The sequence below is a fragment of the Bacillus sp. S71 genome, from assembly GCF_016625265.1.
GTDB lineage: Bacteria > Bacillota > Bacilli > Bacillales > Bacillaceae_G > Bacillus_A > Bacillus_A cereus.
Window position 1 is genome coordinate 1 of the sequence record NZ_JACVUW010000007.1, and the last position, 57,020, is coordinate 57,020.

Below are 57,020 nucleotides of genomic sequence, written 5' to 3' on the forward strand. Positions count from 1 at the left end.
GAAGAACAACCAATGCAGCAAGTAGTAGCAGAACCACAAGTGGAAGAACAACCAATGCAACAAGTAGTGGTAGAGCAAGTACAAAAGTCAATTTCAAGTACAGAACCAAAAGAGAAAGCATATGTTGTAAATCAAAGAGAGAACGATATGCGAAATGTATTGCACACCCCACCGACATATACTGTTCCGCCATTAGCGTTGTTGTCAATTCCACAGCAATCAGCGCTAGATAATACAGAATGGTTAGATGAGCAAAAAGAATTATTAGATACAACGTTTAATAATTTTCATGTTGGAGCACATGTTATTAATGTATCGCAAGGGCCAGCAGTAACTCGTTTTGAAGTGCAACCAGACCCAGGCGTGAAAGTAAATAAAATTACAAATTTAAGTGATGATATTAAGTTAAGTTTAGCTGCGAAAGATATTCGTATTGAAGCGCCGATTCCAGGGAAGAGTGCAATTGGAATTGAAGTTCCAAATAAAGAAAGTAAGCCAGTATTTCTTCGCGAAATTTTAAGAAGTCCTGTGTTTACAAAGAGTGAATCACCGCTTACTGTTGCGCTTGGACTTGATATTTCAGGGGATCCAATTGTAACGGATATTCGAAAAATGCCGCACGGACTCATTGCGGGTGCAACGGGTTCAGGTAAAAGTGTGTGTATTAACGCGATTTTAACGAGTATTTTATATAAAGCGAAACCACATGAAGTGAAGTTAATGTTAATTGATCCGAAGATGGTTGAGCTTGCACCATACAATTCTGTTCCGCATCTTGTAGCACCTGTTATTACGGATGTAAAAGCAGCGACAGCTGCGTTAAAGTGGGCAGTTGATGAGATGGAGCGTCGTTATGAATTGTTTGCGCATGCTGGTGCTCGTGATTTAACTCGCTATAATACAATTGTAAGTGAGCGAGATATTCCAGGTGAGACATTACCTTATATCGTTATCGTTATTGATGAGTTAGCCGATTTAATGATGGTAGCACCAGGTGATGTTGAGGAAGCAATTTGTCGTATTGCGCAAAAAGCACGTGCTTGTGGTATTCATTTATTAGTTGCGACGCAGCGTCCATCTGTAGATGTTATTACAGGTTTAATTAAATCAAATATTCCAACGCGTATTGCGTTTACTGTATCATCTCAAGTTGATTCACGTACGATTATCGATATTGGGGGCGCGGAAAAATTACTTGGCCGTGGTGATATGTTATTTTTAGGGAACGGTACATCTAAGCCAGTTCGTGTACAAGGTGTATATGTATCGGATGATGAGATTGAAAAAACAGTTGATCATGTGAGAAAGCAAATGAAGCCGAATTACTTATTTAAGCAAGAGGATTTATTAGCGAAAACAGAACAGGCTGAGTCGGAAGATGAGCTGTTCTTTGATGCATGTCAATTTGTTGTAGAACAAGGGGGAGCGTCCACATCTTCTGTACAGCGAAAATTCCGTATTGGTTATAATCGCGCAGCACGTCTCATTGAAGAGATGGAATCGCAAGGGATTATTTCTGAAGCGAGAGGAACTAAGCCGAGAGATGTCCTTATTTCTGAGGATGAATTTGCTGCTATGCAGGAAACGAATGTATAGTCCACGGTTTTGCTGTATACTAATAGAAAATGTTGGATAGTAAAGTAGGGAGTAAAGCGACATGAAAGAAATTGAATTAAAATTAAAAGGTGAAATAAATCGACTAACAAATAAAACATTTAAATTTGACGAACGCGTTGGGGAAGGTTGGTTCTCCGCCGTTTACTTTTTAAAAACTAGAGAAATTATTGAAGAATTTCGCCCAAAAAGTGTTGTAACGATGCAATTTTTCCAAAAAGAAAATGCAGTTCTTTGCGGAACAGATGAAGTGATTGCATTGCTGCAAACATTCGCTAAAAATCCTGAGGAACTTGAAATTAACTCTTTAAAAGATGGCGATAAAATTAGTCCATTTGAAACAGTGTTAACAATTCATGGTCCTTATGAGAATTTCGGATTTTTAGAAGGTGTTATTGATGGGATTTTAGCTCGTCGTACATCGGTTGCAACAAACGTATATAATGTTGTCCAAGCTGCACGTAGTGTAGATAAAGAAAAACCAGTTATTTTCATGGGAGATCGTGACGATCATTATACACAACAAGCTGGTGACGGTTATGCAGCATACATCGGAGGTATGAGCGCACAAGCGACGCATGCAATGAATGAATGGTGGGGCAGAAGTGGTATGGGAACAATGCCTCACGCATTAATTCAAATGTTTAATGGTGATGTTGTAGAAGCGGCAAAAGCATATCATAAGAAATTCCCAGAAGATGAATTAGTTGTACTAATTGATTACAATAATGATGTTATTACAGATGCACTTCGTGTAGCGCGTGAGTTTGGATCAACATTAAAAGGTGTGCGTGTAGATACGTCTCGCACAATGATTGATCAATACTTTATTCGCCATCCAGAAGTACTTGGAACATTCGATCCACGTGGTGTAAACCCATCGCTCGTATTTGCACTTCGCAAGGCGCTTGATGAAGAAGGATTCCAGCATGTAGACATCGTTGTAACTGGTGGATTTGATGAAAAACGTATTCGTGAATTTGAAGCTCAAAAGGTACCTGTTGACATATACGGGGTAGGAAGTAGCTTGTTAAAAATGAATATTGGCTTTACTGGTGATAATGTAGAATTAAATGGGAAACCAGAAGCAAAAGCTGGTCGTAAATATCGTCCAAACCCACGTTTAGAGCGTGTTCAATTAGAAAAAAGAGAAGATATGTAAAAGAGAGAAAAACTGATAGGTGATTGACCCTATCAGTTTTTCTGTTATCATAGTATAGCGGCTTCTTTTTTGCTATAATGGACTTGTTATGGACATATAAAGAAGTACGTACGAGTTTATCCTGATAAGTGAAGGGAAAGAATAACTTCACTACATCAAAAATGTATGATGATTACCAAAATAAGAAAAGATTCATATACTGTCTTATAGATAGGCCGTTGTATTAGTTCGAAATGTTGGAGGTTCTTTAAGATGACAGTTTACCATTTTGTAGGAATTAAAGGAACAGGAATGAGTTCATTAGCGCAAATTCTTCATGATATGAAGCATACTGTTCAAGGGTCTGATTATGAAAAGCGTTTCTTTACACAAACAGCGTTGGAAAAGCGTAGTATCTCGATCCTTCCTTTTGATAAGAATAATGTAGAAGAAGGACAAGTGATTATTGCAGGAAATGCATTTCCTGATACGCATGAAGAAATCGTAGCAGCAAAAGAATTAAACATCCCAGTCCATCGTTACCATCACTTCTTAGGTGACCTGATGAGCCAATACACAAGTGTTGCTGTAACTGGTGCACACGGAAAAACATCAACAACAGGTTTGTTAGCCCATGTAATGCAAGGTGCACACCCGACATCTTACCTTATTGGAGATGGAACAGGGCATGGGGTAGAAAATAGTAAGTATTTTGTATTTGAAGCTTGTGAGTATCGTCGTCATTTCTTGTCTTACAATCCAGACTATGCAATTATGACGAATATTGATTTTGATCATCCAGATTATTTTGCAGACATCAATGATGTATTCAGTGCATTCCAAGAGATGGCATTGCAAGTGAAAAAAGGCATTATTGCATGTGGAGATGATGAAGAACTTCAAAAAATTCAAGCGAAAGTACCTGTTATTTTCTATGGATTTGGAGAAGATAATGATTTCCAAGCACGTAACATTCAAAAGAGAACAGATGGCACGATATTCGATGTATTCGTTCGTAATACGTACTATGACACGTTCAAAATTACAGGATACGGCAACCATAGCGTATTAAATGCATTAGCAGTAATCGCGCTTTGTCATTATGAAAACGTTGATGTAGAAGCAGTAAAACATCAATTAACAACTTTTGAAGGCGTAAAACGTCGCTTTAATGAAAAGCCGATGGGAGAGCAAGTAATCATCGATGACTACGCACACCATCCGACAGAAATTAATGCAACGATTGAAGCTGCTCGTCAAAAACATCCAGAGCGTGAAGTTGTCGCTGTATTCCAGCCACATACATTCTCACGTACAGAAAAGTTCTTAGATGAGTTCGCAGAAAGCTTAAGCAAAGCTGACCAAGTATACTTATGTGATATTTTCGGATCAGCACGTGAAAACAAAGGTGAATTAACAATCGAAGATCTGCAAAAGCGTATTGACGGTGCAGAATTAATTACAGATACAACAACGGATGTATTAAAGAAACATAAAAACGGCGTTTTAATTTTCATGGGCGCAGGTGACATCCAAAAATTCGAAGCAGCTTACGTAAAAGAAGTTCAAGTTGCAGAGAAATAATAGAAAAGACGCATAGCTTGGCTGTGCGTCTTTTTTATGTTGTCGTGGTTGTGCTTTAATGTTGAAACGTCGATATATATGGAGTTGTGTTCGATATATTTCAAAAATCGTTGATATATTGGTACGCGTTTTGAAATATAAATGTTAGAATAATAAGAAAACTGAAAAAGGGACTAAAAAACATGTTCACACTCCGAGTAGATGACGAAATCGAACTACAATTATTAGAAAAACATCATAAAGAGGAATTATATCAATTATTAGATCAAAACCGTAATCATTTAAGAAAATGGCTCCCTTGGGTAGATGGGACAAAATCTGCTGATGCTTATGATGAAATTTTCCCGATGTGGTTAAAGAAGTTTGCAGAGGGAGACGGTTTTGAAAGTGGTATACGTTACAAAGGAAAGCTCGTTGGGATGGTAGGTATTCATCCAGTGAGCTGGGGGAAGAAAGCCGCGAGTCTTGGGTATTACCTTGCAGAAGATGCTGGAGGAAAAGGCGTTATGACGCGTAGCGTGAAGGCTGTGCTTCAATATGCATTTGAGAATTTAAAATTAAATAAAATGGAAATCCGATGCGGTGTTGAAAATGCGAAAAGCCGCGCAATTCCAGAACGTTTAGGATTTAAGTTAGATGGTATTTTACGAGATGAAGAATGGCTATATGATCATTTTCATGATATCGCTGTATATAGTTTATTAGCTTCAGAGTGGAAAGAAATTCGATGAACGAGAAAATTCGTATTGTTCCGTATGAAAGTACGTTTCAAGAGGAAGTAGTAGATCTTATCGTTCATATTCAGCAAAAAGAGTATAATGTTCCCATTGCGAAAGAAGAGCAACCTGATTTACTTGAAATAGAAACATTCTATCAAAACGATCACGGAAACTTTTGGGTAGCAATTTATGATGGTAAAGTAGTTGGAACAGTAGCTTTATTAGATATTGAGAATCATCAAGTAGCGCTAAGAAAAATGTTCGTACAAAAAGAGTTTCGCGGAAAAGAATGGGGCGCATCACATATGTTGCTTCAAACAGCAATTTCATGGGCTGAGAATAAAAAGCTGAAAGATATTTATTTAGGAACGACAGTTAAGTTTCTAGCGGCACATCGTTTTTATGAAAAGAATGGTTTTCAAAGTGTGAGTATAGACGAGTTGCCGAAAAACTTTCCGGTGCTACAAGTAGATAAGAAATTTTATAGGTACATTGTGTAAAAGGTCATTTAGAAATGGCCTTTTTCTATGAACCAAAATGGAAAAAGTGGTATAATTTGGATTAGGGGGTGTAGGTATGAACTTTCCAATTCAAAGAAGTAAGTCAGTAGTCATTTTTGTTTGTCTTACGTTAGTTTTTATGTTTATATATCCAATTGTCATGCTTTTCACTAATAAAGCGCATTGGATGTCAGCGTTGATTGGGATGGGTTTATGCTTCATTGTAAATGTACCACTCGTTTGGGAGGTATTTATTAAAAAACATAAAGTAGAAAATGGCGTATTAAAGTACGGTATTTTAAATGATGATATTGTATTAAAAGATGTGAGAATTATACGTCAGATCGGAAAGTCTCTTGAAATTACGACGAATGCATATAAAGTACATATAATTGCGATGCCGCAAAATATGAATGAATTTTTGGCGCTTATCGAGAAAGAAAATCCACATGTGAAAATAGAAATGGTAGGTAAGAAATGAAATATGTAAAACCTTTGTTTTGTTTGGAAATTTTGCTTGTGTTTGCTATTTGCACTAGAGTATATATGAAATGGGATCTGCCCTTATATGAACCAATATTAATAGGTACTATCGCAGTGGCGCTTTTATATTATTTTCATTTTCAGCAAACAAAAAGTAAGAACAGTAGATCGATATAGGGTGAGGATAATAAAAAAACGCTCGGATATAATTCCGAGCGTTTTTTATTATTTTAAGTTCTCTGGGTTTAAAGCTTCTAATTCAGGTACAACGAAGCGTCCGTCTTTACGGATTAGTACGTCGTCGAAGTAAATTTCACCGCCGCCGTATTCAGGGCGTTGGATGCATACTAAGTCCCAATGGATGTTTGAGTTGTTACCATTCCATGCATCGTCGTAAGCTTGTCCAGGAGTGAAGTGGAAGCTGCCATCGATTTTTTCATCGAATAGGATGTCTCCCATTGGATGTAAGATGTATGGGTTTACGCCGATTGCGAATTCACCAACGTAGCGTGCGCCTTCGTCTGTATCGAAGATTTTATTAATGCGTTCTGAATCGTTTGCAGTTGCTTCAACGATTTGGCCGTTCTCGAACTTAAGTTGTACATTTTCAAATGTATAACCGTTGTAAGGAGATGGTGTGTTGTAAGAAACTGTACCGTTAACAGAGTCACGAACTGGTGCAGAGTATACTTCACCATCTGGAATGTTTAAATGACCTGAGCATTTAATTGCTGGAATGTCTTTAATAGAGAATGTTAAGTCGGTTCCAGGACCAGTTAAACGAACTTTATCTGTTTTATTCATTAATGTAACAAGGCTATCCATCGCCTTATCCATTTTACCGTAGTCTAAGTTACATACTTCAAAGTAGAAATCTTCGAAAGCTTCTGTACTCATTTTAGCAAGCTGTGCCATAGAAGCATTTGGGTAGCGAAGAACAACCCAGCGTGTTTTTGGAACGCGAATGTCTCTATGAACTTTTTTGCCAACCGTTTGGCCATGAACTTTCATACGCTCACTTGGAACGTCAGCTTGTTCATTAATATTATCGCCAGAGCGAAGACCGATATAAGCGTCCATGTCTTTCATTACGCTTGCTTCATATGCAGCGATTTGTTCGAAATGTTCTTCAGTAGCACCCATTAATAAAGAGCGATCTACTTGATGATCTTTTAAAGAGACGAATGGGAAACCACCAGCTGCATATGCTTCTTTTACAAGTGCAGTTACAAGTTCTTTTTGTAAGCCAAAGTTTTCAATTAATACTTTTTCACCTTTTTGTAAGCGGATAGAGTAGTTAATTAAATTGTATGCTAACTTTTCAATACGTGGATCTTTCATATGTAAAGCCTCCCTACTAATTATGTATCCTCTCCTATTGTAACCTACTTAGTGGAATTTGTTGAATGATTTATGTTACAGTTAACGAATAAGTATGAAAATTCTAATGATGAGATAGGGATTAGAATGAAACGGAAAATGATTGTATAATAGGGGAAAGTATGAAAAAGATAAAGGAAGTGATGAAATGCAAGTTCTTTTATATGTAAGTGCGGCTATTATCGCGGTTGCTTTCGCAGTATTAGTAGTGTATGTATGCAGAACGTTGTTATCGGTTCAGAAGACGTTAGAAAACGTTGCAAGCACGTTAGAAGGTTTAGAAAAACAAATGCAAGGAATTAGCGTAGAGACAGAGCAATTATTACATAAAACGAATGCGTTAGCTGATGATATTCAACAGAAGTCACAGTCATTAAATAAAGTGGTAGCGGGTGTAGATGGGATTGGAACGACAATCCAATCTTTAAATACGAAGCTTCGTAATGTATCAGACTCTGTAACAGACGAAATTGAAAATAACGCTGATAAAGTAGCGCAAGTTGTACAGTGGAGCAGTGCGGCGATTGAAGTATACAATCATTACCGTGCGTCGAGACAAGAGAAGAAGGTTGAAAAAGAAGAGCGTAAATTAGAAAGAATTGAGAAAAACGCTGAAAAGAAAGAGAAGCGCTCTAGATTTCGTATGAGAGGTGAATCGTGATGAATATGACAAAGCTTGAAACAATTGAAGAGCTTGAAGTCTTAGTAGAAAAGAATGAGCCGTATGTTCTTTTTAAACATAGTACGACATGCCCGATTAGTCACGGTGCATACACAGAATTTCAAGCGTATTGCAGTGAAGAAAGAGAAGTGCCAGCGTATTACTTATACGTACAAGATGCAAGAGATGTGTCAAATCGTGTTGCAGAACAATACAGTATTAGACATGAATCACCGCAAGTGTTATACATAAAAGATGGGATGGTAGTATGGAATACATCTCATTGGAATATTAAAAAAGATGCTTTAGAAGAGAATATAAAGTAAAAAGAAGCAAGCTAAAGGTGCTTGCTTCTTTTTTTTGTTTTTGTTGAAATATATTTAATGGTACACTATTAATAGTTCAAACTAAATAACTAGATTGTTGAAAGTAGGTTTTAAGTAATGAAGAAAATGGCATTATCCTTCGCAGTCGTAAGTTTATTACTGGGAGCTTGTAGTAACAATAGTAATACGATTAGTAAGAAGGATGAAGTTATACAAAAAGATACAAAAGAAAAAAGTATGATTCCGAGAACTGCTGTTTCTAAAGATTATTATAGAACTGTTATTCCTTTAAAAGAACAAAAGGTTATTAATACAGCTAATATAAAAACAAATTCTAAATTAGATTTAGCAGAGTATGAAAATGGTTTAATAAATATTGCAACGCAGCAATTTGATACAGAGAGCCACGTACTGCAATTAAATCAGTATATTCCAGAGAAACTAGTTGATGAACTAGTTGCGAAAGTAGAAGCGCCAGTTTTGACGAATATTATAGAACAAGACTATTTCGGAAAACAGAATTCAAATGAATTAAGTTTATCTGGTGTTATGATTGGCTTAGCTATGTCTTCAAGTGTATCGAATGAAGAAGCTATGTCTAAAGGGTCTGAAGTTGCTAAACAACTTATTGAAGCTATTAACAAAAATGATAAATATAACAAATCTCCAATTACGTTTGCTATCTTTAAGCAAGAGAGTACAAGTTCTTTAAAAAATGGTACGTATATTGCTAGTGCTACTGTTCAAAAGAATGATACGAACCTTGGAAATTGGAGTACAATTGATGAAAAGTCGTATTCATATCCTTCTGATGAATTTACACAAGCACATGGAGAAGATAATACAAAAATAACTAACTTTGCTAAGGAAATAAAAGGTTTTTCTACTGGAGATTTTATTCCAGTCAACGCAAAAGTTTCTTATAAGAAAGATCAAATGGATACATTAAATATGAATATTGTTATTAAATATAACGGTAAAACAGAATTAATGGCTCTTACCCAATTGGCTGCGCAAGGTATGTTGGACAAATTGCCTAAAGATGCGAAAGTACAATTACAGATCAAGTCCGAGAGTAAAATCGAGGCCGTTATTATAAAAGAGAAAAACAGTGATAAACCGTTTGTTTCCTTCTTGTAAAAAAGACAGTATGTAAACTGTCTTTTTTTTTATTGTAAATGAAAATATACAATGTTTTTTGATGATAATTCATTGCTGTATATCGTGTGACAATCGTATATGTATCAACTATAATAAGTTATCTTAAAAAAGTAATATATAGGAATTTGAAAGATGTGGCTTTTTTATGGCATCACAACAATTAGGTCGTTTACGTTCTGAAATTGATCAACTTAATTTACAAATATTAGAGTTATTAAACGAAAGAGGTCGTCTCGTACAAGAAGTTGGTACTTTAAAAGAAGTATAAGGTGTGAAACGTTTTGATCCTGTACGTGAAAGAAATATGCTGGATTTAATTGTAGAGAATAATAATGGTCCATTTGAAACTTCGACTTTACAACATATTTTCAAACAAATTTTTCAAGTTGGTTTAGAGTTACAAGAAGAGGATCATCGTAAAGCACTACTTGTGTCTTGTAAGAAAAAATAGAAGATACGATTGTTGAAATTAATGCGTGGTGGTGCTTTCAAGCCACATACTTCACCGTATGATTTTCAAGGTCTTGGATTAGCAGGATTACAAATTTTAAATCCAAATGATATTGAGATGTCATTAGATTACGTTGATGTTATTCAAATTGGCACTCACAATATGCAAAACTTTGATTTGCATATTGTGAGTGCTGTAAATAAACCAGTATTATTAAAACGTGGTCTATCAGCAACGATTGAAGAATTCATTAATGCGGCAGAATATATGATGGCAAAGGGAAATGGGAACATTATTTTATGTGAACGAGGTATTCGCACGTATGAAAGAGTGACGCGTAAGACGCTTGATATTTCCGCTGTACCGATTTTAAAGAAAGAAACACATTTACACCTGTTGTTGTCGATGTAACGCATTCTACAGGGCGACGTGACCTTCTCTTATCAACTGCAAAAGCAGCGATGGCAATTGGTGCAGACGCAATTATGGCTGAAGTACATCCAAATCCCGCTGTAGCTTTATCAGATGAGGCGCAGCAAATGAATATTCCGCAGTTCAATGATTTTATGAATGAATTAAAATCATTTGGAAGTAAATTGTAAAAAATTTTAATGAGCTGTTCCAATAAGGCGTTTTGGGGCATCTGTATAGAGACTGTCATTGTCGATTTTTGTTGGTAAGTTGATATATTTAAAAAATCGCTGATATAATTAGAGTTGTGGTAGATATATTTGGAAAATCGCTGATATATTTCGAGTTACGGTTCATATATTCGAAAAATCGTCGATATAAATTTCATTTACTATCGTACCGCTTAAAATAAGATTTCTACTTAGGAAACATCTATTTTTTTACAAAAAATGCTCTTTTTTCATAAAAAATACGAAAATACGAGAAAAGAAGCGAATTTTTTCGAAACTTTTGCGGGAAAATATTGTATGAGCCTGCGTTTTTATCGTATCATTAGTAAAAGGAAGAACTCGGGACGATTGGTGGCATCTGCAAATAGAGTTGATGTCTTTTTTTCATTCAAGTAACCGATACATAAAAATAGATAACAAAAATAGAAGGAGTGTGCGATGAGATGAACGTAACAATCTATGATGTAGCGCGCGAAGCGAACGTTTCAATGGCTACCGTATCACGCGTTGTGAACGGTAACCCAAATGTAAAGCCTACAACAAGAAAGAAAGTATTAGAAGCAATTGATCGTTTAGGGTACCGCCCAAATGCGGTAGCACGTGGACTAGCAAGTAAGAAGACAACTACAGTAGGTGTTATTATTCCTGATATCTCAAATACGTTTTATGCAGAACTTGCACGTGGAATTGAAGATATCGCAACAATGTACAAATATAACATCATTTTAAGTAACTCTGACCAAAACAAAGAGAAAGAGTTCCATTTATTAAATACGATGCTTGGAAAGCAAGTGGACGGAATTGTTTTCATGGGTGAAGATATTACAGACATTCACATTGAAGAATTTAAAAAATCTCCAGTACCAATTGTATTAGCAGCGTCATTCGATGAGCAAAATGAAACGCCATCAGTAAATATTGATTATACACAAGCAGCTTACGATGCAATGAAGCACTTTATTGAGCAAGGACATAAGCGTATCGGTTTCGTCTCTGGTCCATTCATTGATAAAGCGGGAAGCGCGAAAAAGTTACAAGGTTATAAAAAAGCTTTAGAAGAAGAAGGTATTTCATATGATGAAAATCTTGTAATCGATGGAGATTACACATATGACTCAGGTATCGAAGCATTCGAAAAGCTTTGGAGCAATGATGAAAAGCCAACAGCAATCTTCGTATCGTCTGATGAAATGGCACTAGGTGTAATCCACGCAGCACAAGACGCTGGATTAAACGTACCAACTGACGTAGAAGTACTTGGTTTTGATAATACACGCCTTGCATTAATGGTTCGTCCGCAACTTTCAACAGTTGTACAACCGATGTATGATATCGGTGCAGTAGCAATGCGTCTATTAACAAAGTATATGAACAAAGAAAAAGTGGAAGATCACACTGTTATCTTACCTCACCGTATCCAATTTAGAGATTCAACGAAGTAAGTATAAAAAAGCTCACAGCATTTGCTGTGAGCTTTTATTTGTATTCAGGATAGTATTTTTGTACTACTGTATCTGCCGTGTTATTTTTCTTAACGTGTAAAAATCTTGCGTACAATTCTTTTCCAGTTTCAAATGGGGTATCGTCTAATTCAAACACATGCAACACTTTTCGGAACGTCCATGTGATTTGCTCATCATACATATTATCGTATGTGTGCTCCGATTGTATAGCTATCTTTTCACCTAGTTCATGAGCTTCTTCTAAACTGTTTGCCTTAACAAGAATAATACTTTCTTCAAAAAGTGTATCGTGATTCTCTTCATAATGCTCATCAATTTTCGTAGGATCAGGCTCACCGGTATGAACAGACTCAAACAATAATTTTACAGCGTACACATTATGCTGCATGTTTCACTTTATAAATAATACTTGCGACAAGCGAAGCAGGTATTGTAAATACGTTACTTTGATAATGGTAATGTACTTGGGATTCTTCATAAGACATGTTGTCATATAGTTCGTTTTGTGAGACATTCATTTTTTTCTGTTTTTCTTTGAGCATTTTAATGTAGTTGTACTGTATTGGGACGAGAATGATGAAATAAGCTAATACGATTAGTGAAATCCAAATCATTATGAACACTCCCTTACAAAGAATATTTGTATATGGTAATTATATCAATTTATATGAAGAATATCCATATTTTCCTAGTGGTCAATTTCTTTTCCAAAATGCAAAAAGTTCTTCAGCGCTTCGTAAATTATGTTCAAGGCATGTTTGGGCAGTGCGTTTTAAAACTTTGTATTAACTGTTCAAATCTAGAAGGGTCATATTGTTTCACATGGCCAGTAATAATGGTTTCATCTTTGTCTAAGTCAATTGTAATTTAATCGAATCACTCTACTTGTTTAAAATATCCTACAATATCATCTTCCAATTGAAATTCTCCCTAGTTTATAGCTTATTTAGAAGATTTCTCTATAAATTGTATGATTCCTTGTTATATGTCACATAAGTGCAAATTTACCTATTATAGGGCAATGTCATGTATAATAGAAAGAAAAGGCTTGTGAGGGGGGAGAAGAGATGATCGTTCTTTGGATAATTACGCTTTGTATGACTGCTATTTTTGCATATATGACGTTAAAACAAAATGGCTTAAAGCGATTTGTTCCAGGAAGTATTCTTGCAGGAATTGCCCTTATCACGTATGTAATTTCTATTTTTATTGAAAGTGTATCAGTAGATATGAGCACAAGTTTAATGTTTATTGGTATTACACTATTTGCAGGTAGCATTATGGTACTTATGGTTGCTGGTATTATTTTATTTATTCATATGAATTCGGAAACGTTATAGCATATAGAAAAGGCATGTCCCGAGGGACATGCCTTTTTATCCGTTCAATTATGCTCTATCTTTAGAAGAGTTTTGCTGTTTTAGTAAGTCGCGAATTTCGCCAAGAAGTTCTTCTTCTTTTGTTGGTTCTGGAAGTTCTTCCTCTTTTTCTTCTTCTCTTTTAGATGTTAGTTTGTTGAAAACTTTAACAAACATAAAGATAGCAGCTGCAATAATTAAGAAATCAAAAATAGTTTGGATGAAGTTACCATACATAATAGATGATTTACCGAATGTAATTTTTAAATCTGTAAAGTCAACGCCACCTAATACCATACCAAGTAATGGTGTGATGATATCTTTTACTAAAGAACTAACGATTTTACCGAATGCAGCACCGATTACAACCCCGACAGCTAAATCGATTACATTACCTTTGAATGCGAATTTTTTAAACTCGTTCCACATGTGTTAATCCCATCCTTTCCACGATTCATTATGAAATTTATAATTCCTATCAACATATTCTATAGAAATTTACGAGAGAAATAAAGAGGAAATGGGAATGAAAGTAAATTCTGAAAAATGTATCCGTTTTAATTTTTGTTTACATCATCTAGTAAAGATTGTAGCATTTGCTGCGTTTTTAATCCTTCTAATCCATCTACAACAGGCTTTGTATCCCCGTGTACACATTCAATAAAATGATGAACAGCATCTTCAAAACCACGTTGTTTTAACGTCGTATCCCATGATGGGGAACCGCTTTGTGAAACTGAGTTTTCCTGTTCAATTTCAAATGTGTTCATATTTTTTACGCGAATGATTTTCCCTGGCGTTACAAGTTCAATTTGTTCTAAATTTGTACCGGCATGGCGATGCATTGCAGTAGAAAGTAACAGTCCACTTGGAGTTGTATATGTATGATGTCCGTAAAGAAGTTCATTCTTTTCATTGATTTGCATCATATTGTGAACGACGTTAAGGTCATTATTAGCTAACCAGCGAGCTGTATCTACAATGTGTAAATAATCATCTAACATAGTGAAATCGTACGTATATGGCCCGACTTTATTTGTGCGATGCTTTTCAATTCGAATCCATGAAATATCATTAGCCTGTTCTTTGGCAGCGACATACATAGGAACGAATCTGCGATTAAATCCGACCATTAATTTTCGGTTATATTTCTCGCTCAACTCGACTAGTTGCTCAGCTTGTTCCACTGTAGCTGCTAGCGGCTTATCAACATAAACGTCGATCCCTTTTTTCAGAAGTTCAGAAACGATTTCATAATGTGATGCAGTTGAACTATGCACGAAGATTGCATCGCATTCCGAAGCTAACATTTCAATAGAATGAAAGTCTTGAATCCGGTATTGCTGGCAAACTTGTTTTCTTTTTTCTGCGTTAGGTGTAAACGCCCCTACAAAATTCCAATCAGTTTCTTTTGTAAGTGTTGGAAGATAGGCCTTTTGCGCAATACTTCCAAGTCCAATCATCCCAATTTTAGGTTTGTTCATTTTTATTCCCACCCTATTAATATTAATGTAACGGCTTAAATGTAGCATAGGGTGGGGGAGGAAGGCAAAAATTAGCTTTTTACTTACGTCCTTCTAACAAAATCTTCTCTATCTCTTCAAAGTGATGAGCGCGAGCATGCTCTAACGGGGTAACACCATCATGGTCTGGAATATTTACATCTGCACCGTGCTCAATAAGAAGGCGAATGACTTGTTGCTGTGTTTCGTTTCCGTTATTTAGTACGATGGCTTCCATTAAAGCTGTCCATCCGAGGTTATTTACATGATTTACATCAATATTTGTTCGAGTGAGGAGTTCTTTTATAACTTCAATATAGCCATGTTCTGAGGCTGGGATAAGAGCTGTTCCACCGTAACGATTTGTAATCGTAGGATCTGCACCAGCATCAATTGTTAGCTTTAAAATGTCTAAGTAACCTTCCGCACCGGCGTATAGAAAGGGATTGTTTTTCATGTCATCTTGGATATTTACATCAGCACCAGATTCGATAAGCGCTTTTGCGGTTTTTACATCATTTTTGTATGTAGCAATCATAAGCGGAGTGCGTCCTTGATTATCCGTCGCATTTATATTTGCGCCTTGTTTTAGTAAAGATATAACAGTATTCGTTTCATTTTTTTCAGTAGCTGCTAGTAGTGCAGTCTCCATGTTTGTCATCTCCTTTTTTACTTCTTGTTCTTGCGAGCATCCTTGTAAAAAAATTACGCAACATATCATACTGAATGTTTTTTTGAACATGGAATTTCAACCTCCTAATTTCAACTGTAAAATAGGAACATTAAATTTTTATAAACTGACGCTAAAATTACTATAAAATCGCTTGAGTATTTGAACATATATTTTTATGCTTATGAATATGAAGGATGGGTAAAGTGAGGATGTAAATGATGTCTATTAAAACAAGGTTTTTATTTTCTTATATTGCTGTAATTCTCGTTTCTATTACGCTCATATTAGTCGCGGGATTTTTAATTGTTTTTTCGATAACAGGTGACTTGGAAGCAGTGAAAAATTTCTATAAAAGTTCTTACATTCAAAAGCCGCTTACACCAGAAGAAGAGAATGCCTATCTTGAATTAAAATTAGCGGCAAAGCAACATCAATCTCAATTATTAGATGAATCGTTCGTTTCATCAATTGAAAAAGAAGACGTGAAAATAATTGTAAGAAAGGGAGAAAACATTTCTTATGCTACAAAGGGTTTTGAAAGTTCGACTTTAACAGAAGCCCTTCCGAAATTTGAAGCAGCAAATATTAATAGTCGTGGTACAACGGAACTAGGTGATACATTTTATCGATATGTAAAATTTGATTTTTATTTTGCAGAGAAAGAAGAAGGGAGTATATTTGTACTAAAAAAGCAAAGTTCATTTGTAGATCTTACACAAAAATTATTTCCAATCTTATTCGTATCGCTTTTACTATTAGCTATTTTACTTATTGGGTTATTAAGTTATCTCGTTTCAAGAAGTGTAATAAAACCAATTTTTGTATTGAAAGGCGCAACAGAGAAAATTAAAGAAGGAAATTTAGATTTTCAAATGCCAGTTACATCACACGATGAAATAGGTCAATTAAATCAAGGATTTGAGGAAATGAGGAAGAAGTTAAAAGAATCGATTGAAGTACAAACGCAGTATGAAGAAAATCGAAAAGAACTTATTTCAAACATATCGCATGATTTAAAAACACCGATTACATCTATTATCGGATATGTAGAGGGAATAAAGGACGGGGTAGCAAATACGCCAGAAAAAATGGATAAGTATTTAACGACAATTCACACGAAGGCAAAACATATGGACACACTCATTGATGAACTCTTTTTGTTTTCAAAGCTCGATTTGAATCGAGTTCCATTCCAATTTGAGACAGTTGAATTAAATACGTTTATGCAAGAATTAATAGAAGAGATGCAGATGGATTTAAGTGAAGAAGGTATAGAAGTTAACTTACAATTACATTCATCGCCATTATATGTAACGGCTGATTGCGAAAAGATAAATAGAGTTATATCAAATTTAATTCATAATAGTGTGAAGTACATGGATAAAGAAGAGAAGAAAATTACTGTAACAGTATCGAGTGATAACAATAAAGTTATTGTGAAAGTGATGGACAATGGATCAGGTATAGAATCTGATACGCTACCGTATATCTTTGAACGTTTTTATCGTGCAGAACAATCGCGAAATTCTAGCACAGGTGGAAGTGGACTTGGTTTAGCAATAGCGAAGCAAATTGTTGAAGAACATGGCGGGGAAATTTGGGCGGAAAGCGAGCTTGGTAAAGGCACAAGCATTTTCTTCTCATTGGAAAAAGTAGAGGAATGTGGTGAGTAAATTGAAAAGAATTTTACTAATAGAAGATGAAGTAAGTATTGCAGAATTACAGCGAGATTATTTAGAAATTAATGATTTCCAAGTTGATGTAGAGCATTCAGGAGAAACAGGTTTACAAATAGCCCTGCAAGAAGAATATGATTTAATTATTTTAGATATTATGCTCCCGAAAATGAACGGATTCGAAATTTGTAAACAAATACGTGCTGTAAAAGATATTCCGATTCTACTTGTTTCAGCAAAAAAAGAAGATATAGATAAAATTCGCGGACTCGGATTAGGAGCGGATGATTATATAACGAAACCGTTTAGTCCAAGCGAATTAGTTGCAAGAGTAAAAGCACATATTGCCCGTTATGAAAGATTATCAGGAAATGTAAGTAAGCAACGTGATACGTTATATATTCACGGAATTTCTATCGATCAACGAGCGAGGAAAGTTTTTATAAACAATGAAGAAGTGGCATTTACAACGAAGGAATTTGATTTATTAACATTCTTTGTAACACATCCAAACCAAGTATTAAATAAAGAACAGTTATTTGAACGCATTTGGGGATTAGATTCCGCTGGTGATTTAGCCACTGTTGTCGTCCACATTAGAAAGCTACGTGAAAAAATTGAAAGAGATCCTGCCCACCCGCAATATATTGAAACAGTATGGGGAGCTGGTTATCGTTTTAATGTGTAGGGAACCTGCCGAGTAATTGGCAGGTTTTTTGTATGTTATTCGAATGAAAAGGAAGGAATAGGTAATTTATGTTAAAATGTAAAGAGAAACAAAACAGAGGAGAGCATGGGGAGCGTGCTATATGTTGGGGGATATATTAAAAGATAATAAATCAAACAAGGCTTTAAAGATTGGAACTAATATCGTACTTATCTTATTGATTATTGGTGCAATACAAATGTTTTATGATGAAGATTCTACGAATGATCATTTTGGTTGGTTCTTTTTTGCGATCTTTTGGGTAATTAAAAGCATTTCTAGCTCTAAGGTAAGTTTAAAAGATAGAGATAAAAAGTCGGTATTACTTGATGTGGGTTTAGTTGTTATTTCTTGTATTTTTTTAGTTGTTTTTAGTGTGAAATATTTCTTTTGAAAAAAGCTCATAGTCTTATAGAGGCTGTGAGCTTTTTGTTGAAAAATTAGCTTGCGACCTTAACATACTATTTTAGAGTTCCTTGTTGCAATGATTTATAAAATGTTTGAGTAGTAGAAGTAAACTGAGTAGCCTCTTCTAAAAAAGGATAATGGTTGCTCTCCTCAAATGTCACAAAAGTAGAATCGCATATACCCTCATGTAACTCGATAGAATATTGAATAGGACACTGCACATCGTGTCTTCCGCACATAATTAGTGTTTTTGTTTTTATAGAAGGTAAATACTCCCTTAAATCAAATAACGGATATTCATTGACGAAAGCATTCATCCGGCTAACGGACATTGTTTTTTTGATTGGTTTACAAAAATAAGAGTTGTAGTTTTCTGGTTTATACAATGATAATTTTGTTCTCTTAGTAGATAGTTCTTTCCGTTCTTCACTTGTAAGGTGAGGGCTTTTTAAGTTTTCGATGAGCTCTTGCATATAATGAAATTGTGAATGTTCGGGATGATAAATGCAAAATGGTGTTTCGGTATAGTTACTTGCTGCAGCTCCTACTACGGCTAATGATTGTAAGGAATTTGGATATGTAATCGTATATAAAAGTCCAAGCATACCACCTGTTGAATGGCCAGCGAAATGCCATGTTGGAAGTTGTAATGCTTCTCGTATGGCTTCCAAGTCGTGGATTGTTTCAATCATGCTTAATTCGTTTTCTGACTGGGCGGTTACAGAGCTACCAGTATCTCGTAAATTAATGAGAAATACACGATGCGTAGCAGTAAAAACATCTGCAAAGTAATCACCAGTTTCATTAAATTGTGAATAGTGATGTGTAATACAAAGCGATTCGCCATCTCCTTTTGTAAAGAGTTCAAATGTACCACGTTTCGTGTGGATCATTTGTCGTTTCCACATAATATCACTACCTTTTCTCATAAAAGTTGGGCCAGGCTGTTATGAAATGAAAATATATCAGCGATTATTACAATATATCGACTTACCGACAGAAACCAACAATAAATAAAAGGAGGCTATTCAAAAACGAGCCTCCTTTTCGTTTAGTATAAAGATTTTGTCATATTATTCCGAATAATTTCAAGGGATTTCGCTACAGTTAATGCATTTTTTTCTTCAATTTCTGGTTTACGGGGGATAGGTTTATACATGTTGTCTGGATCTTCCCATGTGAGGGGAAGTTCTGTTTCTGCTTGTCCTTTCCAAGCTTCAATCCATTCTGGAGGGAGATAACCTGAGATGTTTTGGATGTTGTTCATTTCGAGCCAAATGAGTGCCCATGCTCTTGGTACGACGCGCCAATGGTCATAGCCGCCACCACCGACAGCGATCCAGCGACCGTCGCAATATTCATTAGCAATTTCACGAGCGAGTTTCGGTATTTCGCGGTAAATATTCATGGTCGCACAAAGGTGTGTAAGTGGGTCGTAGTAATGTGCATCAGCACCATTTTGCGTTAAAATAATATCCGGTTTAAAGTATGCTGCAACTTCTTTTACAACAGTTCGATATGATTCTAAGAACGATTCATCTTCTGTAAAAGCATCCAGTGGAACGTTAAAAGAATAACTATAACCATTACCTTGTCCGCGTTCGTTTACAGCGCCAGTTCCAGGGAATAAATAGCGACCAGTTTCATGTAATGAAATGGTGCATACGTTAGGGTCATCATAAAATGACCACTGTACACCATCACCGTGATGAGCGTCTGTATCAATATATAGGACGCGTAAACCGTATTTCTTCTGAATATACTTCATTGCGATAGAACTGTCGTTATAAATACAAAAGCCAGATGCTTTACCACGGAAGCCATGATGTAAGCCGCCTCCTAAGTTAAGCGCGTGTTTTACTTTTCCGGAAAGAACAGCATCGACAGCTGTTAATGTACCACCAACGAGCAATGCGCTTGCTTCGTGCATATTTGGAAACATCGGTGTATCTTCTGTTCCAAGTCCATATGTCATCGCAATTGATTTTTCTAACTTTCCTTCTCCAGCACGTTTTACCGCATTTATGTACTCCTCTGTATGAACGTAGGCAATCTCTTCATCTGTAGCCATCCGTGGTGAGATGATTTGGGAAGAAGAGATGAAACCGCCCTTTTGTAATAAATCATACGTAAGTGTGACGCGCAGTTGGTTAAAAGGATGATCAGGGCTAAATGAATAGCCCCGAAAGTCATCCGAATAAATAAACGCGCTACTCATGCTTGCATCCCCATGATGTTCGGCCATAATACGCGATAGCCTTCTGCTTCAAGTGCATCAATCACTTTGAGAGGATTCATCGTTTGAATGCGGAAAACAAGTACTTTATCATTCTCATCTTTTGCTGGGTAGACGAGAACGCTCACGATATTTATTTGTAAATCACTAAAAATAGCAACGACTTTTCCAAGAATACCAGGTTCGTTTTTCACTTGAATTTCAATTTGCGAACTTGGTTGATGTGCTCCTGTTAATTTTACTAACGTGTGTAATACTGTAGATTCAGAAATGATTCCAACTAACTTCCCGGCCTTTGTAACAGGAAGACAGCCAATTTTATTTTCAAAAAATAAAGTAGCAATTTCCTCAACGAAATCGAGAGGATGGCAAGTCATAACAGGATGTTTCATAATAAGTTCGAGCGGTTGCTGTAGCATATCGAGTGAAACTTGTTCATCTAGAATAGACGGACTTGCATCTCTTACATCCCGATCAGAAATAATGCCTACAACGTGATTATTTTGATCGACAATTGGAATGTGCCGAATTCCTTTCGTGCGAATCGTTCGGATTGCTGTTTCGATTGTATCGTTTGGATGTAGTGTAACTACATTTTGATTCATAATTTCTTCTACAATCATTCCAGTTGCCCCCTTTATTAATACATAAAACGATTGTGAAAACGTAGACGATCAAAAGCTTGAATAGAATCCGTATCAACGCGTTTACCGATGCGGACCATTAAACAGTTGGCGGGATGTGAACAAATTTCAGGATCGTCTGTAGCCATCCATTGTAACCCGCCGGCATTCATCATCTTTTCCATTACTTTTCGGTATTCCCACACATTCAATCCTGTTTGTTTCAAATCCCAGTGCCAATAATATTCAGTCGTCAATATAATGTAATCTTCCATATAATCGTCCATCATAGAAACCTCTAGTAAGTTCTTTCCGACAGAACTCCCGCGGAAGGCTGGGACTACTTCTATTGCCCCAAGCTCAATTAAGTTTTCCATTTTTCCTTCTGACCATCGTTCAAGTGGATCAGGATATAAATATGTAACATATCCAACAATCATTTGGTCATGTCTAGCAATAATGAGTCGAGCTTCTGGTAATTTAGAAATTTCGACAATTGCTTTATATTGCTGTTCAGCAGGACGAAATGCAACTAAATCTGGATGAAATTCATACATTTCAAGATTATGTGTAGAGACAGGACCTTCAATAATTAAAGTGCCTTTCGCTGTTTTTAAGTTTCTAGCATTGTATATTTTTTTATGAATCAATGTATTGCTCACCACCTTGAGGGTTTGTGAATCTATTAATATCGTACTTTATAATATATGCGATGTGAATCGAATTTTGTCATTAAAAATTTGTCTAAAAATCAACAAATATACTGAAAATTTTAAATAATATCATTATAATAGATAATAGAATACATAGGAGGGGGATGTAAAGTATGAAAGTAGAAACGCTTCCTGTCATTAAAGGAGAAAATAATTTGCCGAATTATGATGAGGCATACGCGAATTTTAACTGGGAAGAGGTTAATAAAAACTTTACTTGGAATGAAACAGGCCGAGTAAATATGGCGTATGAGGCAATTGATAAGCATGCGAAATCCGATCGAAAGAATAAAGTAGCTCTTTATTATCAAGATGGATCGCGAAAAGAGAAATATACATTTAAGGAAATGAAGGATTTTTCTAATAAAGCAGGGAATGTCCTGAAAAATTATGGCGATGTAGAAAAAGGCGATCGCGTTTTTATTTTTATGCCACGTTCTCCAGAGTTATATTTCGCACTTTTAGGTGCAGTGAAATTAGGAGCAATTGTTGGACCGTTATTTGAAGCATTTATGGAAGGTGCGGTTCGCGATCGTTTAGAAGATAGTGAAGCGAAGGTGTTAATTACAACGCCTGAATTGTTAGAGCGCGTACCATTAAATGATTTACCTGCTTTAAAAACAGTTTTCCTTGTTGGGGATAATGTAGAAGAAGGCGGTAAAACGGTAGCGTTCAATCCTTTATTTGAACAAGCTTCAAAAGAATTACATATTGAATGGTTAGGCCGTGAAGACGGTTTGATTCTACATTACACGTCTGGTTCTACTGGTAAGCCAAAAGGTGTGCTTCATGCGCAAAACGCAATGGTTCAGCACTATCAAACGGCGAAGTGGGTATTAGATTTAAAAGAAGACGATGTATATTGGTGTACTGCTGACCCGGGCTGGGTAACTGGAACAGCTTACGGTATTTTCGCACCGTGGTTAGTTGGAGCGTCAAATGTTATTTTAGGTGGACGCTTTAGTCCAGAAGCTTGGTATGAAGCACTGCAAGATTACGGTGTGACGGTTTGGTACAGCGCACCAACAGCGTTCCGTATGTTAATGGGAGCTGGACAAGACGCAATTAAAAAATACGACTTATCACAAGTTCGTCACGTATTAAGCGTTGGTGAGCCGTTAAATCCAGAAGTAATTCGCTGGGGTATGAATGCATTTGGACTTCGTATTCATGATACGTGGTGGATGACAGAAACAGGTGGACAAGTTATTTGTAACTACCCTTGTATGGAAATTCGCCCAGGCTCAATGGGTAAACCAATTCCAGGTGTGAAAGCAGCGATTGTTGATAATGAAGGAAATGAAGTTCCTCCATACACAATGGGTAACTTAGCAATTGCGAAAGGTTGGCCATCTATGATGCGTGCAATCTGGAATAACCAGCAAAAGTATGAATCTTATTTCATGCCGGGAGATTGGTACGTATCAGGTGACTCTGCCTATATGGATGAAGATGGATACTTCTGGTTCCAAGGACGTATTGACGATGTAATTATGACGTCAGGTGAGCGCGTTGGTCCGTTTGAAGTAGAAAGTAAATTAATCGAGCATGCTGCTGTTGCAGAAGCAGGTGTAATTGGTATTCCTGATCCAGTGCGCGGCGAAATTATTAAAGCATTTATCGCACTTCGAGCAGGATACGAACCATCTGATGAATTAAAAGAAGAAATTCGTCAATTTGTAAAGAAAGGCCTAGCAGCTCATGCAGCGCCAAGGCAAATTGAATTTAGAGATAAATTACCGAAAACGAGAAGTGGTAAAATTATGCGCCGCGTATTAAAAGCGTGGGAGTTAAACTTACCAACAGGTGACTTATCAACGATGGAAGATTAAGAGAGGAAGGTCTGAACGAAAAATGTTCAGGCCTTTTTTTATGTTATTATTAACTTATACATATAAGTTAAAGGGGGGGGTATGATGAAAACAGAAAAAGAAAAGATGATACTAGGAGAAATGTACATACCGGCTGATCCAGTTTTAGTACAAGAAAGAGAGCAAGCACGTATATTAACGAGAAAATTAAATGATACGCCAGAAGAGCAATAAAAGAGCGTAGCGAAATCGTAAAAGAATTATTTGGAACGACAGGAGATAATATTCATCTTGAATCTTCTTTTAGATGTGATTACGGTTATAACATTCACGTTGGCGAAAATTTTTACGCGAACTTTGACTGTACAATTTTAGACGTATGCCCGGTAACAATCGGAGTGAACTGTATGTTAGCTCCAGGTGTTCACATTTATACAGCAACATACCCGCTTGATCCAGTAGAGCGCATAAGGGGATCAGAATACGGAAAACCAGTTACAATTGGCGATAACGTATGGATTGGCGGAAGAGCAATTATTAATCCAGGTGTAACAATTGGAGACAATGCGGTGATCGCATCTGGTGCCGTCGTAACAAAAGATGTACCTAATAATGTAGTAGTTGGCGGGAATCCCGCAAAGATTATAAAAAAATTAAAATAATATTTGAACGAAGTGTCTTCCTCATCTGTATACATTTGTGAAAGAATAGATGAGGGAGGCTTTTTTATGTCTAATAAATTACTTCTTGCTTTTGCTTTAATTGGAATTATAGTTGTATTTTCTTGTGGTCTTTTCTTACCGATACCAATTGGATATAGAGTATCAATGCTTACAGCTGGAGCTATAATGGGTGTTCTGTTTTCAATAATTATTCCATTTGATAGAAAACATATAGTACGGAAAAATGGATATAAAATTGATTTTACAAAAACGAAAGTGTATTTTCGCTGGAATGTATTTGATACTATTTCTGTCTGCCTTGCGTTGTATGCATGCATATGTGTGCAAGCGTTAAATATTTTAGTTGCAATGGGATTTACGATTCAAAACCCATATGTGCAATTTTTTACAAATCAATCACAATTGTGGATTTTTATTGCGATTGCATATTTAATTTCCCGTATTTCATTAACGTTAAAAGGAATAAAGGAGATCAAAAATCATGGCGCAGATTGGGATTGAGGAGGAGCTCATGCTTGCGTATCAAAGTGGAGATAAACAAGCGGGAGAAAGACTATATATTTTAATCAAACCAGCGCTATACACATTTTTATATCGATTTAACCGAGATGAACAATTAAGTATCGATCTTGTGCAAGATACGTTTTTGACGCTAGAGCGTAAGAAACATATGTATGAAATTGAAAAAGGTAAAATAAAAACGTATTTATTTCAAATTGGTTATCGTCTTATGATTAATAAATTAAATAGGAGAAAAAAGTGGCGTACGCTTTTGCCATTTTTAGTGCCGATTCCGGAAAAAGAATTTTCTCACGAAGATCGGCTCACAGTAAGAGAAGCAATTTTGAAAGTTCCAGAAGAGCAAAGAGCGGTCCTAATCCTTTCTTATTATCATGATATGCAGCAAAAAGAAATTGCAGAAATATTAAACATTCCGATTGGAACAGTGAAATCGAGACTCCATAACGGGATAAAGAAATTGAAACAATTGCTGGAGGTGGATGAAATTGAGCGAAAATCCCTTTAAGAGTGAATATAAGTTAAAGCAACATTTAGATAGTGATCATGTAGAAATACCAGACTTTCCAAAAACGGTAAGTCGATTCAATCGATTAATCGGGTTTCTTGGTTCCCCGGCGAAAGATCCTGTGGAGGCGACCATTGGGAATGATTTATCGGTTGTGTTTCATGTATCGTTATTAGTTGGGCTTCCGGTTATTTCTATAATTATGATATTAATTATAGGATTTTAAATAGGGTAGGAGAAATGAAGTGCATAGTGAAAGCTATGTGCTTTTTACATTTAGACATATTATGAAATTAATTCCAAATGCAATAATGATATGTTAATATACAAATATATAATTAATATATTATTGAGAGGAAGATAAATTATGAGACAGTGTTCCAATTGTGGAAGTCAGGTGCGACAGCATGATAATTTTTGTGGGGATTGTGGTATGAATTTAGAGAAACAACAATGTTCAGAGGAGATATTAGAAACGAACAATGAATGGAATGTAGAGAATAAGAAAAAAACTAGTTTTCTAGCCCATAAACGATTCGTAGTTGTAAGTGCAATAGCCTTAATAATCGTTGCAAGCACTATTTATATTTTTTTAACTCATTCTTCTACTTTTAATAAGATGAAAGGGTATTGGTATGCTGGCGGTAAAGGGGCTTACCTTCAGATTCAAGAAATAGACGATAAAAATATTGAAATAGTGTTTTATGAAAAGAGAGGGAAAACAGAAAGAGTTAAAGGGAGTGTAGTAGATTATAATGATAATCAAGTAATATGTAATATGTCATACCCTTGGAATGGAAGAGTGAAATTGGAATTATTGGATGATACAACGTTGTACATGAGTGAAGAGGGAAAGAAATCGCATAAATTAAAACTGACAAAGGTTTCCGAAAAGGAGATGCAAGAGTTTTATGGAGGGGAAAAATCTTCAAGGTAGTTTGTATATAGTATTTTCTTCAATTTGACACATGCTAGTAAATAATGATATAAAGAAAAGTATATGAATAATTGAGCGTGGAAAGGGAGAAGTAGTGATCATTTCCCTGTTTTAGAGAGCTGATGGTCGGTGAAAATCAGCACATAGATGATCGCGAATTACGCCCCTAGAGCATCTTTTTTCGATTGAATTGTATTCAAAAGGGAAAAGACGGTGCTAAGCCGTTATGTAAATAAGGTGGTAGGCTTTTTGGCCTGCAACTAGGGTGGTAACGCGATAATCAAAATCGTCCCTTATTTGAAGGGGCGATTTTTTTATGTTTTCAACCTTCACGCCAGTAATGAACTTAAAGGAGAGTATGTAGGATATGGGTATTTTACAAGATCTTGAATTTCGCGGTCTAATTAATCAGCAAACAGATGCTGAGGGCCTTGAGCAATTATTAGAAAAAGAAAGCGTTAAATTATACTGTGGTTTCGATCCGACAGCAGATAGCTTACACATCGGTCATATGTTACCAGTATTAATGTTACGTCGTTTCCAATTAGCTGGTCACCAACCAATCGCACTTGTTGGTGGTGGTACTGGTATGATCGGTGACCCAAGTGGTAAAAAAGCAGAGCGTACATTAAATACGAAAGATACAGTTGCTTACTACACAGAAAGCATTAAAAACCAACTTTCAAACTTCTTAGAGTTCGAAAACGTGGACAACCCAGCAACAATGGCTAACAACTATGACTGGCTTGGTAACTTAGATGTAATTTCATTCTTACGCGATATCGGTAAAAACTTCGGTTTAAACTATATGTTAGCAAAAGATACAGTAGCATCTCGTTTAGAAACTGGTATTTCATTCACTGAGTTCAGTTACATGATTTTACAATCATACGACTTCTTAAACTTATACCAACACCATAATTGCCGTCTGCAAATCGGTGGTAGTGACCAATGGGGTAACATTACAGCTGGTCTTGAATTAATCCGTAAATCAGAAGAAGATGCGAAAGCATTCGGTTTAACAATTCCACTTGTTACAAAATCAGACGGTACGAAGTTTGGTAAAACAGAAGGCGGCGCAATTTGGTTAGACCCAGAGAAAACAACTCCTTACGAGTTCTACCAATTCTGGATCAACACAGATGACCGCGACGTTGTTAAATACTTAAAATACTTCACATTCTTATCTCATGAAGAAATTCTTGAGCTTGAAAAGCAAGTAGCTGAAGCACCAGAAAAACGTGCAGCACAAAAAGCATTAGGTTCTGAAATGACAAAACTTGTTCACGGCGAAGAAGCATTAGAGCAAGCGATTAAAATCTCAGCTGCATTATTCAGCGGTTCTGTAGCAGAACTAACTGCAAGCGAAATCGAGCAAGGATTCAAAGACGTACCATCTGTAGAACGTACTGCAGAAGATACAGTATTAATAGACTTACTTGTAGAAAGCAAAATCTCTCCATCAAAACGTCAAGCACGTGAAGATGTAACGAACGGCGCAATCTACGTAAACGGTGAGCGTATACAAGCGTTAGACTACGTTGTAACAGAAAACGACCGCATCGAGGGTAAATTCACAATCATTCGCCGCGGTAAAAAGAAATATTTCTTAATTCGTTACTAATTAGAAACGAATATAAACAAATAATACCCCGAATTATAGGCTGAAAAGTTTATGATTCGGGGTTTTTTATGTATGGATTTAAATCGCCGGATCTTTTTTTGAAAATAGAATATAAAGAATTAATATGAGCATATAAAGTAAACTAACTAGCATAACGATAAATGCTGTTGGATAAAATTTTGCTGCATATATAAAGAAATCGATTTGATAAATATCTTGGTAATTTGAAACGGTGCCTTTGAAGTAATTCGTAAACTTAGCGCTATATTTCCATTCATCAGGATTATCTATTAAATTACTCCCTTGATACCAACTCATCAGTGCTGAAGTAATAAATAGCATAAATGAACTTCCGAGTTGAACCATTTGGTTTATTGTCAAAAAGAATCCACCTCCTATTTAATGGTTATTATAGCGTGCATTCATAGGCCTGTAACCTTTTTGTTGTAATCTCCTTTTCGAGTTCATACGGAAATCACATGTAAGCGGTATGATAAATGTATAACAAATGTATAACAAATAGAAAGGAGTGGTAAAACAAAATGTCACTAGAAGCGCTCATTATTTTTTCTTTGCTAAATGCGGGTCAGCTTGCAGAGAATTCGAAGGTGGATGTACATAAAGAGCAGAAAGATGCTTATGTATATGTTCAAAAAGAGGAAAATAAATAATTTTATTTTATATATAAACGAAAAAAGCCAATCCACAGGATTGGCTTTTTGTCATTAACGAGAGTAGAACTCTACGATTAATGCTTCGTTGATTTCAGCTGGTAACTCAGCACGCTCAGCGTGACGAGTGTAAGTAGCTTCTAATTTGTCAGCATCGAAAGTTAAGTATTCTGGTACGAAGTTGTTAACTTCGATCGCTTCTTTAACAACAACAAGGCTGTTAGATTTTTCGCGAACGCTGATAGTTTGACCAGGTTTTACACGGTAAGATGGGATATCTACGCGAGCGCCATCAACCATGATGTGACCGTGGTTTACTAATTGGCGAGCTGCACGACGAGTGCGAGCTAAGCCCATACGGTAAACTAAGTTGTCAAGACGAGCTTCAAGAAGGATCATGAAGTTTTCGCCGTGCTTACCAGGCATTTTACCTGCTTGGTCAAATGTGCGACGGAATTGACGCTCAGTCATGCCGTACATGTGACGAAGTTTTTGTTTCTCTTGTAATTGTAAACCGTATTCTGAAAGTTTCTTACGTTGGTTAGGACCGTGAGGACCTGGTGCGTAAGGGCGTTTTTCTAATTCTTTTCCTGTGCCGCTTAGAGAGATTCCAAGACGACGAGACAGTTTCCAAGCTGGACCTGTATAACGAGCCATAGTTGACTCCTCCTTTAAAAATGTTTTTATTTACGTAAAATAAAAACAGACGTAATCGATATTTACGGGCATTTTGTTTTCATGTACCTTCGCTCCAGCAGCAGGGAGTTACGAGATACACCTCCGTAGAGGAACAAAATACAAACGATAAACTCACATTACAAGGCTGCCTTTTTATTTTACACAAACGCTATTATATCTTTTACCCAGAGTTTCGTCAAGCGAGTACGTTTTTGTTTTATGCATATAAATTTTGGAAATTAATATAAGAAGGAATTTAAAACAATATAAAAGAAGAGATAGAAACACAAATAAAACGCTTACATAAAATGTAGTAAAAACGTTCATCAGTTTTTTACTGGTGAATATGCGGTAATAAAAACATAAAGGGGATGTTTTTATGAAAAAGAAGCATATGGAGACAGCGTTAATTCATCACGGTTATACACCTGAGGAACATAAAGGAAGTTTAACACCACCTTTATTTCAAACCTCTACGTTTACATTTGAGACTGCGCAGCAAGGAGAGGCGAGTTTTGCGGGAGTGGATCCATCTTATATTTACTCAAGGCTTGGAAATCCGACTGTGAAATTATTTGAAGAACGTATGGCGGTGTTAGAAGGAGGAGAAGAAGCACTTGCCTTCGGATCTGGTATGGCAGCTATTTCAGCAACTTTAATCGGTTTTTTAAAGGCTGGAGATCATATTATTTGTTCAAATGGATTATATGGGTGTACGTACGGTTTTTTAGAAGTGTTAGAAGAAAAATTTATGATTACGCATTCGTTTTGTGAGATGGAGACAGAGGTTGATATTGAAAATAAAATTCTTCCAAATACAAAGCTTATTTTCGTTGAAACACCAATTAATCCGACAATGAAATTAATTGATTTAAAACAAGTTATTCAGGTTGCGAAGCAAAATGGTTTACTTGTCATTGTTGATAATACGTTTTGTTCACCTTATTTACAAAGACCGCTTGAGCTTGGCTGTGACGCTGTTGTGCATAGTGCGACAAAATATATTGGTGGCCATGGTGATGTTGTAGCGGGTGTAACAATTTGTAAAACGAAAGCGTTAGCTGAAAAGATTCGTCCGATGCGAAAAGATATCGGCGGCATTATGGCGCCGTTTGATGCGTGGTTATTATTACGCGGGTTAAAGACGTTAGCGGTAAGAATGGATCGTCATTGTGATAATGCAGAAAAAATTGTATCGTTCTTAAGAAAACATGATGCGGTAGAAGGTGTTTGGTATCCAGAAGGGGAATTAGCATCTCGTCAAATGAAGCGCGGGGGCGGTGTTATTTCTTTTTCAGTAAAAGGCGGAAAAGAAGAGACGCAAGCATTTATTAATGACCTCCACTTTATTACAATTGCGGTGAGTTTAGGAGATACAGAAACGTTAATTCAGCATCCAGCAACGATGACGCACGCTGCGATTCCAGCTGAACTAAGAAAAGAAATGGGCATTTTCGATAATTTAATACGCTTATCGGTTGGTTTAGAATCTTGGGAGGATATCGTTTCTGATTTAGAGCAAGCATTAAAGAAAATATCTACTGTTAATCAATAAAAAAAGAGTGAGCTATCGGTTTTGTACAGGACGTACTAAATCGATAACTCGCTCTTTTCTTTTTACATATGTTTTAGGAGTGTTTCCACAAACTTTTCTAAATAGCACTGATCTACTTCATCAAAACGATTCTTTTCAGGACTATCAATGTCAAGTACACCAATGACAGCTCCTTCTTTCACAATCGGTACAACGATTTCTGAATTAGAAGCACTATCGCAAGCGATGTGACCTGGGAATTGGTGAACGTCTGCTACAAGCTGCGTTGTTTTCGTTTCAGCTGCTACGCCGCAAACGCCTCGTCCAAATGGAATGCGTACGCAAGCAGGCATTCCTTGGAACGGTCCAAGGACAAGCTGATTTCCTTCTGTTACGTAAAAGCCAACCCAATTAACGCGATCTAAAAATTGGTTTAATAATGCGGACGCATTTGATAAGTTTGCGACTACGTTTGATTCGCCAGTTAATAACGCATCCAGTTGTTTAATTACTGTCTCATATTGCTGCACGCGAGATCCTGCATAACTTTCTTTAGTAAACATGGAAACAGCTCCTTTTTTATCGAGATGTGTAAAATATTAGCAAAATACGATGTATTTCACATGACTTTGTCGATAGAAAATTAAAGGAATTTGTCTTAAAAGTCAAGAAATTTAAACTATAGCTGTTCATTGAGAGGAAGTGAGCGCATGAAGCAGACGAAACAAAAAGTAATTGATGCGGCAATATCGTTGTTTAATACGAAAGGTTATGATGGAACGTCGGTGCGAGACATTGCAAAGCGAGCGGATGTGAATGTAGCGAATATTTCATATTATTTTGCTGGGAAGCAAGGTTTATTAGAACAGCTTATTACTGATTTTTTAGAAGGGTATATTCATGTGATTGAAATTTCGTTTGAACAGAGAGAATATTTGTCGGCTAAAGATGTGATGGTGCAAATGGTGCGTGGGATGTTACGATATCAATTTGAAAATAGAGAACTAACACGTTTCTTCTACCGAGAGCTTTCGCTTGATACGACATTAATTCGTGAAGTGATGACCGTTTATTTTTCTAAAGAAAGATATTATATAGAGCAAATTATTAGACAAGGACAAATGAAACAAGAATTTCAGAAAGTATCATTTACAATGTTTATGACGCAATTAAAAGGCATGATAAATATGCCGTTTTTATATCCACAATATATATCAGAAGTACTGCATTCTTTCCCGTCTGAGACATTTTTCATAGAAATGTACACGAAAGAGATTGAGCAATGGATGGAACAAGCATTATGTAAAGCAAATATGTACCATGAATGGCCAAGAGCTGTTCATATGTGAAGAATCCCCACCTAACGAACTGAGGTGGGGATTTTTATGTTTATTTTTCTTTGCCATAAATTGTTACATAATAGAGCGATAATTGTTAATGCAGCTCCAGCGATTTCAATTTTATCGACTGTATAACCTCGAAAGATAGAACCAATCAGTGCAAGGATAGGAACTAAATTCATAAATAATATGCCGTTAATAGATGAAATATAGCGATTGCCCATATTCCAGCAAAATACAGCGATAACTCCTGCGATAATCGACATATAAAAGAGCTCAAAACGAACACTCACAACTGTACGCAGTGACGGCATAGTAACTATATTTGTATACGTTAAGAAAGTAACAATAACGATGAGTGAAATGGAGCCAAATAAACAAGTTAATGTCGTATATCGAAGTGGTGACCAAGATTGAAAACGAGCACCCCCGTTTGTATAAATGACCCAGCAAGTAACACCGCATAGCATCAATATATTTGTCGATAAGTGGCTTGCAGCTCCAAATAATAAGTGAATATTTCCTTTTGAAATGACAAGCATAACACCGAGTAATGCAACGAACATACAAAGGAATGTGTAGTTTTGTGGGCGCTTGTTTTTTGTTATCCATTGTAATGATAAGGCAATTAGTGGCATGAGAGACTGAATCATCGCTGCATGGATTGCTCCAGAAGGCCCGGCAAGTTGTTGTCCGTAGAAAACGAGAAAACCATATCCTGCGAAACCGACTGTCCCGTAAAAGAACAGAGAAAGTGTTCTTTTTTCTAAGTGGAGTGAAGTCTTCCCTTCAGTAATTAATAGCAAAATAAGAAAAATAATAGCTGCTGATCCATAGCGAATCGTTGTGAAGAAGAACGGATCGATAAATTGCAGGGCATTTGCCATTACAGGAAACATAAATCCCCAGGCAGTTACGGCGAGTAAGCATAGAAAGGATCCGAGTAGCATTTGTTTTTTGTTCAAGAGTATCTTTCCCCTTTACATTTCGTTATAGTAAGTTGATGAAATAAGTATAAAGAGTAATTGTTTATAGGAGGAAATATCGATTTCTTATAACGGTTATAACTTTTTGTTAGAGGTGTGTACGATGGATTTGGAGGCAGTACGATCGTTTATCGAAGTGAAGCATACGCGAAGTTTATCAAAGGCAAGTAAGATTTTACATATATCTCAACCAGCGCTTAGTAAGCAAATTCAAAAGTTAGAAGCGGATTTAGAGGTTACTTTACTTAAACGTTCTGCGCAAGGAGTGGAGTTAACGGAGGCAGGAGAGTTATTTATAAAAAGAATGCTACCGATTTTGGAACAAATAAATGAAGCAAAAACAGAAATGAGGGGGTATCAAGAGAACCGAAAGTTTTCAATTGGTATACTACCGAGTTTAGCAGAACATTATATATTAGAATGTAAAGATGTATTAGGTGATGAGTTCGAAGTAGAGTGGCAAATCGGACATACGGAAGTATTAAGAGATTTATTTAAAGCGCGGGAGATTGAAGCGATGTTCATCGATTCAGTAGTAGAAGGTGCTACGTATATAAAAGAAGTGCAACAAGAGAAAATTGTTTGTGCCGTTTCAAATAATCATCCGTATAAAGAGAAGAAAGTCATTCAAATAGAAGAGCTGCAAAATGAAAAATTAATTGTATATCCAGAAATATGCGATGTAAGGAAAATGATTATGAACATGTTTCATGAGATAGATGTAAAACCAACTATAGCTGTGGAAACATCTTACGCAGAACCGATGCTTGCAATGGTAAAAGCTGGCCTTGGCATCACTTTACTTCCAGAAAGGGCAGTAGAGCAGTCTGTAAGGCAGGGAAATGTACATGGAATTTCTGTTGAACCACCACTCATGCGGAAAATTTATTTCGTATCTCATACGAAAGATTGTTTGTTATTACAATCATTTGAGGATAGGTAGTGAGGTAGGCGGAATATTGAGAAAGATTACAATCGCATTGAAAGAAACATGAAATTTTAAAAAAAACTAGGTCAAAAACAAGCCATTACATGGTATGATTAGTACATTGTTAGTTGTTAAATATAGGGGAATTCCCTTTTTATACATAATGCCTTCCATTTCATAAACGGAACGGACAAAAAAAGAGATATAACTAGGAGGCTTTTTTGCATGGATTCTATCCTGACGATCGTTATCATTGTAGTAAGCTCTATTCTAGTGCTGCTCATGATAGAGCTTGTGATAAGAAATCGTTCATATAAAGATATTGAAGCACTGGAGCAGTGGAAACAAGAGATAAAAGATAAACCTGTGGCAGATGAACTAAAACGGGTAAAAGATTTAAACATGACGGGTCAAACAGAAGAACTGTTTGGTAAATGGCGTGAAGAATGGGATGAAATTGTATCAACAACCCTTCCGAAAGCTGACAAAGATTTAGCGCAAGCGCGAAAATTCGCCTCGCAATTCTCCTTCCGAAAAGCAAAGCATGCGATGAACGAATCCATAAGTGGTTTAGATGACGCTGATAATCGTATTACAGGTGTTTTAAATGAATTACAGCAATTGTTAGAAAGCCATGAGAAAAATAGCTCGGAAATTGAAGGGTTACGTGATACATATCGTAGTATGAAAAAGAGTGTTCTTGCTCATAGACATATGTATGGAGCAGCAGAGCAGAAAATCGAAGAGATGCTAGACGCTGAATCTAATAAATTTAAAAGCTTTGAAGAAGCAACAGATAATGGTGACTACTTAAAAGCGAGAGAAATTGTTATTAGTTTAGAAGAAGGTTTAGCAAGTTTAGAAATCATTATTCACCAAATTCCAGATTTATTAGTAGAGTGTCAAGCGACGCTACCAGTTCAACTGGAAGATTTATTACAGGGTCATAATGATATGGTAAGACAAGGTTATGTATTAGAGTATTTGGAAATCCCTAAAGAAGTTCGTGATATGACGACACAACTAAACACATGTTTAATGGATATACAGGAGCTTCATATAACAGAAGCGGCTGAAAAAGTGGAAGACTTAAAAACTCGTTTAGATGGTTTCTATGATCAACTTGAGCAAGAGGTGCATGCGAGACATTATGTGGAGCAAAAAACACTTTCTGTTTATGAAGACTTAGAAGAAATACGTATCGAAACGATTGAAACGAAAACAGAAACACAACTTGTGAAACAAAGCTATCAATTGCAAGATAAGGATATTGAATCTCAAAAAGTAATTGAAAAGCAAATGCACATTTTAACGAAACGTTTTGAAATGCTACAATTACGCGTTGCTGAACAAGATATTGCCTTCTCTATTATTCGTGAGGAACTAGAAGAGGTTTATGAGCAATGTGAAACGTTAAAAGTACTTCATGCAGAATATAAAGAAATGCTGCAAACGATGCGTAAAGAAGAATTTGAAGCGCGTGAGAAGTTACAAGAAATGCGAAATACTATTTTCGAAACGAAACGCTTTATGCAAAAGTCTAATTTGCCAGGTCTCCCAGAGAGTATTATGGAAGATTTAAAAAGAGGGCAAATGGCAATGCAAGCTGTATATGAACAATTAGAAGTGAAGCCGTTAAATATGAACGCTGTAAATAGCAGTTTAGAAGAAGCATACACAACTGTGAACGGTGTAGCTGAAATGACAGAAGAGTTAATTGGACAAGCGTATTTAGTTGAAAAATTAATTCAATACGGTAACCGTTACCGCAGTCATGATGAAAGCCTTGCAGAAAGCTTAAATTATGCGGAGAAATTATTCCGTGAATATCAATACGATGCAGCTTTAGAACAAGCCGCTTCTGTACTAGAGCAACTTGAACCTGGTGTTGTTCAAAAAATAGCTGAATATGTAGACAATGAACAAACCCTTTCATAAAAGGGTTTGTTTTTTTGTGTAATTTTGCAGGTGATGTTGCTATAATGAATAGCGGAATACAGTAAGGTTATTCGTTTCAAAATAAAGTGAAACTGTAATCAGTGGGGGTATCTCACTAATTATTATTATTCACTAATCGGGATAAAACGGAACCTTTGCGTAGTCTTAGCGTAATGACACGTATTTATGATATGATTATATGATGTGATAGCGCTGAAAGGGGAAGAACGATGATCTATTTTGATAATAGTGCGACGACGAAGCCATATCCAGAAGCTCTTCAATCGTACGTGACGGTTGCTGGGAAATATTTTGGTAATCCTTCTTCTATTCATTCGCTTGGAGGAGAGGCAGAGCGTCTATTAACACAATCAAGAACGATTGCAGCGCAGCTTCTTCACGTTAAACCTTCTGAAATTATTTTCACATCAGGTGGAACGGAAGGGAACAACCTTGCGATTAAAGGGATAGCGATGAGGAATCGTTCGCGCGGCAAACATATCATTACAACAAATATTGAACACGCGTCTGTGTTTGAGGCATATAAGCAATTAGAAGAACTCGGATTTGATGTAACATATTTACCGGTTAACGAGCACGGTGTCGTATCGGTAGAGGATGTAAAACGAGCACTTCGTGAAGATACGATTCTTGTGTCAATTATTCATGTGAACAACGAAACTGGAGCAATTCAGCCCGTTGCTGAAATTGGAACATTATTATCGAATCATCCGAAAATAAGATTCCATGTAGATCATGTACAAGGGATAGGAAAAGTACCGCTTGATTTATATGCTTCTCATATTGATCTTTGCTCAATATCTGGACATAAATTCCACAGTGTAAAAGGAACGGGTCTTCTTTATATACGTGATGGTGTAAGATTAGATCCGATTTTATCAGGTGGTCAACAAGAGCTTAAGTATCGCTCTGGTACAGAGAATTTACCTGGCATTGTAGCGATGGTGAAAGCTCTTCGCATGACAATGGAACAAGTGAAAGAAAAGGTAGCTCATTTGCAAAGTTTACAAGCAGAGCTTGTCAGCTTCTTTAAAGAGATGGAAGATGTGACAATTAATACATCGCTTGCATATGCAGCACCGCACATTTTAAATGTATCATTTGTTGGTTTAAAACCAGAAGTAGTCGTTCATGCTTTAGAAGAGCACGGTGTATATGTATCGACGAAGTCTGCTTGTTCTTCAAAAGCAAATGAAGTGAGCAGAGTGTTAGTGTCAATGGGAGTGCCGCATGCAGCAGCTGCAAGTGCTATTCGTATTAGTTTGGCACCAGACAACACGATGGAAGAAGTAAAACAATTTGAAGGTATTGTAAAAGAGACAATGCCAAAATTATATGAAGTGATGAGGTAAAGAAATATGATGACATATGAATATATTTTAGTGCGTTACGGAGAAATGACGACAAAAGGTAAAAACCGTTCTAAATTTGTAAGCACATTAAAAGATAACGTGAAGTTCAAACTGAAAAAGTTCCCAAATATTAAAATTGATGCAACGCATGACCGTATGTACATCCAGTTAAATGGTGAAGATCATGAAGCAATCTCTGAAAGATTGAAAGACGTATTTGGTATTCATAAGTTTAACTTAGCGATGAAAGTACCATCAGAATTAGAAGACATTAAAAAAGGTGCATTAGCAGCGTTCTTACAAGTAAAAGATGATGTGAAAACATTTAAAATTACAGTGCACCGTTCTGATAAGCGCTTCCCAATGAAGACGATGGAGTTACTTCCAGAAATCGGTGGGCACATTTTAGAAAATACAGAGGATATCACAGTAGACGTCCATAATCCAGATGTGAATGTACGTGTAGAAATTCGCAGTGGTTACAGCTATATTATGTGTGGTGAGCACATGGGAGCTGGCGGTTTACCAGTTGGCGTTGGCGGAAAAGTAATGGTACTTCTTTCTGGTGGTATTGATAGCCCAGTAGCAGCGTACTTAACGATGAAACGCGGCGTATCTGTGGAAGCAGTTCACTTCCATAGCCCACCTTTCACAAGTGAGCGTGCAAAACAAAAAGTAATCGATTTAGCACAAGAGTTAACGAAATACTGTAAACGTGTAACGCTTCACCTTATTCCGTTTACAGAAGTGCAAAAAACGATTAATAAAGAAATCCCATCTAGCTATTCAATGACGGTTATGCGCCGTATGATGATGCGTATTACAGAGCAGATTGCTGAGGAGCGTAATGCACTTGCAATCACAACTGGTGAAAGTCTTGGACAAGTAGCAAGCCAAACATTAGATAGTATGCATACGATTAACGAAGTAACAAACTACCCAGTTATTCGTCCGCTTATTACGATGGATAAATTAGAAATTATTAAAATTGCTGAAGAAATCGGCACGTATGATATTTCAATTCGTCCATACGAAGATTGCTGTACAGTATTCACACCAGCTAGCCCGGCGACGAAGCCGAAGCGTGAAAAAGCAAATCGATTTGAAGCGAAATACGATTTCACACCGTTAATCGAACAAGCTGTAGCGAACAAAGAAACAATGGTATTACAAACAGTTGAAGTAGTGGCGGAAGAAGAAAAATTCGAAGAACTTTTCTAAAACCATAAATTACCATATCTAAAATGTGTATGAAGTCATGTTATTTATCACACTCTATACTCACAAGGAGGTGATATAACATGGCACGTAGCACAAATAAATTAGCGGTTCCTGGTGCTGAATCAGCATTAGACCAAATGAAATACGAAATCGCTCAAGAGTTTGGTGTTCAACTTGGAGCGGATGCAACATCTCGCGCTAACGGTTCTGTTGGTGGCGAAATTACAAAACGTCTAGTTTCACTAGCTGAGCAACAATTAGGCGGTTTCCAAAAATAATCCCATATACGATGGCTTAGAAAGGGCGGGTTTTCCCGCTCTTTCTTTTTGTTGTTCAAATTAGTATAAATTCATTTCGACAAAAGCATAAAAAAATTGTCAAAAGAAGAGGGTTCAAAATTTACTGAAAATTCTTTATTATATAAGGGAGGCATAAAGAAAAAGGAGGATGTTTATGAAGAGAGAGGAATTGTTGGCACCACCATCTTATAATTTAGTTTCAGAAATAGAGAAATATACAGACGATAAAGAGAAGCTTGCTTTAATTTGGCAAGATGATAAAGGGAATAGACGAGAAGTTACATATTTTGAATTAATGCAAGGTGCAAATAAAATTGGAAACGCTTTTATAAAAAGTGGCTTACAAAAAGGGGACAAGCTCCTTATTATGATGCCGCGCTTAATTGAAGCATACATGACGTATATCGCTGCGATTAAAGCAGGATTTGTTGTAATTCCGAGTTCGGAAATGTTGCGTAAAAAAGATATCGAATATCGAATTGGACATGGCGAAGTAAAAGCGATAGTAAGCTATGAGCCGTACATTGGACAGTTTGATGATATAGAAGCAATGGAATCTCTTCAAAAATTCGTCCTGAGCGAGCAGTCAGTAGACGGATGGATCAATTTAAAAACAGCATTAGAAACAGAAAGTGACATGTTAGAAATGGCGAAAACAGATAAAGAAGATATGGTCTTTTTATCTTACACGTCAGGGACGACAGGAAACCCGAAAGGTGTCGTTCATACGCACGCGTGGGCATACGCTCATTTACGTACAAGCGCCCCAAATTGGCTCGGAATTGAAGAGAATGATGTTGTATGGGCAACGGCTAGTCCAGGGTGGCAAAAGTGGATTTGGAGCCCGTTTTTAGCAACTCTCGGTTCAGGGGCAACAGGATTTGTATACAACGGTAAGTTTGAACCGAAAACGTATTTAAATTTATTAGGCGATAATAAGGTGAATGTGCTTTGTTGTACACCGACTGAGTATAGATTAATGGCAAAGGTAGAAGATTTAAGCGAGTACAATTTAGAGGCGTTACATAGCGCTGTATCCGCAGGTGAGCCGTTAAATAGAGAAGTCATTGGAACATTCCAAAAGCACTTTGATATTACAGTAAGAGACGGCTATGGGCAAACGGAAAATACACTACTTGTTGGTGTAATGAAAGGGATGGATATTAGACCAGGATCAATGGGGAAACCAACGCCAGGTAACCACGTCGATATCGTAAATGAGGAAGGTATTCCAGTTAAAGTAGGCGAAGTTGGTGATATTGCAGTTCACATTGAAACGCCGGCACTCTTTAAACAATATTATAAAGACGATGAGCGTACAGCGATGCAATTCCGCGGTGATTATTATATTACAGGTGATAAAGCGAAGAAAGATGAAGACGGCTACTTCTGGTTTGAAGGGCGCGGTGATGATATCATTATTAGCTCTGGTTATACAATCGGGCCGTTTGAAGTAGAGGATGCGCTTGTAAAACATCCTTACGTAAGAGAATGTGCGGTTGTCGCAAGTCCTGATGAAATTCGCGGAAGTGTCGTGAAGGCATTTATCGTATTAAGAGAGAATATAGAAAAGAACGAAGAAACATTAATTCCAACACTCCAACAACACGTCAAAGAACTCACTGCACCATATAAATACCCTCGCAAAATTGAATTTGTAGATGAACTACCAAAAACGATTTCTGGAAAAATTCGCCGTATTGAACTTAGAAAACAAGAGATGGAGATTCCGTCAAAATAATTTTGAAAACAGTGAAGTAAATAGTTGAATGAAATGTAAAACAATGATAATATAAAAACGAACACAAGTTCGATTTTATAAACTTAAAAAAGAGGTGTCCGTATGATTTTAGGTATTAATCCGTACTTAGTTTTAGATGGTAGTGGGCAAGAAGCTGTACAGTTTTATAAAGAGGCTTTAGATGCAAAAGTAGAAGTCATGCAAACTTTTGGTGACATGCCTGAAAATCCAGAATACCCGATTCCAGCTGAAGCGAAAGAGCGCGTTTTACACGCTACTTTAAAAGTTGGTAATACGGATCTTATGATTTCTGATACATTCCCAGGTCAAGGGCATGCAATCGGATCTCAAGTAACAATCGCAATTCAAATTAGTAATGCAGAAAAAGCAAAAGAAGTATTCGATAAGTTACAAGAAGGTGGAGAAGTTATCATGCCACTTCAAGAAACATTCTGGAGCCCAGCATACGGACAAGTAAAAGATAAATTTAATATTGAATGGCAAGTTACAACGTCTACTACTGAACAAAAGTAATTTTTAGAAAAGCACCATGTTTTGAAATGGTGCTTTTTTCTATACAATAAAGTAGAGGAGATGAAATATATGGGAGAAATTTGGTACGGCGGCACTATTTACACGATGAAGGAAGAAACTGAAACAGCGGATGCGATTTACGTTGAAAACGGCATAATCGTTGATATTGGGAGTAAAGAAGAGCTAGAAGTCCAATATTCGGTAGGGAAATTGTATGATTTAGAAGGAAAAACAATGATTCCAGGTCTCGTTGATAGTCATATGCATCTTATTGGGCATGGAGAGAGATTACTCCGTCTAGATTTATCAAATTGTACATCTTATGGTGAAGTGCTTACTCTTGTTCAGAAGCGAGTGGAAGAAGCTCCAAAGGGATCTTGGATTATTGGAGAAGGATGGAATGAAAATAACTTTACAGATACGAAAGATGTTCACGCGCGTGATTTAGATGAAATTTCGAAAGAACACCCCATTTTATTAAAGCGAGTTTGTCGTCACGTTACATGGGTGAATTCATACATATTGCAAGAAGCGAACATAACAGAAGCGACGCAAAATCCAAAAGGCGGGAAAATCGGTAGAGATTCATCAAATAAGTTAACAGGACTTTTATATGAACAAGGACAAGAATTAATTAAACATGTTCAGCCTGAAATTGATGAAGCGTATTTACAAAGAGCTTTGCAAACAGCGATTAAAGATTGCTGGAAATACGGACTTGTAGGCGGGCATACGGAAGATTTAAATTACTACGGTGGTTTTAGAAAAACATATAATGCGTTTTCTCAAGTTATAAAAGAAATGCCATTTAAAGCACATTTGCTCGTTCACCATGAAGTAGCACATGAACGAAAAGAATATGAAAATGAACATTATATTGAATTTGGGGCAATGAAAATTTTTTCTGACGGTTCTTTTGGAGGAAGAACAGCATTATTAAGTGAACCGTATGAAGATGCAAAGGAAACGGATGGGGTTGCAATTTTCTCGCGTGAAGAACTTGCAGAATTAGTGAAGAAAGCACGAGACTTACATATGCCAGTTGCGATTCATACTATCGGTGACTTGTCGCTTGAATATGTTATTGATGCACTCGAATTATATCCACCAGCAGAAGGGTTACGTGACCGTATTATTCATTGTCAGCTTGCTCGTGAAGAGTTGATAGAAAGAATGAAAAACTTGCAAGCCATTATCGATATACAGCCAGTCTTTCTTTCATCAGATTTTCCATCAGTCATTGAAAAACTGGGAGAACACCGTCTTCGTTATGCGTATGCTTGGAAGACATTACTGGAAGCAGGACTACATTGTAATGGTGGCTCAGATGCTCCTATTGAACAAGTAAATCCGTTTCTAGGCATATATAGCGCTGTTACACGTAGAAGTTTTATTGACGGTGTATGCTATATGCCTGAGGAAAGATTAACGGTATATGAGGCTGTTTCTTTATTTACAACAGGAAGTGCCTATGCAATCGGAAAAGAAGCGAAACGAGGGCAAATTACAAAAGGATATGAAGCAGACTTTACAATATTAGACCGCAATATTTTTGAAATTGAGGCAGAAGAAATAAAAGAAGTACAAGCAGAAATGACCGTAATAGATGGCCGAGTTGTCTATAGAAAAGATGTGTAAAAATATATCAGCGATTATTAAAATATATCGACTTACCGACAAAAACTGACAAGAATAACGGCCGGATAGTAAGAGATTATTGTTCGCGTCAATCGGGGTAAATAAATAACCGCAGAATTATGGAATTCCATAATTCTGCGGTTATTTTAATCCTATAAAAACGTTCTCTGTACTTTTTCCCAGAACGAATTATTTTTTAATTTAACTGTTTTAATTTGTTTATCGCTTAAGCGTACAACAGCTTTTTCCACTTGTTTAATGCTAAGCGCTTCGTTATCCATGCCGATAACAGGATAATCGTTACCGTCTGGTCTTAGTTTTAAAGTTAATGTACGTTCGTGATTTAAAATGAACGGTGAACCGAGCGTACGGTAAGTGTTGTTGTTTAAAGATGCTAGTTCGCTTACTTGGAAACATGGAATAAGTGGGTCAACAACTGCACCATGCAATGATTTATTGTAAGCAGTACTTCCTGTTGGGGTAGAAACTACTAAACCGTCCCCTCTAAATGTTTCGAAATATAAATCATCAACGTGAACATCTACAACGAATGTTTTAATAATGCTAGAACGTAATGAGAACTCATTTAAACAATGGAAAGATGTACTGTGATCTACATCTACCTGAATTGTTGGATATTTTCGCACTTCAATTTCATTTTTTGTAATTTCTTGAAGGGCTGTATCAATGTGATCAATGTGAAAATCGCAGTAGAACGAAGTTTCATCTTTCGTAGAAATCCCTGCGTATAAGCAATCTTCTCTAAAACCAGTTTTACGAACGGCTTGTAAGAAGGTTGCATCATCTCCAACACTGACGATAGCGTTTGCATTTTTTGGATGATCTAATATGGTAAATCCATTCTCTTCTAAAATACGATAGATTGGTTTCATTTTTTCAACGAGCGTTGCTTTGTCATCACCATAAAAGAAAAATAAATTGCGACGATCTGCCATTATGTATCCCTCCACTGCAGTTAAATTTTCTGTTTTTCGTGCTACATATCATTAGAGTCCGTTCCCTGATGATATGTTCAAATAATATATTTCGATACAAATTGTCAAAATACCTTTTTATTTTTAGAAAAATTTTTATATTCAATCTTATGGGACTCTGTTTAATGATGAATAAAGTTGTCGATAATGGGTACGGAGTGAAAGGATGATACGTATGAAGTGGCTCGTAATTGGAATAATAATTCTTCTCCTTTTTATTTTGCTTATACTATTGTCGAAAATATCGCTTAAGGTGACATTTTTATATTCAGAAATGGAAAAGCAATGTTTATTTCAAGTGAAAATATGGATGATTCGATATACATTTGATGTATTGGAAAGAATTGAAAAACAGCAGAAAAAAACAGGACAGAAAATCGAAAAAGCTGAAGAGGACGGCGGACTAGATAATAAAATTATGGCGCAACTTGACAGTATTGGGGAACTGATAAAAAGGCTTCAAAAAGTTCATACTATCGTTAAAGATTTTCTCAAACGAGTGAAAATCAATGGTTGGAAATGGCATACGCAAATTGGAGCAGGCGACGCAGCTAGTACTGGAATTGTCACTGGATATGCATGGGGGACAAAAGGAATGGCTGCTGGAGTTGTCGGACAATATATGCATATTGTCGATGTACCAGAATTTGAAATTACTCCTGTTTTTCAAGGGAAAGGATTTGCATCGAGATGCGAGTTAACAGCATCTTTTCGTATATTTCGTACTATAAAAACAGCGGTGAAATTGCTCATATTTATGAGGCAGCAAAAATCTGGTATGACAGAAAAATCTGTTCAAGCATAGGGGGGATATAGAATGGACCATCCAATTCAAGGTTTAATGACAACCGCAATGCAGCATTTAAAACAAATGACTGATGTAAATACAATTGTTGGTGACCCAATTAAAGCGGCAGATGGAAGTGTAATTCTTACTGTTTCGAAAGTAAGTTTCGGATTTGCTGCTGGTGGAAGTGAATTTGGTAGGATAGAACATTCAGGCCGTCATCCATTTGGCGGAGGAAGTGGAGGAGGAGTTTCTATTAATCCTGTTGCCTTTCTTGTTATAAATGGAGATGGTGTGAAAGTATTACATTTAGATAAGCAAACGCATGTCATCGATAAAATAATTGAATTAGCGCCACAAGCTGTTGATAAAGTGAAAGAAATGATGGATAAACGAAAAGAAGATGATCCTGAATTTCAAATTTAACGAATAAAGAAGCTAATCAATAGGTTAGCTTCTTTTATTTTTTTGTAAATAAAGCGATTTTATTTGCATTATCGATAGGGACAAACTATCATTTACATTGTACATATTTTGTTTAAATAAGGGAGGATTTTCAAGTGGCAAACGTAACTTTTAAAGGTAATCCAATGACTTTAGTTGGAACAGAAGTTAAAGTTGGCGATCAAGCGCCAAACTTCCAAGTATTAGCAAACGACTTATCTCCAGTAAGTTTAGAAACATACAAAGGCGAAGTAAAATTAATTAGTGTTGTACCTTCAATCGACACAGGTGTGTGTGATGCACAAACACGTCGTTTTAACCAAGATGCAGCAGGTATTGAAAACGCAAAAGTATTAACAATTAGCGCTGATTTACCATTCGCTCAAAAACGCTGGTGTGCAGCAAACGGTTTAGAAAATGTTGTAACACTTTCTGACCACCGTGACCTTTCATTCGGTGAAGCTTACGGCTTAGTAATGAAAGAACTTCGTTTACTTGCTCGTGCAGTATTCGTAGTAGATAGCAACGACAAAGTAGTTTACGTAGAATACGTAGGCGAAGGTACAAGCCATCCAAACTATGAAGCAGCATTAGAAGCAGCTAAATCTGCAAAGTAATGTGAAGGAAATGACCTCTTATAAAGAGGTCGTTTTTTCTCATATATCGCTGCGTCACGGTGCCGATATATGAGAAAAAACGTTATATCATATATAACTTGAGAGGGAGCTCTTTACAGGAGGTCGCTTTTTCTTTTTGGAAAAAATCACTTTGTGGTATGATATAAGTTATGTGTAAAAGAGAGAAGGAGGAATGTACGTGAGTCAGACAGTGGAAACATTATTTTCTATTTTTGATTCTTCTGCGGTAGTTTTACGTAAAGAATTAGATGTGACATATTTAGAGGCGCTTGTAGAAACAGGTGATAACTTGTTTGAGGGAGCGATTTTACAAGAGGAATTATCCGAATCAGCAATTGAAAGGCTGAATCGTGAATATAGTACGTTTAATGAAGAAACATATAAAGGTGAAGAAATTCGTAAAGCATTTCAGTTAGCCATCTTAAAAGGAATGAAAGAAGGCGTACAAGCGAATCATGAAATGACGCCTGATGCAGTTGGGATGTTCATGAGTTACTTATTCCATAAATTTATGCAAGGTCAAAACGAAATTACAGTTTTAGATCCTGCAATTGGAACAGGAAATTTAATGACTACAGTGTTTAATAGCGCCAAAGAAGGACTAACAATGAGTGGATTTGGTGTAGAAGTGGATGAAGTGCTAATTAAACTTGCTTTAGTAAATGCAAATTTACAAAAGCATGCAATCGAATTCTTCCATCAAGATGGACTAGCACCACTTTATATCGATCCAGTTGATGCAGTCGTTTCAGACTTACCGATTGGTTACTATCCAAACGAAATCGGTGCCAGTGAATATAAATTAAAAGCAGATGAAGGAATGTCGTATGCCCATCACTTATTTATTGAACAAAGTGTGAAGCATACGAAAGAGGGCGGGTACTTATTCTTCTTAGTACCAAACTTTATTTTTGAAAGTGAACAGGCACCAAAATTACATGCATTTATTAAAGAAACATGCTTTATTCAAGGGTTATTACAGCTACCTGTTTCCATGTTTAAAAACGAGAAAAATGCAAAAAGTATATTTGTTCTCCAAAAGAAAGGCTCTAATGTAACAATGCCAAAACAGGCGTTATTAGTGGAGTTGCCTAAATTCTCTAACATGAAGGCGATGGAGAACATTATGGATCAATTAAATACTTGGTTTGCAACACATAAATAAAGCTGGGTATATGTAACAGAGTTAGTGATTCATGTAGTACAGTTTTATATAATATGTCATATTTTTAAATATATACTAGATTTAACTGAATTTTTTTGAAATCTGTAATATATATTTTTTCTTGGTGTTACAATTTTTTCACTTGAAATATATGTCGGACGATGTTTAAATTAAAATCGTGAGTATAAAATTTGCTAATGATGAAACGTTTTCATATTTAGTAAATTTGATTAGATAAAATCGAGCGGTTTGTGGAAACATCCACACAACTACCAAGAGAAAAAGGGGCGAAAGACTAGATGTCAAAAATCATCGCGATTAACGCAGGAAGCTCTTCCTTAAAATTCCAATTATTTGAAATGCCAAGTGAAACAGTATTAACAAAAGGTTTAGTAGAACGTATCGGTTTAGAAGATAGTATCTTCACTATTACTGTAGATGGCGAAAAACAAAAAGAAATTACAAACATTCCAGATCACGCAGTAGCAGTTAATATGCTTCTTAAAAAATTAACTGAAAACGGAATCGTTAAATCTCTAGATGAGATTGGCGGTATCGGTCACCGTGTTGTTCACGGCGGCGAAAAATTTGCTGACTCTGTTTTAATTACTGATGAAGTATTAGCTGATATCGAAGAATTAAGCGATTTAGCACCACTTCATAACCCAGCAAACGTTGTTGGTATTAAAGCATTCCAAGAAGTATTACCAAACGTACCAGCAGTAGCAGTATTCGATACAGCATTCCACCAAACAATGCCGGAATCTGCATTCCTATACAGCTTACCATATGAGTACTATGAAAAATTCGGCATCCGTAAATACGGTTTCCACGGAACTTCTCATAAATATGTAACTGAGCGTGCGGCTGAATTATTAGGTCGTCCAATTGAAAGCTTAAGCTTACTTTCTTGTCACTTAGGTAACGGTGCAAGTATCGCAGCAGTAGAAGGCGGTAAATCTATCGATACTTCTATGGGCTTCACTCCACTTGCTGGTGTAACAATGGGTACACGTTCTGGTAACCTTGACCCTGCGTTAATTCCATACATCATGGAAAAAACAGGCCAAACAGTAGAAGAAGTAGTTAACGTATTAAACAAGAAGAGTGGTATGTTAGGTCTTACTGGTTACTCTAGTGACCTACGTGACATCATTGCGAAAGAAGAAGAAGGCGACCACCGTGCGAAAGTAGCACTTGATGTATTCGTAAGCCGTATCCACAAATACATCGGTTCTTACACAGCTCGTATGAAAGGTGTAGACGCAATCATCTTTACAGCTGGTGTAGGTGAGAACAGTGCAATTATTCGTGAGCGCGTATTAGAAGGCCTTGAGTACATGGGCGTATACTTCGATGTAAAACGTAATAACGTATTCGGTGAAGAAGCATTCATCAGCTTCCCACACTCTCCAGTAAAAATTATCGTAATTCCAACTGACGAAGAAGTTATGATTGCTCGTGACGTACTACGTCTTGGAGATATTGGTTAATATATGAAAAAAAAGACGAGATCTTATAGGATCTCGTCTTTTTTCTTTTGGATATATTTTAAAATTCCATCCGGATATAATATTTTTTCTTTCTGAATGAATGCCGTAATAGGAATCCATTTCGCATACGCTACTGTTTGCTCACCTTGTATATTTAATATTTTCATTTCATATAGTGATGTGTCTAATAAACGCAAAGAATATAGTTGAATGATTTCATGACCAATGCCCCCATCTAGATGAAAGACATTTTCTAAACAACCTAAATAATTGATGATTTCTATCTCCGTATGAAGCTCTTCTGTAAACTCCCGAATAACAGTATGTGCTGATTTTTCATCAAGTTCAATGGAACCGCCAAGAGGACGATAATATGTTTCGCCTTCTGTATGATATTCTTGTACGAGAAGGCGATCTTGATGTACAGCAAGACCGAAAGCTTTTGCACGTGGATACATATAGAATCACTCCTTATTTGTTTCGTATAAGGACGATTATAATGTATGGTGTGATAAAAGTATCGTGTATTTAAGTGTGTGGTCTAACTGTAATTCCATCAAATAAGTCTTTCCAAAATGCTTCATTGTATTGGTATACATCCATAATAGGACATTTCATAACGCAAGTACGTTGTAATCCCCAATCTTCTTGGGTGATAGTTGGTATATCGGCAGGAATTAGTAATAGGACAGAGAATGTATGTGTAACGATTTGAGATAAAATTTGTTCTAGGGAACATGCTTCTTCATATGTTCCTCCAGTTCGAATAAACAATATGGATTCTGCCGTTTCAATTGTAGTTAGAAAACGATTAATTCGATGTTCATAGTTTAACTTAATTTCTGTATAAGAAGGCCAATAATTTGGTGTGTTTACATCTGTTTTAAAGTCATGACAGGAGTCAATTTCATAAAGGTTGTCCCTTAATCTTAATTTGGCATCATCATCCCAAAATGAGATGAAGGATAGATTTTCGAAATTTAAAAAACGGTCAAATCGATTTTGTAATAAAAAATTTACTTTCGTTAATGAAGGACTTAGCATAAAATCAATAACGCCAAAAAATGGTGATAATTCTAATTGATATAATGCCCAAGCAGGCCAACAGTTTTGTCCTAAGCTGAATACTGCGTTATAGTTTTGTTTTAGATTGGATAGATTCATGTGAAGTATCTCATCCTTTTTGCTATTATTTTATGTCACTCATAAAGGGTATGTGAAAAGAGATATACAAGCATATTTGTAAAGAATAAGCAGAAATATGTTACAATAGAAAAAAATCGAACGAGGTGGTTGTTACGATGCGATCGAAGCGAGAACAAGCCATTTTAGACAATATAAAAGAATGGGAAGCGCAATTAGTTGAGCAAGAAGCGACCGATTTTCAAAAAGTGTTTGATAAATGGTTACATACTACAGTTGCGAAATTACCTGAGAAAAAGCGAAAAGAATTCTTCACGAAAGCAGATGGATGGCTCTTTCATTTGCATGCATTTATTCAAAGTTCACAAGCACAGTTAGACGCACGTAATCGGATTTTAGGAACATCGAGATTATTTGATGAATCGATTGAACAGCTTGAAGATTTGAAAGCATTATCTATTGATCAGTTAACATACATAGCAGAGCAGCAAACAGCACGTCATCGTCTATATTCATTTGTGCAAGGCGGGGCGACAGGTGCTGGAGGTTTATTATTATTAACGGCGGATTTTCCGGTTATGATCGCGTTAAATGTGAAGGCGGTCCAACTTATTGCAACATCATTTGGACATGATGTGAACAAGCCATATGAAATGATGCTTGCGTTAAAGGTGTTTCACGCGTCATTACTACCAGGAAGACTTCAGCAATACGCATGGTACAATTTATTGCAAGAGCTGGAACAAGAAGATTCGTTCTTTTATGAAGGAGACGAAGCAGTGTTACAAACAGCTTCTACTGAAGTTGTGTTAAAACAAATTTTGAAGACATTTTCGATTTATGCTCTTCGTCGTAAATTATTCCAAGGTATTCCGGTAATTGGAATGGCAATTGGATCTACAGTGAATTATCGTTTAACAAGAAACGTTACTGAATTTGCAAATAGATTTTATCAAGTGCGCCATATAGTCGAGAAAGAAAAAAGAGCATAAAAAAAAGCGAGAGGCCGAAGCCTTTCGCTTTTTTAATTTGTTGCATGTTTTTTGGACATTGGAACAGATACTGGCTGTTTTTCTGCTGTTTTTTCTGTTTTTGGATAATAAATTAAATCCAATGTTTTTGCCTGTACGGCAATCGAAAGAATAGTAAAAGCAATTTCAGTCCAATTTAAATAATATAATGAAAGCGCAAGAACAATCGCGTCAAAGACGAAGAAAATTTGCCCAATTGTAAAACGAGTTCGTTTACTTAATACAATTGTTAAAATATCGTCTCCACCGGTTGCACCGCCAAATCGCAATATAAAACCGAGTCCAATACCAGCTAACGCACCGCCAACTACTGCAGCTATAAATAAGTTATTTGATAAATCTACCGTAAATGGAGAATAATTTTCCATAAAGGAATAAAATACTCCGAATGAAATTGAACCTAAGAATGAATAGCCAACCATTTTTTTACCTAAAAATGAAGCACACAGTAAAATAATTGGGATATCCATTAATACAGTTGAAATAGATGGTGAAATATCATAAAAGTTTTGAATGAATAGTGCAATTCCTACAAATCCACCTTCTGTTAAGTGGTTTTGAAAGTGAATATGATATAGCGCTGCTGCTAAAATAAATGAACCGATTAAAACCATAAAAATTTCTTTAATAATTTGCCGACTTTGGATGTTCCTCATCGTTATTCCTTCTTTCCGTAGTTAGTAGTCCTTTTTGTGTTGTAAACTAACTACGAGCTCACATGTAGCTTTCAGTTAGTTTACGAAAAAACTAACTACGCTATATGTCGCTGAAGAAATAACGAATAATCCTCTCGTCCATCAATTCTCCCTACCTTCGTTTTAGTTTAAGTCTTAAAACGACTAAACAAAACGTGGAGTAGGATTCGTCATTTAGCAATCCTGCTCTTCTTTGTTTTGTTTAGTTAGTAACAATTAAGTCCTAAACAAAACGCTATGTGTAAGAAGAGTCTTTTTTTTGCCAAATTATCCTTCGGGCAATCATAATTTCCCCACTCTCGTATTTTTTTCGCTAGACTAAAGTATCTGAGCTGAAAAATACGCTACGTGTATGATTCGTCAATACGATGCCACATGCTCCTTCGAGCGATCATGATATCAAAATCCCTTCCTTCAAGATTTATACTATTATATCATACTTTTAAAAAATGTATGCGGATGGAAACCGACAATAAACGGAGGGAATCTACAAAAAATGTTATGTTTAAATATTTTTGTAGAAAAGCCTAAGTTATTTCGGAGGATTGGACAGTTTGTAACGGTTTGTCCAATAAGTAAGAAAAAAAGGGTTTTATTCAGTTGTATTCTTTTCATCACTTTTATCTTTAAAAAACGCATCCCAACTAATCACACTTAAAAAAGTTAAAGCGATAATAACGAAAGCACGCATAAGCTTTAGACCCCCCTTTGTACATAGTATATGAATCATTCGATTCGGAATGTGTCATTTTTTTACAAGTCTTAACTATTATGAGAGTATATTAATATAGATAGATGAAGGGGAGAGTGAAGATATGCTAAAAGACATGTTCAAAAGAAAAGAATTAATATGCATTTCATGTCAGAAAAAAATTCAATATGAAGAAGAGCTTGTTGCTTTTGTAAAGTTGCCGAAAGAAAGAAGTATATTAGTTGGTCCATTCGATGTATGTTTGGCAAAAACAGCACAAGAAATATATTGTAAATCATGTTACGACAAAAAAGCATGACCCAAAGTAATTGAGGGGCATGCTTTTTTCATTGGTGTGCTTTCCCCTCAGATACATTTTGAGTGAGTCGATACCAAAGCCAAAGGTCATTAATGATAGAAGCAAGATCGGCAATTTCTGAATTTAGTTTACAAGAAACTTCGAAATCTTCTTCGTTATTTAAATAATGTTGTTTTGTATTAATATAGTGCTCAAGTTCTTTTATACGATCAGGAATTTTCCCGCGAACTTGTTCCCATTTTAGTAAAATAGCATGTTGCATTTTTTCGGGGATTTCTTCCCAGTCTTCTTGTAAATGTGGAATTTCAATTCCTAGATGTTCATCGTATAAGAAATACTTTTCCATAAGTTCACCCCCGTTTTCCTGCTTATATTGTACAGAAAAACAGAAAGAAGTTCGACGAAATTGTTTGAAAAAATTTGAAAATGACTCTTGATACATTTTGTGAAAGGTGGTAAAGTGTGAATTATTATAAAAGAAAATGAATATTTATTCTTTAGGGGGATGCAAAATGGAGAAGAAAAAAGTTGTATTAGCATATTCCGGAGGTCTTGATACTTCCGTTGCAATTAAATGGTTACAAGAGAAGAATTATGATATTATCGCGCTTTGTTTAGACTTAGGGGAAGGTAAAGACTTAGCATTTGTAAAAGAAAAGGCACTTTCAGTAGGTGCAATTAAATCATATATGATTGATGTTCAAGAAGAATTTGCAAACGAATATGCATTGATGGCGATGCAAGCACACACATTATACGAAGGGAAATACCCTCTTGTCTCTGCATTATCTCGTCCGCTTATTGCGAAGAAATTAGTGGAAATCGCAGAACAAGAAGGCGCAACTGCAGTTGCACACGGATGTACAGGGAAAGGAAATGACCAAGTTCGTTTTGAAGTTTCTATCCAAGCATTAAATCCTTACTTAGAAGTGATTGCGCCTGTACGTGAATGGAAATGGTCACGTGAAGAAGAAATTGCATATGCAAAAGAAAACGATGTACCAATTCCGATTAATTTAGATAGCCCGTTTTCAATCGATCAAAACTTATGGGGACGCAGCAACGAATGTGGAATTTTAGAAGATCCATGGGCAGCGCCGCCAGAAGATGCATATGAGATGACATTGGCATTAGAAGATACACCGAATAAACCAGAGTTTGTAGAAATCGGATTTGAAGCAGGAGTACCGACTACTTTAAATGGCACTGCATATTCACTTGCAGAATTAATTAAAACGTTAAATGCGCTTGCTGGAAAACACGGCGTTGGACGTATTGATCACGTAGAAAATCGTCTTGTCGGTATTAAATCTCGTGAAGTATACGAATGCCCAGCAGCAATGACGTTAATCACTGCGCATAAAGAGTTGGAAGATTTAACACACGTAAAAGAAGTAGCACATTTTAAACCAGTGATTGAACAGAAAATAACAGAACTTATTTATAATGGTTTATGGTTCTCGCCTTTAAAACAAGCGCTACATGCATTTTTACAAGAAACGCAAAAGAATGTAACAGGTACAGTGCGTGTGAAATTATTTAAAGGTCATGCGATTGTAGAAGGACGTAAATCTGAATACTCTTTATACGATGAAAAATTAGCAACATATACTGCTCAAGATGAATTTAATCATGATGCAGCAGTTGGATTCATTTCATTATTCGGTTTACCGACGAAAGTATACAGCCAAGTGAATCAAAAGAAGGTGGAAGCGTGAGCAAACTTTGGGGTGGACGTTTTACAGAAGAAGCGGAAGCGTGGGTTGAAGAGTTCGGAGCATCCATCTCTTTCGATCAACAATTAGTAAATCAAGATATAAAAGGAAGTATTGCACACGTAACGATGCTAGCAAAGCAAGGCATCGTTACGAAAGAAGAGGCAGAGAAAATAAAGATAGGTCTTCAATATTTATTAGAAGAAGCGAAACAAAATAAATTGCATTTTTCGGTTGAAGCTGAAGATATTCATTTAAATATTGAAAAGATGTTAATTGAAAAAATCGGTGAAGTAGGAGGGAAACTTCATACAGGCCGAAGTCGTAACGATCAAGTGGCGACAGATATGCATTTGTATTTAAAAGAAAAGGTAGAACATATTATAAAAGCTACAAAACAATTGCAAACTGTTCTTGTTCATCAAGCAGAAAATAACATTGAGACAATTATGCCTGGCTATACGCATTTACAGCGTGCCCAGCCGATTTCATTTGCTCATCATATTCTTGCTTACTTTTGGATGTTAGAGCGTGATGTGAATCGTTATGAAGATTCATTAAAGCGTATTAATATCTCCCCATTAGGAGCAGGAGCGCTAGCTGGGACGACATTCCCGATCGACCGAGAATATAGTGCGGAACTTCTTGGGTTTAATGGAATCTATGAAAATAGTTTAGATGCAGTAAGTGATCGTGATTTCATACTGGAGTTTTTAAGTAACTCATCTATGCTTATGATGCACTTATCACGCTTTTGTGAAGAACTTATTTTATGGAGTAGCCAAGAGTTTCAATTTATTGAAATGAGCGATCAATACGCGACAGGAAGCAGCATTATGCCGCAAAAGAAAAATCCGGATATGGCGGAACTAATCCGTGGTAAAACAGGCAGAGTATACGGTAATTTATTCAGTTTACTTACAGTAATGAAAGGATTACCACTCGCTTACAATAAAGACTTACAAGAAGATAAAGAAGGAATGTTTGATACAGTCAAAACAGTAGAAGGATGCCTTCATATTATGGCGGGCATGCTTGAAACGATGACTGTAAACAAAGAAAAAATGGGGCAAGCTGTGACGCAAGATTTCTCCAACGCAACAGAAATTGCCGACTACTTAGCAAACAAAGGACTACCATTCCGTCAAGCTCATGAAATTGTTGGGAAGTTAGTGCTACATTGCACACAAAAAGGAATTTATTTATTAGATGTCCCGCTTGAAACATATCAAGAAATGAGCTCTTTATTTGAAGAAGATTTGTATGAAGTTCTTTCACCATATGCGGCTGTAAAGCGTCGTAACAGTGCTGGTGGGACAGGGTTTGAACAAATCAAAAACGCTTTGGAGAAGGCGAAGGGGTTAGTTGGAGAGTTTGTTAGAAGTTGATTGATTTTATAGGGAAGAAGGTACGCTAATCTTGATGGAGAGAAGCTTACCTTCTTTTTTTTATAGCCCAAAATTAATCATACTTATGTCGATCTTCCGTAATTCGAATATACTCAATATCCATCAAATCACGAAGCAATGCACCATTACTTAGTTCAACGCCATGTTTCTCTTTAAAATGAGTGCGAATCGTATCTAGCATTTCAATTTCTTTTCCGTTCACGTCTAAAATAATGCGTTCAGAATCATCCATATAGCATCCTCCTTTTTTACACATATATATTTTGTCCGTCTATTTCTAAAAAATGTATGTTAACGTAATGTTAGGAAATAAGAAAGGGATGAAAAATGAGACGTATTTATTTTATAGGGCTAATTTTGTACACGCTAATTGTATTGCATGTTGCATTCCCAAATATCTTTTCATTTGAGGATTTAGAAACAGTACACGTTGCGATATTTATTTTTGCTCTATTTGTAGTAGATTGCTTTATTTCTATATGGCTTTCGAAAAGAAAAGATATACAAGGCAAAAAAGAAATGGAACGGAAAAAGAGAAAACGTTCATTTTGGATGATGACGTACTGTTTGTCTTTAGTGCTTACTGCTGCTTTTTTTAGTGAGCATATTCCATTAGAAAGATTAAATATTGGATTTGGAGCGTTCGTATTCACATACTATTTTTTTATGCACTTTCTTCCTTATATGAAAGAAAAGCGAGGAGAAGAGGAAAATCCGCTTGTAGAAGAAGCGAAAGAACAAGAGCATAAGAGAATAGAAGAAGATATAAAGAAACTTGGAGAACAAAAGTGGTATTTAAAATCAAAAATCATATACGTTCTTTGCTTTATTACGCCACCAATTGGTTATTTGTACGTTTTCTTATTTCGTAAAAAAATGACAGAAGGTGCAAGACGAACGTACTTAACGGTTGCGACAATCATGATGGCATTATGGTCTTTGAAGTTTCTGCCGCCTTATGTATTGGCAATTACCGTTGTTGTCGTAGCATGTCTTGTATTTATAGTGAAATTTATAAAATGAAAACACGAAGTCTAATATGTAACACTGAATTTAAAATAGTTAAAAATATATAAGATATACTACACGACGACACATGTTGTTTAGCAATGTAGTTTTAAAGTGTAGAAACACTTAGCTTGATACGCTTGTTTTTTATCAATACATTCATCAAAGTAACAATAAAGTCGTTTCTGTAATGATTTAAGAAAGGAATAACCTATTTAATAACTACATGATACTGAATACAGTCTTTCATGTATTGTTATAAGAAGAAAAACAAGGGCCAGTGTTATTAAACTAACAGATAGATTAAAGTAAGAAATGTTATACTATAATTTGTTTAGTAATAATAGGAGGAATAATAATGGTTCAATCAATAGTTCATATCGCATTAGTAGTAAAAGACTACGATGAGGCAATAGAGTTTTATACAAAGAAACTAAATTTTACATTGGTCCAAGATATATATCAGCCAGAGCAAAATAAAAGATGGGTAGTGGTATCTCCTCCT

Annotated in this window: 63 protein-coding genes, 2 pseudogenes and 1 other annotated feature (1 of these 66 running past the window's edge); of the genes and pseudogenes, 45 read left to right on the forward strand and 20 right to left on the reverse strand. The window is 36.2% G+C overall.

The genetic code is table 11. The annotated features are described in order from the left end of the window. From IBT51_RS16505 to IBT51_RS27075, 7 genes are all read left to right on the forward strand, one after another. On the forward strand, window positions 1–1,596 hold a 1,596-nt coding region (locus IBT51_RS16505; RefSeq protein ID WP_234465805.1), incomplete at its 5' end, for a DNA translocase FtsK. A 61-nt stretch (window positions 1,597–1,657) separates the two neighbouring features. Next, window positions 1,658–2,776: a nicotinate phosphoribosyltransferase gene (locus tag IBT51_RS16510; protein ID WP_000658372.1), complete on the forward strand. Its 1,119-nt coding sequence runs from the start codon at window positions 1,658–1,660 to the stop codon at window positions 2,774–2,776. A 252-nt stretch (window positions 2,777–3,028) separates the two neighbouring features. Continuing rightward, window positions 3,029–4,339, forward strand: a complete 1,311-nt coding sequence (murC, locus tag IBT51_RS16515) for a UDP-N-acetylmuramate--L-alanine ligase (protein WP_000219469.1) — start codon at window positions 3,029–3,031, stop codon at window positions 4,337–4,339. Window positions 4,340–4,521: 182 nt separating this feature from the next. Continuing rightward, on the forward strand, window positions 4,522–5,070 hold the full coding sequence (locus tag IBT51_RS16520) for a GNAT family N-acetyltransferase (protein ID WP_053563537.1): 549 nt from the start codon (window positions 4,522–4,524) through the stop codon (window positions 5,068–5,070). Continuing rightward, window positions 5,067–5,558, forward strand: a complete 492-nt coding sequence (locus IBT51_RS16525; protein WP_069356313.1) for a GNAT family N-acetyltransferase — start codon at window positions 5,067–5,069, stop codon at window positions 5,556–5,558. The genes IBT51_RS16520 and IBT51_RS16525 overlap by 4 nt, the downstream gene beginning before the upstream one ends. Before the next feature lie 76 nt (window positions 5,559–5,634). Then, window positions 5,635–6,039, forward strand: a complete 405-nt coding sequence (locus IBT51_RS16530; RefSeq protein ID WP_069356312.1) for a PH domain-containing protein — start codon at window positions 5,635–5,637, stop codon at window positions 6,037–6,039. Next, window positions 6,036–6,218 (forward strand): hypothetical protein, encoded by a 183-nt coding sequence (locus tag IBT51_RS27075; protein WP_023523191.1) that lies wholly within the window; start codon window positions 6,036–6,038, stop codon window positions 6,216–6,218. The genes IBT51_RS16530 and IBT51_RS27075 overlap by 4 nt, the downstream gene beginning before the upstream one ends. Window positions 6,219–6,266: 48 nt before the next feature. Here IBT51_RS27075 and IBT51_RS16535 read toward each other — a convergent pair whose 3' ends face one another. Beyond that, entirely contained in the window at window positions 6,267–7,382 is a 1,116-nt protein-coding gene (locus tag IBT51_RS16535; RefSeq protein ID WP_000654729.1) for an aminopeptidase, read from the reverse strand. A gap of 187 nt (window positions 7,383–7,569) precedes the next feature. Here IBT51_RS16535 and IBT51_RS16540 point away from each other — a divergent pair, with 187 nt between their 5' ends. From IBT51_RS16540 to ccpA, 5 genes and pseudogenes are all read left to right on the forward strand, one after another. Continuing rightward, window positions 7,570–8,082: a DUF948 domain-containing protein gene (locus IBT51_RS16540; RefSeq protein ID WP_001197721.1), complete on the forward strand. Its 513-nt coding sequence runs from the start codon at window positions 7,570–7,572 to the stop codon at window positions 8,080–8,082. Then, a complete protein-coding gene (gene ytxJ, locus IBT51_RS16545) occupies window positions 8,082–8,408 on the forward strand; it encodes a bacillithiol system redox-active protein YtxJ (protein ID WP_001057469.1) in 327 nt (108 codons plus the stop codon). Before IBT51_RS16540 ends, ytxJ begins: the two co-directional genes overlap by 1 nt. Before the next feature lie 117 nt (window positions 8,409–8,525). Beyond that, window positions 8,526–9,548 carry a CamS family sex pheromone protein gene (locus IBT51_RS16550; protein ID WP_000738029.1) on the forward strand — a complete coding sequence of 341 codons (1,023 nt, stop codon included), beginning with the start codon at window positions 8,526–8,528 and terminating at the stop codon, window positions 9,546–9,548. Between the two features lie 166 nt (window positions 9,549–9,714). After that, window positions 9,715–10,622: pseudogene (locus IBT51_RS27230) on the forward strand (bifunctional 3-deoxy-7-phosphoheptulonate synthase/chorismate mutase). A 482-nt stretch (window positions 10,623–11,104) separates the two neighbouring features. Further along, window positions 11,105–12,103: a catabolite control protein A gene (gene ccpA, locus IBT51_RS16570; RefSeq protein WP_001103303.1), complete on the forward strand. Its 999-nt coding sequence runs from the start codon at window positions 11,105–11,107 to the stop codon at window positions 12,101–12,103. A gap of 34 nt (window positions 12,104–12,137) precedes the next feature. Here the strand turns inward: ccpA and IBT51_RS16575 are convergent, their stop codons facing one another. Next, window positions 12,138–12,500, reverse strand: a complete 363-nt coding sequence (locus IBT51_RS16575) for a DUF4288 domain-containing protein (RefSeq protein WP_157676196.1) — start codon at window positions 12,498–12,500, stop codon at window positions 12,138–12,140. A 1-nt stretch (window position 12,501) separates the two neighbouring features. Then, the gene (locus IBT51_RS16580) at window positions 12,502–12,738 is read right to left on the reverse strand and encodes a DUF3949 domain-containing protein (RefSeq protein ID WP_000637899.1); all 237 of its coding nucleotides are present in this window, start codon (window positions 12,736–12,738) and stop codon (window positions 12,502–12,504) included. A 453-nt stretch (window positions 12,739–13,191) separates the two neighbouring features. On the opposite strand from IBT51_RS16580, the gene IBT51_RS16585 reads away from it, so the two are divergent. Then, complete coding sequence (locus IBT51_RS16585; protein WP_000636589.1) at window positions 13,192–13,464, forward strand: DUF3917 domain-containing protein; 273 nt, start codon at window positions 13,192–13,194, stop codon at window positions 13,462–13,464. Window positions 13,465–13,512: 48 nt separating this feature from the next. Here the strand turns inward: IBT51_RS16585 and mscL are convergent, their stop codons facing one another. The 3 genes from mscL to IBT51_RS16600 all read right to left on the reverse strand — a co-directional run bounded on the left by mscL (window position 13,513) and on the right by IBT51_RS16600 (window position 15,726). After that, window positions 13,513–13,911 (reverse strand): large-conductance mechanosensitive channel protein MscL, encoded by a 399-nt coding sequence (gene mscL / locus IBT51_RS16590; protein WP_000267003.1) that lies wholly within the window; start codon window positions 13,909–13,911, stop codon window positions 13,513–13,515. A gap of 128 nt (window positions 13,912–14,039) precedes the next feature. Then, entirely contained in the window at window positions 14,040–14,966 is a 927-nt protein-coding gene (locus IBT51_RS16595) for a Gfo/Idh/MocA family protein (RefSeq protein WP_023523189.1), read from the reverse strand. Window positions 14,967–15,045: 79 nt separating this feature from the next. Further along, window positions 15,046–15,726, reverse strand: a complete 681-nt coding sequence (locus IBT51_RS16600; RefSeq protein ID WP_053563542.1) for an ankyrin repeat domain-containing protein — start codon at window positions 15,724–15,726, stop codon at window positions 15,046–15,048. Window positions 15,727–15,875: 149 nt separating this feature from the next. Between IBT51_RS16600 and IBT51_RS16605 the strand changes: the two genes are divergently transcribed. The 3 genes from IBT51_RS16605 to IBT51_RS16615 all read left to right on the forward strand — a co-directional run bounded on the left by IBT51_RS16605 (window position 15,876) and on the right by IBT51_RS16615 (window position 18,433). Then, window positions 15,876–17,330, forward strand: coding sequence for a HAMP domain-containing sensor histidine kinase (locus IBT51_RS16605; RefSeq protein WP_197235860.1), 1,455 nt, complete (start codon window positions 15,876–15,878; stop codon window positions 17,328–17,330). Between the two features lies 1 nt (window position 17,331). Then, window positions 17,332–18,021 (forward strand): response regulator transcription factor, encoded by a 690-nt coding sequence (locus tag IBT51_RS16610; RefSeq protein WP_003271808.1) that lies wholly within the window; start codon window positions 17,332–17,334, stop codon window positions 18,019–18,021. 121 nt (window positions 18,022–18,142) lie between these two features. Continuing rightward, window positions 18,143–18,433, forward strand: a complete 291-nt coding sequence (locus IBT51_RS16615) for a hypothetical protein (protein WP_000900160.1) — start codon at window positions 18,143–18,145, stop codon at window positions 18,431–18,433. Between the two features lie 67 nt (window positions 18,434–18,500). On the opposite strand, the gene IBT51_RS16620 is transcribed toward IBT51_RS16615, so the two are convergent. The 4 genes from IBT51_RS16620 to acuA all read right to left on the reverse strand — a co-directional run bounded on the left by IBT51_RS16620 (window position 18,501) and on the right by acuA (window position 21,956). Then, window positions 18,501–19,376: an alpha/beta fold hydrolase gene (locus tag IBT51_RS16620; RefSeq protein WP_141544794.1), complete on the reverse strand. Its 876-nt coding sequence runs from the start codon at window positions 19,374–19,376 to the stop codon at window positions 18,501–18,503. A gap of 122 nt (window positions 19,377–19,498) precedes the next feature. Then, window positions 19,499–20,665 carry an acetoin utilization protein AcuC gene (gene acuC, locus IBT51_RS16625; RefSeq protein WP_082187973.1) on the reverse strand — a complete coding sequence of 389 codons (1,167 nt, stop codon included), beginning with the start codon at window positions 20,663–20,665 and terminating at the stop codon, window positions 19,499–19,501. After that, on the reverse strand, window positions 20,662–21,306 hold the full coding sequence (locus tag IBT51_RS16630) for an acetoin utilization AcuB family protein (RefSeq protein ID WP_000634583.1): 645 nt from the start codon (window positions 21,304–21,306) through the stop codon (window positions 20,662–20,664). Before IBT51_RS16630 ends, acuC begins: the two co-directional genes overlap by 4 nt. A 17-nt stretch (window positions 21,307–21,323) precedes the next feature. Next, complete coding sequence (gene acuA / locus IBT51_RS16635) at window positions 21,324–21,956, reverse strand: acetoin utilization protein acetyltransferase AcuA (protein ID WP_000581393.1); 633 nt, start codon at window positions 21,954–21,956, stop codon at window positions 21,324–21,326. A 176-nt stretch (window positions 21,957–22,132) separates the two neighbouring features. Here acuA and acsA point away from each other — a divergent pair, with 176 nt between their 5' ends. The 7 genes and pseudogenes from acsA (at window position 22,133) to tyrS (ending at window position 28,101) form a co-directional block, all read left to right on the forward strand. Further along, window positions 22,133–23,851, forward strand: a complete 1,719-nt coding sequence (gene acsA, locus IBT51_RS16640; protein WP_000862047.1) for an acetate--CoA ligase — start codon at window positions 22,133–22,135, stop codon at window positions 23,849–23,851. Between the two features lie 81 nt (window positions 23,852–23,932). Beyond that, a pseudogene (locus IBT51_RS16645) lies at window positions 23,933–24,492 on the forward strand (maltose acetyltransferase domain-containing protein). Between the two features lie 66 nt (window positions 24,493–24,558). Next, window positions 24,559–25,014, forward strand: coding sequence for a hypothetical protein (locus IBT51_RS16650; RefSeq protein ID WP_000066427.1), 456 nt, complete (start codon window positions 24,559–24,561; stop codon window positions 25,012–25,014). Next, window positions 24,995–25,540 (forward strand): RNA polymerase sigma factor, encoded by a 546-nt coding sequence (locus IBT51_RS16655; protein ID WP_000057198.1) that lies wholly within the window; start codon window positions 24,995–24,997, stop codon window positions 25,538–25,540. Before IBT51_RS16650 ends, IBT51_RS16655 begins: the two co-directional genes overlap by 20 nt. Next, window positions 25,521–25,766 (forward strand): hypothetical protein, encoded by a 246-nt coding sequence (locus IBT51_RS16660; protein WP_001293790.1) that lies wholly within the window; start codon window positions 25,521–25,523, stop codon window positions 25,764–25,766. Before IBT51_RS16655 ends, IBT51_RS16660 begins: the two co-directional genes overlap by 20 nt. Before the next feature lie 141 nt (window positions 25,767–25,907). Beyond that, complete coding sequence (locus tag IBT51_RS16665) at window positions 25,908–26,477, forward strand: zinc ribbon domain-containing protein (RefSeq protein ID WP_001248207.1); 570 nt, start codon at window positions 25,908–25,910, stop codon at window positions 26,475–26,477. A 69-nt stretch (window positions 26,478–26,546) separates the two neighbouring features. Further along, window positions 26,547–26,774 (forward strand) — a binding site (T-box leader). Window positions 26,775–26,844: 70 nt separating this feature from the next. Continuing rightward, complete coding sequence (gene tyrS, locus IBT51_RS16670; RefSeq protein ID WP_000512080.1) at window positions 26,845–28,101, forward strand: tyrosine--tRNA ligase; 1,257 nt, start codon at window positions 26,845–26,847, stop codon at window positions 28,099–28,101. A 78-nt stretch (window positions 28,102–28,179) separates the two neighbouring features. Here tyrS and IBT51_RS16675 read toward each other — a convergent pair whose 3' ends face one another. Next, window positions 28,180–28,467 (reverse strand): YjdJ family protein, encoded by a 288-nt coding sequence (locus tag IBT51_RS16675; protein ID WP_002198228.1) that lies wholly within the window; start codon window positions 28,465–28,467, stop codon window positions 28,180–28,182. 176 nt (window positions 28,468–28,643) lie between these two features. Between IBT51_RS16675 and IBT51_RS16680 the strand changes: the two genes are divergently transcribed. Then, window positions 28,644–28,772: a hypothetical protein gene (locus IBT51_RS16680; protein ID WP_000050944.1), complete on the forward strand. Its 129-nt coding sequence runs from the start codon at window positions 28,644–28,646 to the stop codon at window positions 28,770–28,772. Window positions 28,773–28,826: 54 nt separating this feature from the next. Here IBT51_RS16680 and rpsD read toward each other — a convergent pair whose 3' ends face one another. Beyond that, complete coding sequence (gene rpsD, locus IBT51_RS16685; protein ID WP_000135315.1) at window positions 28,827–29,429, reverse strand: 30S ribosomal protein S4; 603 nt, start codon at window positions 29,427–29,429, stop codon at window positions 28,827–28,829. 400 nt (window positions 29,430–29,829) lie between these two features. Here rpsD and megL point away from each other — a divergent pair, with 400 nt between their 5' ends. After that, window positions 29,830–31,005, forward strand: a complete 1,176-nt coding sequence (gene megL / locus IBT51_RS16690; RefSeq protein WP_075718477.1) for a methionine gamma-lyase — start codon at window positions 29,830–29,832, stop codon at window positions 31,003–31,005. Window positions 31,006–31,067: 62 nt separating this feature from the next. Here the strand turns inward: megL and IBT51_RS16695 are convergent, their stop codons facing one another. Next, the gene (locus tag IBT51_RS16695; protein WP_000494338.1) at window positions 31,068–31,547 is read right to left on the reverse strand and encodes a GAF domain-containing protein; all 480 of its coding nucleotides are present in this window, start codon (window positions 31,545–31,547) and stop codon (window positions 31,068–31,070) included. Between the two features lie 147 nt (window positions 31,548–31,694). Between IBT51_RS16695 and refZ the strand changes: the two genes are divergently transcribed. Then, window positions 31,695–32,333 (forward strand): forespore capture DNA-binding protein RefZ, encoded by a 639-nt coding sequence (refZ, locus tag IBT51_RS16700; protein WP_000814914.1) that lies wholly within the window; start codon window positions 31,695–31,697, stop codon window positions 32,331–32,333. An 11-nt stretch (window positions 32,334–32,344) separates the two neighbouring features. Here refZ and IBT51_RS16705 read toward each other — a convergent pair whose 3' ends face one another. After that, window positions 32,345–33,289, reverse strand: a complete 945-nt coding sequence (locus tag IBT51_RS16705) for a DMT family transporter (protein ID WP_069356302.1) — start codon at window positions 33,287–33,289, stop codon at window positions 32,345–32,347. A gap of 124 nt (window positions 33,290–33,413) precedes the next feature. Here IBT51_RS16705 and IBT51_RS16710 point away from each other — a divergent pair, with 124 nt between their 5' ends. From IBT51_RS16710 to IBT51_RS16745, 8 genes are all read left to right on the forward strand, one after another. Beyond that, on the forward strand, window positions 33,414–34,253 hold the full coding sequence (locus IBT51_RS16710) for a LysR family transcriptional regulator (RefSeq protein WP_053563549.1): 840 nt from the start codon (window positions 33,414–33,416) through the stop codon (window positions 34,251–34,253). Window positions 34,254–34,463: 210 nt separating this feature from the next. Next, a complete protein-coding gene (gene ezrA / locus IBT51_RS16715) occupies window positions 34,464–36,176 on the forward strand; it encodes a septation ring formation regulator EzrA (protein ID WP_000377317.1) in 1,713 nt (570 codons plus the stop codon). 230 nt (window positions 36,177–36,406) lie between these two features. Further along, window positions 36,407–37,549: a cysteine desulfurase family protein gene (locus IBT51_RS16720; RefSeq protein ID WP_000638976.1), complete on the forward strand. Its 1,143-nt coding sequence runs from the start codon at window positions 36,407–36,409 to the stop codon at window positions 37,547–37,549. A 6-nt stretch (window positions 37,550–37,555) separates the two neighbouring features. Beyond that, on the forward strand, window positions 37,556–38,770 hold the full coding sequence (gene thiI, locus IBT51_RS16725; protein WP_000989275.1) for a tRNA uracil 4-sulfurtransferase ThiI: 1,215 nt from the start codon (window positions 37,556–37,558) through the stop codon (window positions 38,768–38,770). A gap of 80 nt (window positions 38,771–38,850) precedes the next feature. After that, a complete protein-coding gene (locus tag IBT51_RS16730; protein ID WP_000124490.1) occupies window positions 38,851–39,048 on the forward strand; it encodes an alpha/beta-type small acid-soluble spore protein in 198 nt (65 codons plus the stop codon). A 175-nt stretch (window positions 39,049–39,223) separates the two neighbouring features. Continuing rightward, complete coding sequence (gene mbcS, locus IBT51_RS16735) at window positions 39,224–40,810, forward strand: acyl-CoA synthetase MbcS (protein WP_098678530.1); 1,587 nt, start codon at window positions 39,224–39,226, stop codon at window positions 40,808–40,810. Window positions 40,811–40,912: 102 nt separating this feature from the next. Then, the gene (locus IBT51_RS16740) at window positions 40,913–41,344 is read left to right on the forward strand and encodes a VOC family protein (RefSeq protein ID WP_000600350.1); all 432 of its coding nucleotides are present in this window, start codon (window positions 40,913–40,915) and stop codon (window positions 41,342–41,344) included. A gap of 69 nt (window positions 41,345–41,413) precedes the next feature. Next, window positions 41,414–42,982, forward strand: a complete 1,569-nt coding sequence (locus IBT51_RS16745; protein WP_200458488.1) for an amidohydrolase — start codon at window positions 41,414–41,416, stop codon at window positions 42,980–42,982. Between the two features lie 152 nt (window positions 42,983–43,134). On the opposite strand, the gene IBT51_RS16750 is transcribed toward IBT51_RS16745, so the two are convergent. Continuing rightward, window positions 43,135–43,938 carry an NAD kinase gene (locus IBT51_RS16750; RefSeq protein WP_200458489.1) on the reverse strand — a complete coding sequence of 268 codons (804 nt, stop codon included), beginning with the start codon at window positions 43,936–43,938 and terminating at the stop codon, window positions 43,135–43,137. A gap of 205 nt (window positions 43,939–44,143) precedes the next feature. On the opposite strand from IBT51_RS16750, the gene IBT51_RS16755 reads away from it, so the two are divergent. The 5 genes from IBT51_RS16755 (at window position 44,144) to ackA (ending at window position 48,504) form a co-directional block, all read left to right on the forward strand. Then, window positions 44,144–44,782: a DUF2953 domain-containing protein gene (locus IBT51_RS16755; protein WP_002094156.1), complete on the forward strand. Its 639-nt coding sequence runs from the start codon at window positions 44,144–44,146 to the stop codon at window positions 44,780–44,782. 12 nt (window positions 44,783–44,794) lie between these two features. Further along, the gene (ytfJ, locus tag IBT51_RS16760) at window positions 44,795–45,190 is read left to right on the forward strand and encodes a GerW family sporulation protein (protein WP_200458490.1); all 396 of its coding nucleotides are present in this window, start codon (window positions 44,795–44,797) and stop codon (window positions 45,188–45,190) included. Window positions 45,191–45,324: 134 nt separating this feature from the next. Beyond that, complete coding sequence (tpx, locus tag IBT51_RS16765; RefSeq protein WP_000024527.1) at window positions 45,325–45,825, forward strand: thiol peroxidase; 501 nt, start codon at window positions 45,325–45,327, stop codon at window positions 45,823–45,825. 199 nt (window positions 45,826–46,024) lie between these two features. Then, window positions 46,025–47,011, forward strand: a complete 987-nt coding sequence (locus tag IBT51_RS16770; RefSeq protein WP_016512246.1) for a class I SAM-dependent methyltransferase — start codon at window positions 46,025–46,027, stop codon at window positions 47,009–47,011. 299 nt (window positions 47,012–47,310) lie between these two features. After that, window positions 47,311–48,504: an acetate kinase gene (gene ackA / locus IBT51_RS16775; RefSeq protein WP_053563553.1), complete on the forward strand. Its 1,194-nt coding sequence runs from the start codon at window positions 47,311–47,313 to the stop codon at window positions 48,502–48,504. Window positions 48,505–48,527: 23 nt separating this feature from the next. Here the strand turns inward: ackA and IBT51_RS16780 are convergent, their stop codons facing one another. After that, window positions 48,528–48,962 carry an NUDIX hydrolase gene (locus IBT51_RS16780; RefSeq protein WP_200458491.1) on the reverse strand — a complete coding sequence of 145 codons (435 nt, stop codon included), beginning with the start codon at window positions 48,960–48,962 and terminating at the stop codon, window positions 48,528–48,530. Window positions 48,963–49,032: 70 nt separating this feature from the next. Beyond that, window positions 49,033–49,668, reverse strand: coding sequence for a DUF1796 family putative cysteine peptidase (locus IBT51_RS16785; protein WP_200458492.1), 636 nt, complete (start codon window positions 49,666–49,668; stop codon window positions 49,033–49,035). 137 nt (window positions 49,669–49,805) lie between these two features. Here IBT51_RS16785 and IBT51_RS16790 point away from each other — a divergent pair, with 137 nt between their 5' ends. After that, entirely contained in the window at window positions 49,806–50,639 is an 834-nt protein-coding gene (locus tag IBT51_RS16790) for an EcsC family protein (RefSeq protein WP_001256853.1), read from the forward strand. 32 nt (window positions 50,640–50,671) lie between these two features. Here the strand turns inward: IBT51_RS16790 and IBT51_RS16795 are convergent, their stop codons facing one another. Further along, the gene (locus tag IBT51_RS16795; RefSeq protein WP_043935401.1) at window positions 50,672–51,334 is read right to left on the reverse strand and encodes a YitT family protein; all 663 of its coding nucleotides are present in this window, start codon (window positions 51,332–51,334) and stop codon (window positions 50,672–50,674) included. An 854-nt stretch (window positions 51,335–52,188) separates the two neighbouring features. Here IBT51_RS16795 and IBT51_RS16800 point away from each other — a divergent pair. After that, window positions 52,189–52,383 (forward strand): hypothetical protein, encoded by a 195-nt coding sequence (locus IBT51_RS16800; protein WP_000910273.1) that lies wholly within the window; start codon window positions 52,189–52,191, stop codon window positions 52,381–52,383. Window positions 52,384–52,411: 28 nt separating this feature from the next. On the opposite strand, the gene IBT51_RS16805 is transcribed toward IBT51_RS16800, so the two are convergent. Next, window positions 52,412–52,729 (reverse strand): hypothetical protein, encoded by a 318-nt coding sequence (locus tag IBT51_RS16805; protein ID WP_000417218.1) that lies wholly within the window; start codon window positions 52,727–52,729, stop codon window positions 52,412–52,414. A 166-nt stretch (window positions 52,730–52,895) separates the two neighbouring features. On the opposite strand from IBT51_RS16805, the gene IBT51_RS16810 reads away from it, so the two are divergent. Together IBT51_RS16810 and argH are read left to right on the forward strand one after the other, a co-directional pair. Next, window positions 52,896–54,101: an argininosuccinate synthase gene (locus IBT51_RS16810; protein WP_000412315.1), complete on the forward strand. Its 1,206-nt coding sequence runs from the start codon at window positions 52,896–52,898 to the stop codon at window positions 54,099–54,101. Beyond that, entirely contained in the window at window positions 54,098–55,486 is a 1,389-nt protein-coding gene (argH, locus tag IBT51_RS16815) for an argininosuccinate lyase (RefSeq protein WP_097821763.1), read from the forward strand. The genes IBT51_RS16810 and argH overlap by 4 nt, the downstream gene beginning before the upstream one ends. A gap of 73 nt (window positions 55,487–55,559) precedes the next feature. On the opposite strand, the gene IBT51_RS16820 is transcribed toward argH, so the two are convergent. Beyond that, on the reverse strand, window positions 55,560–55,739 hold the full coding sequence (locus IBT51_RS16820; protein ID WP_000342760.1) for a hypothetical protein: 180 nt from the start codon (window positions 55,737–55,739) through the stop codon (window positions 55,560–55,562). A gap of 95 nt (window positions 55,740–55,834) precedes the next feature. Between IBT51_RS16820 and IBT51_RS16825 the strand changes: the two genes are divergently transcribed. Both IBT51_RS16825 and IBT51_RS16830 read left to right on the forward strand, forming a co-directional pair. Continuing rightward, window positions 55,835–56,530 carry a hypothetical protein gene (locus IBT51_RS16825; protein ID WP_088024357.1) on the forward strand — a complete coding sequence of 232 codons (696 nt, stop codon included), beginning with the start codon at window positions 55,835–55,837 and terminating at the stop codon, window positions 56,528–56,530. A gap of 343 nt (window positions 56,531–56,873) precedes the next feature. Continuing rightward, on the forward strand, window positions 56,874–57,020 hold the start of the coding sequence (locus IBT51_RS16830) for a VOC family protein (protein WP_000250791.1). Its footprint extends 276 nt past the window's final position; the window shows 147 of its 423 coding nt (coding positions 1–147); the start codon lies at window positions 56,874–56,876; the stop codon falls past the right edge of the window.

Excerpts from the sequence above, each read along its gene's own strand:
- IBT51_RS16510 (WP_000658372.1), top strand. The coding sequence starts at position 1,658 with ATGAAAGAAATTGAATTAAAATTAAAAGGTGAAATAAATCGACTAACA.
- murC (WP_000219469.1), top strand. The coding sequence starts at position 3,029 with ATGACAGTTTACCATTTTGTAGGAATTAAAGGAACAGGAATGAGTTCA.
- IBT51_RS16520 (WP_053563537.1), top strand. The coding sequence starts at position 4,522 with ATGTTCACACTCCGAGTAGATGACGAAATCGAACTACAATTATTAGAA.
- IBT51_RS16525 (WP_069356313.1), top strand. The coding sequence starts at position 5,067 with ATGAACGAGAAAATTCGTATTGTTCCGTATGAAAGTACGTTTCAAGAG.
- IBT51_RS16530 (WP_069356312.1), top strand. The coding sequence starts at position 5,635 with ATGAACTTTCCAATTCAAAGAAGTAAGTCAGTAGTCATTTTTGTTTGT.
- IBT51_RS27075 (WP_023523191.1), top strand. The coding sequence starts at position 6,036 with ATGAAATATGTAAAACCTTTGTTTTGTTTGGAAATTTTGCTTGTGTTT.
- IBT51_RS16535 (WP_000654729.1), bottom strand. The coding sequence starts at position 7,382 with ATGAAAGATCCACGTATTGAAAAGTTAGCATACAATTTAATTAACTAC.
- IBT51_RS16540 (WP_001197721.1), top strand. The coding sequence starts at position 7,570 with ATGCAAGTTCTTTTATATGTAAGTGCGGCTATTATCGCGGTTGCTTTC.
- ytxJ (WP_001057469.1), top strand. The coding sequence starts at position 8,082 with ATGAATATGACAAAGCTTGAAACAATTGAAGAGCTTGAAGTCTTAGTA.
- IBT51_RS16550 (WP_000738029.1), top strand. The coding sequence starts at position 8,526 with ATGAAGAAAATGGCATTATCCTTCGCAGTCGTAAGTTTATTACTGGGA.
- ccpA (WP_001103303.1), top strand. The coding sequence starts at position 11,105 with ATGAACGTAACAATCTATGATGTAGCGCGCGAAGCGAACGTTTCAATG.
- IBT51_RS16580 (WP_000637899.1), bottom strand. The coding sequence starts at position 12,738 with ATGATTTGGATTTCACTAATCGTATTAGCTTATTTCATCATTCTCGTC.
- IBT51_RS16585 (WP_000636589.1), top strand. The coding sequence starts at position 13,192 with ATGATCGTTCTTTGGATAATTACGCTTTGTATGACTGCTATTTTTGCA.
- mscL (WP_000267003.1), bottom strand. The coding sequence starts at position 13,911 with ATGTGGAACGAGTTTAAAAAATTCGCATTCAAAGGTAATGTAATCGAT.
- IBT51_RS16595 (WP_023523189.1), bottom strand. The coding sequence starts at position 14,966 with ATGAACAAACCTAAAATTGGGATGATTGGACTTGGAAGTATTGCGCAA.
- IBT51_RS16600 (WP_053563542.1), bottom strand. The coding sequence starts at position 15,726 with ATGTTCAAAAAAACATTCAGTATGATATGTTGCGTAATTTTTTTACAA.
- IBT51_RS16605 (WP_197235860.1), top strand. The coding sequence starts at position 15,876 with ATGTCTATTAAAACAAGGTTTTTATTTTCTTATATTGCTGTAATTCTC.
- IBT51_RS16615 (WP_000900160.1), top strand. The coding sequence starts at position 18,143 with ATGTTGGGGGATATATTAAAAGATAATAAATCAAACAAGGCTTTAAAG.
- IBT51_RS16620 (WP_141544794.1), bottom strand. The coding sequence starts at position 19,376 with ATGAGAAAAGGTAGTGATATTATGTGGAAACGACAAATGATCCACACG.
- acuC (WP_082187973.1), bottom strand. The coding sequence starts at position 20,665 with ATGAGTAGCGCGTTTATTTATTCGGATGACTTTCGGGGCTATTCATTT.
- IBT51_RS16630 (WP_000634583.1), bottom strand. The coding sequence starts at position 21,306 with ATGATTGTAGAAGAAATTATGAATCAAAATGTAGTTACACTACATCCA.
- acsA (WP_000862047.1), top strand. The coding sequence starts at position 22,133 with ATGAAAGTAGAAACGCTTCCTGTCATTAAAGGAGAAAATAATTTGCCG.
- IBT51_RS16650 (WP_000066427.1), top strand. The coding sequence starts at position 24,559 with ATGTCTAATAAATTACTTCTTGCTTTTGCTTTAATTGGAATTATAGTT.
- IBT51_RS16655 (WP_000057198.1), top strand. The coding sequence starts at position 24,995 with ATGGCGCAGATTGGGATTGAGGAGGAGCTCATGCTTGCGTATCAAAGT.
- IBT51_RS16665 (WP_001248207.1), top strand. The coding sequence starts at position 25,908 with ATGAGACAGTGTTCCAATTGTGGAAGTCAGGTGCGACAGCATGATAAT.
- tyrS (WP_000512080.1), top strand. The coding sequence starts at position 26,845 with ATGGGTATTTTACAAGATCTTGAATTTCGCGGTCTAATTAATCAGCAA.
- IBT51_RS16675 (WP_002198228.1), bottom strand. The coding sequence starts at position 28,467 with ATGGTTCAACTCGGAAGTTCATTTATGCTATTTATTACTTCAGCACTG.
- IBT51_RS16680 (WP_000050944.1), top strand. The coding sequence starts at position 28,644 with ATGTCACTAGAAGCGCTCATTATTTTTTCTTTGCTAAATGCGGGTCAG.
- rpsD (WP_000135315.1), bottom strand. The coding sequence starts at position 29,429 with ATGGCTCGTTATACAGGTCCAGCTTGGAAACTGTCTCGTCGTCTTGGA.
- megL (WP_075718477.1), top strand. The coding sequence starts at position 29,830 with ATGAAAAAGAAGCATATGGAGACAGCGTTAATTCATCACGGTTATACA.
- IBT51_RS16695 (WP_000494338.1), bottom strand. The coding sequence starts at position 31,547 with ATGTTTACTAAAGAAAGTTATGCAGGATCTCGCGTGCAGCAATATGAG.
- refZ (WP_000814914.1), top strand. The coding sequence starts at position 31,695 with ATGAAGCAGACGAAACAAAAAGTAATTGATGCGGCAATATCGTTGTTT.
- IBT51_RS16710 (WP_053563549.1), top strand. The coding sequence starts at position 33,414 with ATGGATTTGGAGGCAGTACGATCGTTTATCGAAGTGAAGCATACGCGA.
- ezrA (WP_000377317.1), top strand. The coding sequence starts at position 34,464 with ATGGATTCTATCCTGACGATCGTTATCATTGTAGTAAGCTCTATTCTA.
- IBT51_RS16720 (WP_000638976.1), top strand. The coding sequence starts at position 36,407 with ATGATCTATTTTGATAATAGTGCGACGACGAAGCCATATCCAGAAGCT.
- thiI (WP_000989275.1), top strand. The coding sequence starts at position 37,556 with ATGATGACATATGAATATATTTTAGTGCGTTACGGAGAAATGACGACA.
- IBT51_RS16730 (WP_000124490.1), top strand. The coding sequence starts at position 38,851 with ATGGCACGTAGCACAAATAAATTAGCGGTTCCTGGTGCTGAATCAGCA.
- mbcS (WP_098678530.1), top strand. The coding sequence starts at position 39,224 with ATGAAGAGAGAGGAATTGTTGGCACCACCATCTTATAATTTAGTTTCA.
- IBT51_RS16740 (WP_000600350.1), top strand. The coding sequence starts at position 40,913 with ATGATTTTAGGTATTAATCCGTACTTAGTTTTAGATGGTAGTGGGCAA.
- IBT51_RS16745 (WP_200458488.1), top strand. The coding sequence starts at position 41,414 with ATGGGAGAAATTTGGTACGGCGGCACTATTTACACGATGAAGGAAGAA.
- IBT51_RS16750 (WP_200458489.1), bottom strand. The coding sequence starts at position 43,938 with ATGGCAGATCGTCGCAATTTATTTTTCTTTTATGGTGATGACAAAGCA.
- IBT51_RS16755 (WP_002094156.1), top strand. The coding sequence starts at position 44,144 with ATGATACGTATGAAGTGGCTCGTAATTGGAATAATAATTCTTCTCCTT.
- ytfJ (WP_200458490.1), top strand. The coding sequence starts at position 44,795 with ATGGACCATCCAATTCAAGGTTTAATGACAACCGCAATGCAGCATTTA.
- ackA (WP_053563553.1), top strand. The coding sequence starts at position 47,311 with ATGTCAAAAATCATCGCGATTAACGCAGGAAGCTCTTCCTTAAAATTC.
- IBT51_RS16780 (WP_200458491.1), bottom strand. The coding sequence starts at position 48,962 with ATGTATCCACGTGCAAAAGCTTTCGGTCTTGCTGTACATCAAGATCGC.
- IBT51_RS16785 (WP_200458492.1), bottom strand. The coding sequence starts at position 49,668 with ATGAATCTATCCAATCTAAAACAAAACTATAACGCAGTATTCAGCTTA.
- IBT51_RS16790 (WP_001256853.1), top strand. The coding sequence starts at position 49,806 with ATGCGATCGAAGCGAGAACAAGCCATTTTAGACAATATAAAAGAATGG.
- IBT51_RS16795 (WP_043935401.1), bottom strand. The coding sequence starts at position 51,334 with ATGAGGAACATCCAAAGTCGGCAAATTATTAAAGAAATTTTTATGGTT.
- IBT51_RS16800 (WP_000910273.1), top strand. The coding sequence starts at position 52,189 with ATGCTAAAAGACATGTTCAAAAGAAAAGAATTAATATGCATTTCATGT.
- IBT51_RS16805 (WP_000417218.1), bottom strand. The coding sequence starts at position 52,729 with ATGGAAAAGTATTTCTTATACGATGAACATCTAGGAATTGAAATTCCA.
- IBT51_RS16810 (WP_000412315.1), top strand. The coding sequence starts at position 52,896 with ATGGAGAAGAAAAAAGTTGTATTAGCATATTCCGGAGGTCTTGATACT.
- IBT51_RS16820 (WP_000342760.1), bottom strand. The coding sequence starts at position 55,739 with ATGGATGATTCTGAACGCATTATTTTAGACGTGAACGGAAAAGAAATT.
- IBT51_RS16825 (WP_088024357.1), top strand. The coding sequence starts at position 55,835 with ATGAGACGTATTTATTTTATAGGGCTAATTTTGTACACGCTAATTGTA.